The sequence below is a fragment of the Bacteroidales bacterium genome, assembly GCA_035299085.1.
Lineage (GTDB): Bacteria > Bacteroidota > Bacteroidia > Bacteroidales > UBA10428 > UBA5072.
Genome location: DATGXG010000049.1, coordinates 1 through 42,861, shown reverse-complemented (window position 1 = coordinate 42,861; position 42,861 = coordinate 1). Strand labels below are relative to the sequence as shown.

At 44.5% G+C, this 42,861-nt stretch carries 43 protein-coding genes; 20 read left to right on the top strand and 23 right to left on the bottom strand.

Annotated features, from left to right (window positions below; genetic code table 11):
- Positions 1–553: 553 nt before the first annotated feature.
- Positions 554–1,504, bottom strand: coding sequence for a hypothetical protein (locus VK179_16985; GenBank protein HLO60450.1), 951 nt, complete (start codon positions 1,502–1,504; stop codon positions 554–556).
- A 138-nt stretch (positions 1,505–1,642) separates the two neighbouring features.
- On the opposite strand from VK179_16985, the gene VK179_16980 reads away from it, so the two are divergent.
- The 14 genes from VK179_16980 (at position 1,643) to VK179_16915 (ending at position 14,153) form a co-directional block, all read left to right on the top strand.
- Positions 1,643–2,926 carry a hypothetical protein gene (locus tag VK179_16980; GenBank protein ID HLO60449.1) on the top strand — a complete coding sequence of 428 codons (1,284 nt, stop codon included), beginning with the start codon at positions 1,643–1,645 and terminating at the stop codon, positions 2,924–2,926.
- 72 nt (positions 2,927–2,998) lie between these two features.
- Positions 2,999–3,703 carry a DUF1003 domain-containing protein gene (locus VK179_16975; protein ID HLO60448.1) on the top strand — a complete coding sequence of 235 codons (705 nt, stop codon included), beginning with the start codon at positions 2,999–3,001 and terminating at the stop codon, positions 3,701–3,703.
- Between the two features lie 62 nt (positions 3,704–3,765).
- Positions 3,766–4,752 carry a YCF48-related protein gene (locus VK179_16970; GenBank protein ID HLO60447.1) on the top strand — a complete coding sequence of 329 codons (987 nt, stop codon included), beginning with the start codon at positions 3,766–3,768 and terminating at the stop codon, positions 4,750–4,752.
- A gap of 41 nt (positions 4,753–4,793) precedes the next feature.
- A complete protein-coding gene (locus VK179_16965; protein HLO60446.1) occupies positions 4,794–5,162 on the top strand; it encodes a DUF4180 domain-containing protein in 369 nt (122 codons plus the stop codon).
- 343 nt (positions 5,163–5,505) lie between these two features.
- Positions 5,506–6,858: a S41 family peptidase gene (locus VK179_16960; protein HLO60445.1), complete on the top strand. Its 1,353-nt coding sequence runs from the start codon at positions 5,506–5,508 to the stop codon at positions 6,856–6,858.
- A gap of 175 nt (positions 6,859–7,033) precedes the next feature.
- Positions 7,034–7,744, top strand: coding sequence for a hypothetical protein (locus tag VK179_16955; protein ID HLO60444.1), 711 nt, complete (start codon positions 7,034–7,036; stop codon positions 7,742–7,744).
- Between the two features lie 39 nt (positions 7,745–7,783).
- Positions 7,784–8,380 carry a tetratricopeptide repeat protein gene (locus VK179_16950; protein ID HLO60443.1) on the top strand — a complete coding sequence of 199 codons (597 nt, stop codon included), beginning with the start codon at positions 7,784–7,786 and terminating at the stop codon, positions 8,378–8,380.
- Positions 8,381–8,476: 96 nt separating this feature from the next.
- A complete protein-coding gene (locus VK179_16945; protein HLO60442.1) occupies positions 8,477–9,454 on the top strand; it encodes a glycoside hydrolase family 5 protein in 978 nt (325 codons plus the stop codon).
- Positions 9,455–9,606: 152 nt separating this feature from the next.
- Positions 9,607–9,966 carry a VOC family protein gene (locus VK179_16940; GenBank protein ID HLO60441.1) on the top strand — a complete coding sequence of 120 codons (360 nt, stop codon included), beginning with the start codon at positions 9,607–9,609 and terminating at the stop codon, positions 9,964–9,966.
- A gap of 79 nt (positions 9,967–10,045) precedes the next feature.
- Positions 10,046–10,483, top strand: a complete 438-nt coding sequence (locus VK179_16935; GenBank protein ID HLO60440.1) for a nuclear transport factor 2 family protein — start codon at positions 10,046–10,048, stop codon at positions 10,481–10,483.
- Positions 10,484–10,615: 132 nt separating this feature from the next.
- Positions 10,616–12,202 (top strand): hypothetical protein, encoded by a 1,587-nt coding sequence (locus tag VK179_16930; GenBank protein HLO60439.1) that lies wholly within the window; start codon positions 10,616–10,618, stop codon positions 12,200–12,202.
- Between the two features lie 28 nt (positions 12,203–12,230).
- Positions 12,231–12,746, top strand: coding sequence for a phospholipase D-like domain-containing protein (locus VK179_16925; protein HLO60438.1), 516 nt, complete (start codon positions 12,231–12,233; stop codon positions 12,744–12,746).
- A gap of 175 nt (positions 12,747–12,921) precedes the next feature.
- Entirely contained in the window at positions 12,922–13,617 is a 696-nt protein-coding gene (locus VK179_16920) for a type 1 glutamine amidotransferase (GenBank protein HLO60437.1), read from the top strand.
- 38 nt (positions 13,618–13,655) lie between these two features.
- Positions 13,656–14,153 (top strand): DUF1905 domain-containing protein, encoded by a 498-nt coding sequence (locus VK179_16915; GenBank protein HLO60436.1) that lies wholly within the window; start codon positions 13,656–13,658, stop codon positions 14,151–14,153.
- Between the two features lie 194 nt (positions 14,154–14,347).
- Here the strand turns inward: VK179_16915 and VK179_16910 are convergent, their stop codons facing one another.
- Both VK179_16910 and VK179_16905 read right to left on the bottom strand, forming a co-directional pair.
- Entirely contained in the window at positions 14,348–14,542 is a 195-nt protein-coding gene (locus tag VK179_16910) for a DUF2795 domain-containing protein (protein ID HLO60435.1), read from the bottom strand.
- A gap of 54 nt (positions 14,543–14,596) precedes the next feature.
- The gene (locus VK179_16905) at positions 14,597–15,457 is read right to left on the bottom strand and encodes an SDR family oxidoreductase (GenBank protein HLO60434.1); all 861 of its coding nucleotides are present in this window, start codon (positions 15,455–15,457) and stop codon (positions 14,597–14,599) included.
- 176 nt (positions 15,458–15,633) lie between these two features.
- Here VK179_16905 and VK179_16900 point away from each other — a divergent pair, with 176 nt between their 5' ends.
- Positions 15,634–15,903 (top strand): hypothetical protein, encoded by a 270-nt coding sequence (locus VK179_16900; protein ID HLO60433.1) that lies wholly within the window; start codon positions 15,634–15,636, stop codon positions 15,901–15,903.
- On the opposite strand, the gene VK179_16895 is transcribed toward VK179_16900, so the two are convergent.
- A complete protein-coding gene (locus tag VK179_16895) occupies positions 15,893–17,125 on the bottom strand; it encodes an LL-diaminopimelate aminotransferase (GenBank protein ID HLO60432.1) in 1,233 nt (410 codons plus the stop codon). The genes VK179_16900 and VK179_16895 overlap by 11 nt on opposite strands.
- Positions 17,126–17,182: 57 nt before the next feature.
- Here VK179_16895 and dapF point away from each other — a divergent pair, with 57 nt between their 5' ends.
- Entirely contained in the window at positions 17,183–18,061 is an 879-nt protein-coding gene (dapF, locus tag VK179_16890) for a diaminopimelate epimerase (GenBank protein ID HLO60431.1), read from the top strand.
- Positions 18,062–18,278: 217 nt separating this feature from the next.
- On the top strand, positions 18,279–19,412 hold the full coding sequence (locus tag VK179_16885) for a glycerate kinase (GenBank protein HLO60430.1): 1,134 nt from the start codon (positions 18,279–18,281) through the stop codon (positions 19,410–19,412).
- 97 nt (positions 19,413–19,509) lie between these two features.
- Here VK179_16885 and VK179_16880 read toward each other — a convergent pair whose 3' ends face one another.
- Complete coding sequence (locus VK179_16880) at positions 19,510–20,205, bottom strand: zinc metallopeptidase (GenBank protein HLO60429.1); 696 nt, start codon at positions 20,203–20,205, stop codon at positions 19,510–19,512.
- 149 nt (positions 20,206–20,354) lie between these two features.
- Here VK179_16880 and VK179_16875 point away from each other — a divergent pair, with 149 nt between their 5' ends.
- On the top strand, positions 20,355–22,034 hold the full coding sequence (locus tag VK179_16875; protein ID HLO60428.1) for a M2 family metallopeptidase: 1,680 nt from the start codon (positions 20,355–20,357) through the stop codon (positions 22,032–22,034).
- A 104-nt stretch (positions 22,035–22,138) separates the two neighbouring features.
- Here the strand turns inward: VK179_16875 and VK179_16870 are convergent, their stop codons facing one another.
- Together VK179_16870 and VK179_16865 are read right to left on the bottom strand one after the other, a co-directional pair.
- Entirely contained in the window at positions 22,139–23,263 is a 1,125-nt protein-coding gene (locus VK179_16870) for a DUF5009 domain-containing protein (protein ID HLO60427.1), read from the bottom strand.
- Positions 23,264–23,271: 8 nt separating this feature from the next.
- Positions 23,272–23,988, bottom strand: a complete 717-nt coding sequence (locus VK179_16865) for a DUF1080 domain-containing protein (GenBank protein HLO60426.1) — start codon at positions 23,986–23,988, stop codon at positions 23,272–23,274.
- 143 nt (positions 23,989–24,131) lie between these two features.
- Between VK179_16865 and VK179_16860 the strand changes: the two genes are divergently transcribed.
- A complete protein-coding gene (locus tag VK179_16860; protein ID HLO60425.1) occupies positions 24,132–25,139 on the top strand; it encodes a 2-hydroxyacid dehydrogenase in 1,008 nt (335 codons plus the stop codon).
- Between the two features lie 237 nt (positions 25,140–25,376).
- Positions 25,377–25,913 (top strand): superoxide dismutase family protein, encoded by a 537-nt coding sequence (locus VK179_16855; GenBank protein ID HLO60424.1) that lies wholly within the window; start codon positions 25,377–25,379, stop codon positions 25,911–25,913.
- Between the two features lie 2 nt (positions 25,914–25,915).
- Here the strand turns inward: VK179_16855 and VK179_16850 are convergent, their stop codons facing one another.
- The 16 genes from VK179_16850 to nuoB all read right to left on the bottom strand — a co-directional run.
- The gene (locus VK179_16850) at positions 25,916–26,224 is read right to left on the bottom strand and encodes a 4a-hydroxytetrahydrobiopterin dehydratase (GenBank protein HLO60423.1); all 309 of its coding nucleotides are present in this window, start codon (positions 26,222–26,224) and stop codon (positions 25,916–25,918) included.
- Positions 26,217–26,405, bottom strand: a complete 189-nt coding sequence (locus VK179_16845) for a ferredoxin (GenBank protein HLO60422.1) — start codon at positions 26,403–26,405, stop codon at positions 26,217–26,219. The genes VK179_16850 and VK179_16845 overlap by 8 nt, the downstream gene beginning before the upstream one ends.
- A gap of 226 nt (positions 26,406–26,631) precedes the next feature.
- The gene (locus VK179_16840) at positions 26,632–27,630 is read right to left on the bottom strand and encodes a cytochrome d ubiquinol oxidase subunit II (GenBank protein ID HLO60421.1); all 999 of its coding nucleotides are present in this window, start codon (positions 27,628–27,630) and stop codon (positions 26,632–26,634) included.
- Positions 27,623–28,942 (bottom strand): cytochrome ubiquinol oxidase subunit I, encoded by a 1,320-nt coding sequence (locus tag VK179_16835; protein HLO60420.1) that lies wholly within the window; start codon positions 28,940–28,942, stop codon positions 27,623–27,625. The genes VK179_16840 and VK179_16835 overlap by 8 nt, the downstream gene beginning before the upstream one ends.
- Positions 28,943–29,093: 151 nt before the next feature.
- Positions 29,094–30,506, bottom strand: coding sequence for an NADH-quinone oxidoreductase subunit N (locus tag VK179_16830; protein HLO60419.1), 1,413 nt, complete (start codon positions 30,504–30,506; stop codon positions 29,094–29,096).
- Positions 30,493–32,085, bottom strand: coding sequence for an NADH-quinone oxidoreductase subunit M (locus VK179_16825; protein ID HLO60418.1), 1,593 nt, complete (start codon positions 32,083–32,085; stop codon positions 30,493–30,495). Before VK179_16825 ends, VK179_16830 begins: the two co-directional genes overlap by 14 nt.
- Positions 31,989–33,863 (bottom strand): NADH-quinone oxidoreductase subunit L, encoded by a 1,875-nt coding sequence (nuoL, locus tag VK179_16820; GenBank protein ID HLO60417.1) that lies wholly within the window; start codon positions 33,861–33,863, stop codon positions 31,989–31,991. The genes VK179_16825 and nuoL overlap by 97 nt, the downstream gene beginning before the upstream one ends.
- Positions 33,864–33,865: 2 nt before the next feature.
- A complete protein-coding gene (gene nuoK, locus VK179_16815) occupies positions 33,866–34,192 on the bottom strand; it encodes an NADH-quinone oxidoreductase subunit NuoK (GenBank protein HLO60416.1) in 327 nt (108 codons plus the stop codon).
- Positions 34,189–34,737, bottom strand: coding sequence for an NADH-quinone oxidoreductase subunit J (nuoJ, locus tag VK179_16810; protein ID HLO60415.1), 549 nt, complete (start codon positions 34,735–34,737; stop codon positions 34,189–34,191). Before nuoJ ends, nuoK begins: the two co-directional genes overlap by 4 nt.
- A 3-nt stretch (positions 34,738–34,740) precedes the next feature.
- A complete protein-coding gene (nuoI, locus tag VK179_16805; protein ID HLO60414.1) occupies positions 34,741–35,256 on the bottom strand; it encodes an NADH-quinone oxidoreductase subunit NuoI in 516 nt (171 codons plus the stop codon).
- Position 35,257: 1 nt separating this feature from the next.
- Positions 35,258–36,199 carry an NADH-quinone oxidoreductase subunit NuoH gene (gene nuoH / locus VK179_16800; protein HLO60413.1) on the bottom strand — a complete coding sequence of 314 codons (942 nt, stop codon included), beginning with the start codon at positions 36,197–36,199 and terminating at the stop codon, positions 35,258–35,260.
- A 4-nt stretch (positions 36,200–36,203) separates the two neighbouring features.
- A complete protein-coding gene (nuoG, locus tag VK179_16795) occupies positions 36,204–38,942 on the bottom strand; it encodes an NADH-quinone oxidoreductase subunit NuoG (protein HLO60412.1) in 2,739 nt (912 codons plus the stop codon).
- On the bottom strand, positions 38,917–40,191 hold the full coding sequence (gene nuoF / locus VK179_16790) for an NADH-quinone oxidoreductase subunit NuoF (protein ID HLO60411.1): 1,275 nt from the start codon (positions 40,189–40,191) through the stop codon (positions 38,917–38,919). The genes nuoG and nuoF overlap by 26 nt, the downstream gene beginning before the upstream one ends.
- 3 nt (positions 40,192–40,194) lie before the next feature.
- Positions 40,195–40,659, bottom strand: coding sequence for an NADH-quinone oxidoreductase subunit NuoE (gene nuoE, locus VK179_16785; GenBank protein ID HLO60410.1), 465 nt, complete (start codon positions 40,657–40,659; stop codon positions 40,195–40,197).
- A gap of 28 nt (positions 40,660–40,687) precedes the next feature.
- The gene (gene nuoC, locus VK179_16780; protein ID HLO60409.1) at positions 40,688–42,436 is read right to left on the bottom strand and encodes an NADH-quinone oxidoreductase subunit C/D; all 1,749 of its coding nucleotides are present in this window, start codon (positions 42,434–42,436) and stop codon (positions 40,688–40,690) included.
- Between the two features lie 17 nt (positions 42,437–42,453).
- On the bottom strand, positions 42,454–42,861 hold a 408-nt coding region (gene nuoB / locus VK179_16775; GenBank protein HLO60408.1), incomplete at its 5' end, for an NADH-quinone oxidoreductase subunit NuoB.

Genomic DNA, 42,861 nt, shown 5'->3' with positions numbered 1-42,861 from the left:
GGCTATCCGCCCCGAACCCTGAGTCACTTTTTTTCTGCAGCAAAAAAAAGTGACCAAAAAATGCCGCCGCTGCTGAAAAAATCGCTAAAAATTAATTCACTTCGCTAAAAGAAAAGAACTCTCCCGATCAAGAATTCTGTGAATTTCAGTGTCCTGAAATTCTACAGATTCTAAATCGGGATCAGACAGCTTTTCTTTTTTAACGCTTCGTGAATTAATTTTTTTAACGCGTTTTTTCAGAGGCGGACGGAGCGGTCTTCAGGCGTTAATTCTATGTTCAATGAAGTGGATAGTCAATAACACTATCTCATGCTTTTTATTCTAAAAACAGCAATAATCAATGCACCGCGGGCGGGCCGAGACAAAACGCGAAGCCGGCGCGGCTGTGAATGACGAAAGGCATGGAATTTCTTATAAACGAGCTTGCGACCGGTTGTTAGAAATTCCTGCCTTTCGGCAGAGCGCGTGGGGAGTCGTTTTGTCTGGTCTTTTCTTTGCTTCTTTCTTTGTGACAGGACAAAGAAAGAAGTGGGGTTCGGGGTGAAACCCCGATTCAATCAGGCATGGGCACCACTTCCCCCATTCTCACCACCTCAAAATTGCCTCCCTCAATCGTTTTCAGCTCTCCCAACTCCTCATCATCCCATCGTGAATCAGGGGCACCTGAGATATACCAGTTTGAGCCGTTATCCGCTACGAACATGCCGTATTTTTTGAGGGCACGTAAAATTACCTGCACATGAGGAGAGAAGCCGGAAATATCAAAACTGCTTTTTAACCGTACCCTCATTCCCATGGGTGGGTAATTTTCATTATTGTAATCGCTTGCACCATGAGTGGCTGGGTGGACAAAAGCGTTACGAGTTCTTGAAACAGTAAACCGCAGGGCGTGGTTGATTTCACCTTTTTCAACCACTTCCTCATAGCGTACAAGTCCCGGAAATATCGGCAAACCGGCTGCGTCAGCGGATGTCCAGTAATCCGGCCTGAGCTCGTTTGATGTAAGGTCAAATATAGCGCCGGATCCTGCATGCCAGCCATGGCTGTCGTGAGTGGCATTGAATAATTCATATAAAACCCTGTTAACGGTATCCACAATCAGCATGTGTCTGTCAGAGCCACCCTCAATCAGCGGATTGGCAGGGATGGGGTAGGGACCGGGATCGCTTTCCGAAGCGTATCGAAAGGATACATTGGACAGGGTTTGATTATCTCCAACCACATTGAATGGTATACCAATGGGAGAGCCTTCCCACACTGTTCCGAGATCAGGATGCAGGTGAACATCATTTCCGATAGAAGCAATAAGGTTATCTGAATTCGGATCGATCGGTTCCTGTGAGATATCCTTGTTCCAGGGATTGTTCGCAGGAAAAACCTGCAATTCTCCGACCGGAGTTTGTTCAGTGGGCGTTTGCGGTTGTTCATCCTTTTCCTTGCTGCATGTGAAGGCAAAAGATACAAGCAGAAGAAAAACAAGCAGGTTGCGGTAAACTGAAAGCATACGAAAGTATTGATGATAATAGAATATAAAACGATAAACGGATGCACTTCATTGCACGTAAAGATACCATTTTAAAAATCAACCAAAGCAGCCTGGTTATCTTTCGCACATTCAATCGTCTTAGTATAAAATACATCCATGTTAAAAAGTTCGGCTATATTCTTTTTGCTGTTTGTTACACATCTGGTATTCGCGCAACGGGAATTATCAGATAAGCAGTGGACAGAAGATCTGGATTATATTATTCATAGAATTGACAGTGTACATCCTGGTTTATGTAAGAATGATTACCGCAATGTTATATATGAGAAATCAACGAAATTAAAGGAAAAGATTCCGCTGCTTTCAGATAATGAAATCCTGATCGAAATATTTAAAATCATTGCCGTAATAAATGACGGACATACCCGATTACACGGGAAAAATCTTACGAAGAAATGGTACCCTTTGAGAATTGAAAAATTCGATGACGGATATTTTATCACTGTAACTTCAATTGAACTTTCAGAATATATCGGCGCTGAAGTAATTACCATGAATAGTCAGCCGATAGGGCTAGTGTTTGAAAAAATAACAGGAATTTCACCGGGCGATAACATCAATGGAAAGGAATACTTTGTTCCGATGTTTATGACAATGACTTCGGTACTTTCGGGGCTTCATATTACCGGATCAGAAAATGATACCTTGATGATAGCCCTTAAAAAGGACAATATTGTTCAGAAATTATCAGTTTTACCCGTTGAATTTGAAAGCGGACAGGATTTGAGCTGGTTCTGGAAGGATTATGGCGTACCGGCAGCTAACTATTCGAATATCTTACAGTCAGACTCTTTGTTACCGGATTATCTGAAAAATTATAACAAACCTTATTGGTTTAAATTAAATGGAAAAACAATCTACTTTGCCTTTAATTCCTGTGAAAATGATGAGAGAGAGGAATTCCATGCATTTAATACCCGGCTTTGGAAAACTATTGATTCTGCCGATGCGGATTGCCTGGTAATTGACCTCAGAAATAATTTTGGGGGAACCAATTCAATTCTTAATCCTTTGTTACATGAGATCATTAAACACGACAAAATAAACCAGGCAGGACATTTGTTTTTGGTAACAGGGAAAAAGACTTTCAGTGCTGCTGTGGATTTTACAGCATGGATTGAATTTCATTGTAATCCAATTATTGTGGGAGAAGCAGCAGGTGCAGGACCGAATCACTTCGCAGATCCTGATTTCTCAATATTACCCAACAGCAATAACTTTTTGCTGGTTTCAAAATATTTCTGGCAGGATTCATGGCCATGGGATAACAGGATATATATTGAACCATCAATTAAAATCGGGTTATCTTCAGTTGATTACTTTAGTTTTTCAGATCCGGTTGTTACACGAATAAAAGAATATATAAGGCAGGGACGCTAAAACCGGGTTTATAAGTTGTAACTTCACTTTAACATACCATTTGAATTCAATTATAAACAGCAATATAATTATATGAAAACTTTTTTTAGTAACCTGTCGAATAAGGAATTCCCGGTTTCAGAAAGAATTTCAGCAAGAACCATCCGGCACTCAATCCTCGATTTAATTCAGAAAGATAATCCCCAATTTTCACATGACAGTTTTTTATCGGCAAGTGAATTAAATCACTACCGGAAGAAAGCCCTATCTGATTATTTAACCGGGGAAATCGGTGAGTTATCCGAGTCCGAAAAGACGGTGCTGACCTCACTGGCAGGTAATACTACCTTAACCGATAAACTTGACGGGGACGAGGTTGTCAATTTAACAACCGGACAAAAAATTGCCGATAAGGTAGCTTCATTTGGCGGCAGCTGGAAGTTTATCATCTCGTTCGGCGTGTTCATTTTCCTTTGGATAACCACTAATATTTTCTGGCTTTTAAATAAGGGATTTGACCCGTATCCTTTCATCCTGCTTAACCTCATATTGTCGTGCCTCGCATCTTTACAGGCGCCGGTAATTATGATGAGTCAGAACAGGCAGGAAGAAAAGGACAGAGAAAGATCGAAAAAAGACTATATGATCAATCTTAAATCGGAATTAGAAATAAGAACATTGCATGAAAAAGTTGATCATTTCATCACCGATCAACAACAGGAGCTGTTGGAAATGCAAAAAGCCCAGATGGGGCTTATGAATGAACTGCTTTCCATAGCGAAGAGCGAGAAGAAATAATTGCTAAATTTGAAATGACATAAACCGTTTTTATTAATTCCACTAACTTAAACTACCCGAAAATGAAACCCTACGTAGCGTTTCTGTTTTTGGTTTTTCTTTTAGTACAATTTACAGGTTGTGATAACGATGAAAATACCAATCCTGAACCTGTTCCCCAATGGGAAAGATTTCAGGTTTTTCCTTATGCAAGTCTGTCAAGCGTTGAATTTTATTCCAATGATTTCGGTGTTGCTTGTGGTTGTTGGGGAGCCATATTTGTCACAAAAAATGGAGGATTAACCTGGGAAACGCATAAAAAAGGAGAAGCTTGCCTGGCAAATGTATTTGTATTGAATGATAATACGTTTTTTATTGGAATAAATTCTATTTATAAGTTTAGCAATGGGGGAAGCTCATTTACTGAACTGGCTGGTGAAGACGTTTTTGGTCCTTCCCTCACCGGAATTCATTTTTTTGATTCAGATAACGGATTAGTTTCTACATGTGGCTATATTTATAAAACAACCGACGGAGGAAGAAACTGGTATTATATCTGTGACCTGGGAAGTGCCATTAGGTTGCAATTCGTCTCAGATAGTATAGGATACTCCTACGGTGGTTATACAAACGATGATTTTTCCTACGGTGAACTATATAAAACGGAAAATCAGGGGAACAGTTGGCAAAACCTGTCCGAAAGGCCTGAAATTGCTGATTTCGAAATAATCACCATGTATTTCCTCAACAAAGATACTGCTTATATGACCAATTGTAACCGTGAGCTATATTATACCTGGAATGGAGGAAGTACCTGGACTATGCGAAGTGACAGTGTTCCTACACATTTGTATGACATGGTATTTGTTTCAGAAAATGAAGGATATGGTATAGGTTACTATGGTATTCTGAAAACAACAAACGGAGGGATTACCTGGTCATGGGATTATAAACATGAGAACGCCGATTTGATATCCATTGCTAAAACTCCTGATAATAAAAAATTGATAGCAGTTGGACGAGGTGTTATAATGATCAAGAAATTGCGAAACCTGGACACTGCGTCATGATATGATCAGAAATATAAATTACACCTAAAATAGTTCTCAACATGGAATTTACTTTTACCGAGCGTAATGGAACTCGAGTGGCTATCGTGCAAGCCACCGGCATTGTCATTCACGAAGTCCAGGATGCCCTCGACATGATGGCTGAAGCGCGTTACCAGGATTGCGACAACATAATTGTGAAAGAGGAACACCTCGATCCTTCCTTCTTCGATCTGAAAACCGGCATGGCCGGCGAAATTCTCCAGAAATTCTCCAACTACCGCGCCTCCCTGGCCATTGTTGGCGATTTCACCAAATACAAAAGTAAAGCCTTACAGGACTTTATCCGGGAAAGCAATAAGTTCAGGAGGGTAAATTTTGTGGTTAGTGTGGAAGAGGGAATGGAGAGGATGAGGGCAGGAGATGGTTAATAATCAGATTCCTCCTTTCAGTCGGAATGACAGACTGTGTTTGGTAAACAATGGGGTGCGAGGGGGCGGCGGAGCCGCCCCCTCGCACCCCATTCCCAATATTACCAATTGTCATTTCGAGCGAAGCGAGAAACCTCATTTTCCATACTGGCGCTTATTCGCTGTTGACTGAAGTCAACAGGACTCATACTTTGCGGAATAAATAGGATTTTGTTTGCGAAACCCGTTGACTATAGTCAGCGGCAACTCATATGACCTGAATTTTCAATTATTTATCTTTTATTTAACCCGGTTTTTAATTATTTTTATTGCACCCATTACCCAATGACTAAAACCTTTCCTAATGCAGAAACCAATTTTAACCCTCCTGTTCTGCGGTTTATTTGCGACATATGCTATTGCCCAGAACAATTCAACAACGCCGAAAATAGTAAAGACAACACCCGAATTTGCAGATTGCAACGTGGATCCGGCATTAACTGAAATCATTGTCGAGTTTAACCAGGATATGGGCGAGTCCTATTCGGTGCCTGACCGTTTAAATATGCCTTTGATTACCGGCCAGCCGAAATGGATTAATAAAAGGGTGATTTCAATACCAGTCAGGCTTTACCCTGGCAAAACATACTCTCTTCTTTTTAACTCGCAGAAATTTCAAAACTTCAGAAACACACAGGGTATCCCGCTTAACCCGACTGAATTGCATTTTCAGACAAGAAGTATATCCTTTACCACCCTGAATCAAAAGGCATATGATGATTTTATAAAAATATTTCCCTTAAAATACTCCTATTCCTCATTAAAAGGGATAAACTGGAATGATTTGCTGAAATTAAACCGCTCCGAACTAATTAATTCTGAATCGCGCGCCGAATTCGGATTGAAATTACTAAACCTATTAAAAAACGCCGAAGATCCACATTTGTGGGTTGAATTTGAAGACCAGAAATATTTTACATTTTTACCGGAAATAATTGACCAATATTCCAACTTTAATAAATTATTTGAACGGTTGCATAACATGTATTACACCAAAACATGGAATTGCGTTGCCGGATCTATTGACAGTATCGGTTATATAACTTTTCGCTCATGGGATGCAGATTTAAAAACCCTGAGTTTTTATACCTGGCCTAATTCAGCTATCCCGATGATCTCATTGTCAGAGGTTTTAGGTAAAGTATTGAAATATCCTAACCTGATCATTGATGTAAGGGAAAACAATGGCGGAAATGAAGAGTTTGCAAGGCAATTTGCTGGTTTATTTATAAAAGATTCAGTGGCATATGAAAAAGTCAGGATCTTTAATGAGAATTCAAAAAAGTTTGATGATGATTTTGTAAAGTGGCTGGTACCAGGCATGAATAAACTTAATTATAATGGTAAAATTATTCTTTTAACCGGACCTGGTGTTATGAGCAGTTGTGAATCCTTCCTGTTGATGATGAAACAGGTACCTGATGTAAAAATTATGGGAACAACATCCTATGGAAGTTCCGGTAATCCAGTACCCTATACCTTATCAAATGGCGTAGTGGTTTATATTCCCTCATGGCAGGTCTATACAATGGAAGGACAATTGATTGAAGGGAAAGGCATCCGACCGGACATTGAAGTGCTAATTCCAAAAGAAAACTTCCAGGCAAAGGATGCGCTTTTTGAAAAGGTGGTGTGGGGGATTAAAAACGGGATTTAGGCACACCCTCTGAAAGCACCGCTTTCAGCAAATAGTGAATTCGTTTTAAATTTTAATTTGTCTTAAGCTCGTGCATCCGTGTATTTTTATTAGATTTGATTTAGCGGCTATACGTAGGTAAAGTCCCCCTGATTGGATGAATGGTTAAATCGATTATAGTAAAACTTTTAAGATCATGAACAAAATCCTTCTTTTTTTGGCAGTGCTTATACTTATTTATGGTTGTGAAAAAAGTAGTGATACGATTCAATATCCTTTAACTTATGTTTTGTATGAGGTAAAACTCGCAGGTGAACTAAAATTATATACAGGGTCAAACCAGATAGTTGACACCTTTGTAATTAACAGTTTTGTAAGAAAGATTCCGGAAAATATTTTGAATATTGATACCGCTATCAATGGCAGAGACACCATTATATTTTGGTCAAGTGATTCCGTCAGGTTTTCAAAATATAAAAGATGGAGTGATTTATCATATGCGGATTATCAGAATGATCTGTTGTGGAATAGAGCTGAAGATAAGCATGATGATGTTATTCTCTTTCCAATGAGAGACACTCTTGTGTATTCATCTGAAATGATTAATGAAAATACAATTGATTTCTATCGGAACGTCGGGATGTATAAGCCATCTATTGAGTATACAAAATATAGTCTCTATGCCGGCTGGGTTCGATTGTGTGATTCCTATGTGGCTAAAGGCGATGCCTATTCACTCGAATTTCCTGTTTTTAGATTCTATCTTGTCAAACATATATCTCAGAGCAGGTATATCAGTAGCCATATCTGGAACAATTTTTTTAATAAAAATACTGGGGATTACCTTTCGGAGAACGATACATTGGCCGTCCAGGAAGGATTTGTACGATATAAACTTTTAGATTAAGGGTTACTCCAAATGAAATCTGCGTTATTCACGTTAACAATGCTTATACTAAGAGCAGCATTGATTTTTGGCCAAAATGCATATTATGATATTGATTTGTATAATTCCGGTATGGAATTTTTTGAAAAAGGCCAGTATAATGAGGCCATTGCGCTATTCAATAAATCAATTCAAATAAACTCTGGAAATACGATTTACTTTTACCGACGGGGAAATGCTTATTATAATATGGGCCAATTCGAGCTCGCCATAAAAGATTTCAAACACTGCTTTGATGCCCTTCCGGACGAAGCTGAATATCCTTTTTTGATGGGAATGTGTTATGAAAAATTAAATAATTTGGAATTGGCTCTTTCCAACTATAATAAGGCTGTTGAAATATATTCCGATGATGTTAAGTTTTACAGAGCCCGGGCGGGACTTTATAATAAGTTGCAGAATTATCCGAAGGTTATTGAGAACTATGATTCGGCTATTAAGTTGGAACCGGAGAATGGTGCTTCGTATTTTTACAGGGGAGCCGCTAAATATAAGATGAACGACAAAGAAAATGCCTGTGTCGACTGGAATATTGCCCTTCAGAAATCATATTCCAAAGCGGCAGAATATATTGATAAAGTTTGTAAGAAACCATAAAGCCGGGCTTTAATCTATTATGGTAACAGAGGCAATAGCGTCATCCGGGCGGTCAAAAATAATTCGTATTTTCACACTACACTAAAGCGATCTGCCATGAAACCACTTTTTACTTTTCTTTTTGCTATATCACTTTTCTTCACTGCAATTACATCAAATGCCGCTGCTCCCAAAGGATCTCCGGTAGCTATGAATGGAAAACTTTCTGTTTCAGGCGTTCAACTCGTGAATGAAAAGGGAAGTCCGGTAATGCTCCGGGGAGCCAGTTTCGGATGGCATAACCTGTGGCCCCGGTTCTATAATGAGAAGGCTGTAGCCTGGCTGGCTGACGACTGGAAATGCAATGTGGTAAGAGCATCCATGGGTGTTGCCATTGAGGACAACTACCTCGAAAACCCTGAATTTGCCTTGCAATGCATGAACAACGTGATCAAAGGCGCTATTAAAAAAGGTGTCTATGTTCTCATCGATTTTCACAGCCATAAAATACATACCGAAGAAGCGGTGAAATTCTTCCAGCAAATGGCCCACCAATACGGCGAATACCCGAATATTATCTATGAAATATGGAATGAGCCCGATTATTATACCTGGAAAGAAGTGAAAGAATATTCGGAAAAGGTCATTGACGCCATCCGTACCATCGATAAAGACAATATCATCCTGGTAGGTTCACCGCACTGGGACCAGGATATTCATGAAGTAGCTGCTGACCCCATCACAGGCAGAACTAACCTGATGTACACCATGCACTTTTATGCCGGCACACATAAGCAATGGCTTCGCGACAGAACCGACGATGCCATGAAAAAAGGCATACCCATTTTTGTTTCGGAATGCGCAGGTATGGAAGCATCAGGCGACGGACCCATCGATGAAAAAGAATGGAAAGCCTATATCGACTGGATGGAAAGTCGCAAGATCAGCTGGGTCGCATGGTCGGTTTCCGATAAAAACGAAAGCTGCTCCATGTTGATTCCCCGTGCCTCTGCTGAGGGAAAATGGACTGACGATGTGATTAAACCGTGGGGGAAACTGACAAGACAGACAATCCGGGAAAAGCAGGGGAATTGACGGTTGGTGAGCCTGCCGAACCATTCGGTTGGTGAGCCCGTCGAACCATGAAGTTTAATGTTTGATGTTGTTTCAGATTGTTTCATGTGAACGATCGAGGGACATGCTGAAGCAACAAGAGTTCTAAACTTGTTTAATGCTAAAAATCTTTTATGAAACGAGTGATTGGAATTGGCGGCATTTTCTTTAAATGCAAAGATCCTGAAAAACTTAAAGAATGGTATAAAATCCATCTTGGTTTCAATATGGAATCGTTCGGGACCATGTTTGAATGGCCACAGGATAAAGGCGGGTATACTCTCTGGAGTCCGTTCCCTGCCGATACCAATTACTTTGAGCCATCGGGGAAGGACTTTATGATCAATTTCAGGGTCGAAAACATAGAATCTCTCGTCGAAGATCTAAAAAAGGAAGAGGTGACTGTCCTCGACTCCATTCAATCCTACGAATACGGGAAGTTCGTTCACATCCTTGATCCGGAAGGAAATAAGATTGAACTGTGGGAACCGTAATTGTTTGAGGTTTGAGGTTTGAAACAGTTCAGATGCGTCCATTGCCCGGTTTCACACGTTAAAAATGACTACTCAACATATGAAATCAATCCTTTATTCTGCTGCTGCCATATTGATTTTGGCTTCATGCAATCAAAAACCGGGTGTTGAAGAATTAAAAACACAGGTTTATAACACCGAAAAAGCCTTTGAAAAAATGACGGCTGAAAAAAGCATTGAAGAGGCTTTCTGGTATTATGCCGATGACAGCGCTGTGATCAAGCGGGCCAACGATACAGTGATTAAAGGAAAAGAAAATATCCGGCAATACTACAAAGCCAGGAACCAGGGCAACGCAAGCGTATCATGGACTCCCGATTTTATTGAAACCTCAGGTGACGGAACCCTGGCATACACCTACGGCAAATACAAATGGGTTGTGGTAAGCGACTCAGGAGATACATCCGTGTTTAAAGGGGTGTTTCATACGGTGTGGAGGAGACAACCTGACGGGACCTGGAGATACGTGTGGGATTAGTAGAGACGCAATATATTGCGTCTGTGCGTTAAATCGAACCGTTGAATTGGTTTGAATTCTTTTCATATGGTTTCATGTTGTTTGAAATTGTTCATTCGTAGTTATATTTATCCCTGAAAAATATAGTTAATCATGAAAATTATTTTCCTCTTTATCATGCTGGTAAGCATGACCATTTCAGTAAATGCACAAAAACGCAAACCAGTTGCACCGGTTCCTCAGAAGATTATCAGTGTTGATTTCAACCAGGTGAAAGGTCCTATGAGTACCATGTTCAAGGAATGCATCGGTGCGGGACGGGCAAATGAAGGCTTAAGGGCCGACTGGCAGCAACAGCTTGCCGAAGTGAAAAAAGTTTGCGATTTCAAGTTTATCCGCATGCACGGCCTGCTTTCCGATGACATGGGAGTATTCTCCTACGACCGCCAGGGGAAGCCCGTTTATAATTTCCAATACATAGACGTGCTCTACGATTATATCTTAAGCATAGGCATGAAACCGTTCGTGGAACTTGGTTTTATGCCGTCGGCACTGGCAAGCGGAAAAGAAACCATTTTCTGGTGGAAAGGGAATGTGACTCCACCAAAGGATTACGATCAGTGGGCCGGCCTGATCAAAGCTCTTACACAGCATTATACCGAACGTTATGGTGCGGATGAAGTGAAAACATGGTATTTCGAAGTCTGGAATGAACCCAACCTTTCTCCTGGCTTCTGGTCGAGCACGCAGGCTGAATATTTTAAACTGTACCAGTATACGGTTCAGGCAATCAAGAGCGTGAACAAGGATTACAGGGTAGGCGGACCTGCCACGGCTGGTGCTGGCTGGGTACCTGAAACAATTGAATTTTGCAGAAAAAATAACCTGCCCCTTGATTTTATCAGTACCCATGCATATGGCGTCAGACAAGGTTACCTAGATGAATACGGCTCGACAGGAACCGTTCTTGATAAAAATCCAATGAGTGTCAGTGGTGATGTCCTGAGATCCAGAAGCCAGATTGCTCATTCGACGATGCCATCGCTGGAGCTGCATTATACCGAATGGAGTTCATCGTATACCCCTGCTGATCCGATACATGACAGCTATCATGAGGCGCCGTATATTCTGCAAAAACTGAAGCAGGTTGGTGATGCGCCCAATTCCATGTCGTACTGGGTATTTACCGATATCTTTGAGGAGCCGGGTCCACGTTTCACCCCTTTCCACGGAGGGTTTGGACTGGTGAATTACCAGGGAATCAAAAAACCTGCCTTTTATGCCTATGCTTACATGAATAAACTGGGCAATACAGAGCTTGTAAATGCTGATTCGGCATCCTGGGCTACGCGTGATCAAGGCGGTAATGTCCAGCTGCTTTTCTGGGATTATACTTATACACTGCCGGATTCAACGAATAACCAGGATTTTTATATTCGTGATCTGCCTGCCAAATCAAAAGGAAATGTAAAAGTAGAAATTGCTAACGTACCGGCCGGTTCATATATGCTTGAATTATACCAGACGGGGTATAAAGTAAACGATGCCTATACAAGCTATTACTTGTTGGACAGGCCCTCACAGCTTTCAAAAGTCCAGGTAAATTACATTAAAAAACAAAACGACGGGGGTCCTGTTGTAACAGAGTTGATAACAATCGGAGCCGATGGAAAATTTTCACGTGAGATTCCGGTGAGGGAGAATGATGTATTTTTGGTGAACCTGGTAAAGGTTAAATAGACCCGGCCTTCAGGCCGGGGTCAATGAAATGACAACGCGCTTTATTACAAATGAAAAGCTTTACAAGCTGGTTATTGAACCGGTGCAGGAGGCGTCGTCATTTGTGTGGATCGGGACGGCAGATATCAAAGATCTTCATGTGCATTTCAAAGGATCGGTAAAGTCGTTTCTTCACGTGCTTGACCATCTTCTCAAAAGGAAAGTAGCCATCCGGTTATTGCATGCCAAAGAGCCGGGGCCGGCTTTCAGGAAAAGTTTTGACGTGTTCCCCAGGCTCTGGGACAACATGGAAAGGCAGTTATGTCCCCGGGTTCATTTCAAACAGATTATTATTGACGGCAGATTTGCATATTGCGGTTCTGCAAATCTTACTGGTGCAGGATTGGGAATGAAGGGTTCCGGAACACGGAATTTCGAATCGGGATTTGTAACTACCGATCCGGATTTTGTGGAGGCCATCATGAACCAGTTTGATGCCGTATGGATGGGTAAGTTCTGCAAAACCTGCAAGCGGAGGAGCTTTTGCGGGGATCCGATCGCCTGAATTTTTGTTTAAAGGTTGTTTAAAGGTTGTTTAAAGGTTGTTTCAAGGTTGTTTCAATTTATTATAATTCAGCATGAACAATATGAAACAATATGAAACAATTTGGAACAATTTGGAACAATTTGGAACAATTTGGAACAATTTGGAACAATTTGAAACTACGTAACTCAGATTAATGAAAATACATATACTCCAGCATGTCGCTTTCGAAGAAGAAGGCTGTATAAGGGATTGGTGCAGGGTGAATGACCTGACGGTAAGCAGGACGAGGTTTTATATGAACGAGACTTTACCCGGTATAGATGATTTCGACTGGCTCATCATTATGGGCGGACCAATGGGAGTTTATGATGAAGCACAATACCCATGGCTTACCGGAGAAAAATCATTCATAAATGAAGCAATTGGCGCAGGAAAAATAGTGCTTGGTATTTGCCTGGGTGCCCAGATGATAGCCGAATGCCTGGGTGCAAAAGTATATCCCAATAAAGAAAAGGAGATTGGCTGGTTTAATGTGAAACTGAACGATGAAGGCATTCGTGAATCCTTATTGAGCGATATGCCGCATGAAACACCGGTTTTCCACTGGCATGGAGATACATTCGATCTGCCCGGAAAAGCCCGGAACCTGGTGTTTTCGGAGGGTTGCAATAACCAACTTTTCATATTTGGTAAAAGGGTTATTGGAATACAATTCCACTTTGAAGTGACAGAGGAAAGCCTGTCGGCCATGCTGGAAAACGGCAGACATGAACTCATTCCCGGCAAATTTGTTCAGAGTGAAAATGAGATACGGTCAGGGATGCATCAAATAAAAGCAAACAACCGGATCATGTTTGGCATTTTGGATGGTTTGAGGTTTGAAGTTTGAGGTTTGAAATTTGATGTTTGAGGTTATTTAACGGTTCAATGATTAGATTCAGTGCGGAAATATACAAAGTAGATGTAAACTGGTGTGTTGACGTGCCTGACGAGATTACAGCCAGGATGCCAAAAGAAAAGGGCTATATCCGGATTAAAGGCAAAATCAACGGCTTTGATTTCAGGAAATCGCTTGTGCCGGTTAAAGGCGCTCCCTACAGGTTGTTCGTGAATCTTATCATGATGAAGGGCGGAAAGACGGCGGTTGGTAGTGTTGCCCATTTTGAAATCGAACAGGATACAGAAATTGTAAAAAAGCAGGAATACCCGATGCACCCGGTGTTGGCGGATTATCTTCAGCAGAACGGATTAGAAGAAAACTTTAACCTTCTTACGCCAGCCAGGAAAAGGGATATTCTCAGCTACCTGCACAGGCTTAAAAATGAGGAAGTGTTACTGAGGAATACTAACGATGTTATCGTACAGCTAAAAAGAGGAATCCGGGATGTAAGGATTCCTGTGAACAGGAAGAAGTTTGATTTTTAATCTTTTCACGAAAATGCTAGGCGAAGTTTCCAACTTCGTCTGAACGGAACCTTATTAATTTTTTAATTAACTGTCAATTACGTATAGACGAAGTCACAGACTTCGCCTAGCACAGTTTGAAGTTTGAAGAGTTTGAGGTTTGAGATTTGACGTTGACGCAAACAAACATCAAACATCAAACCTCAAACAAAAAACTATTCTCCTATCGCCTTACTTACATCGGCGGGGGTTTTGAATTTTTCGACCTTTAGTTCTTCCAATCTTGAAATCACTTCTTTATCGGCTTTATTTTGTTTCGCCTGTTTAATCAGGTCGTTTTTACCAGCCGGGTATTTCATTCCTTTAAGGAATTTCTGTATTTCTATTGCAACTGCATTTGTCCTTGCCATAACGTTAATTTTAACGGTTTATAATTTTAAAACAATATGCTTCTAAAATAGTTATCATCCATTGATGATTTCTCCACCGTTAGGATGCAGAACCTGTCCCGTCATATACGAAGAATCCTCCGAGGCCAGGAATAAGTAACTCGGAGCTATTTCGGCCGGCTGACCTGCACGCCCGAGAGGTACATTTTCACCGAATTTTGCCACTTTTTCAGGTTCGAATGAAGCTGCGATCAGCGGAGTCCAAATAGGTCCGGGTGCCACCGCATTTACCCTTATTTTTTGTTGTGCAAGGTTTGAAGCCAGGCTGCGTGTGAAGGCTACAATAGCTCCTTTAGTTGACGCATAATCCATAAGGTGACCGCTACCCCTGTAAGCTGTTACTGACGTGGTGTTGATGACCGAGCTGCCTTCTTTTAAATAGGGCAGAGCGGCTTTTGTAAACCAGAAATAGGAAAAGATATTCGTTGCAAAAGTCCTTGTAAGTTGTTCGGTTGTGATCTCGAGCAGACTGTTGCTTTCAACCTGTGTGGCCGCATTGTTTACTAATACATCGAGCCTTCCGAACTGGGCCATTACCTGGTCAACAGCGGTATTACAGAAATCTTCATGAGAGACATCACCCGGCAGGGTCACACATTTTCTGCCAAACTTTTCAACATTTTTTTTTGTCTCTTCCGCGTCGGCATGCTCATTCAGGTATACTATGGCCACGTCGGCGCCCTCCTTGGCAAACAGAACGGCCACGGCCCTTCCTATACCGCTGTCGCCTCCGGTTACTAACGCTACTTTTCCGGCCAGTTTCTGACAACTTTTCACATCTGTATTTTCAAAAACCGGCTGCGGTTGCATCTTACTTTCTTCTCCCGGCAATTGCTGTGCCTGTGGCTGCTGTTCGTCTACATTTATCGTTTTCATTATGCCTTTTTAGTGAGAAGGCATAAAAAACATGCCACTAATCTAAATAACAGAAAGGCAATAATTTAGGAAACACAGAACCGGAAAGGCGTTCAACAGTTTGAGGAATTGGTTTCTCGCTTGAATCCATTCAACCATCAGTCCTTAGCATTGTTACATTACGAAAGATATGTGAAATGATGAACGAGAAAACCGATTTGATCCACGTTTACACAGGAACGGAAATCAATGTAGCCCTGTTAAAAACCGAACTTGAAAAGGTTGGAGTAATCCCCATGTTAAGGGATGAATTTGCATCCGGAGTGGCATCCGGCTTTTTTGCAGGAAATCCTTCAACCATTGATGTGTATGTTCAACCCGAAGATCTGCCGGTCGCCAAACCTGTTGTTGAAGGATTCCTTGAACTGACAAAGGATAACGGAGATGAATCGTCGTTTACCATTTAAGGTTTCTCAGTCTCTCCATCGCCTTTAATACATTTTCATGACGGGCAAATGAAGAGAACCTGAAATACCCTTCACCTGAAGGTCCGAAGCCTGAACCCGGAGTACCGACCACATTGGCTTCGTTCAGCAGCTTGTCAAACAGGTCCCATGATTTTATACCCCGTCCTGAATTCACCCATACATAGGGTGAATTTTTTCCTCCGTACACGGTGAACCCTAATTGTGCAAGGCTTTCCCTGATGATTTTTGCATTATTCATGTAATAGGCAATGGTTTCCTTAACCTCCTTTTTGCCTTCGGGAGTGTAAATAGCAGCAGCGGCTCTTTGAACCGGGTAAGAAACTCCATTGAATTTGGTCGTATGCCTTCTGAACCAAAGCGGGTACAGTGGTTTCTTTTCTCCGGATGCCGTGTAGGCTATCAGATCTTTGGGTATTACAGTGTAAGCACAGCGGGTACCTGTAAAACCAGCTGTTTTCGACAGACTCCTGAATTCGATCGCCACTTCTTTTGCGCCTTCGATTTCAAATATAGAATGCGGAATATCTGCATCAGCGATATAAGCTTCATAGGCTGCATCGAATAAAATAACACTGCGGTTTTCACGGGCATAATCCACCCACTTTTTCAGTTCCTGCTTTGAAGCGGTTGTCCCGGTCGGATTATTCGGGTAACACAGGAAAATCACGTCAACCCTGCCTTTGGGCAACTCCGGCATAAAATGGTTTTCAGCTGTGCATGGCAGGTAAACCAGTCCCTTATAATAGCCGTTCTGCAAATATTCGCCCGTTCTTCCTTCCATCACGCTTGTATCCACGTAAACCGGGTAAACCGGATCCTGAACGGCAATAATATTATCAAGCCCGAAAATGTCGAGTATATTTCCAGTGTCGCATTTTGATCCGTCTGAAATGAATATTTCATCGGCATGAATGTCTGCGCCGCGCGACTGGTATTCTGTTTTAGCAATGGCTTCACGTAGAAAATCATAACCCTGTTCCGGCCCGTATCCTTTGAAGGTTTCGGCTTTTGCCATTTCATCCACGCCTTCATGAAAAGCTTTAATTACGCTGGGTGTAAGGGGCAGTGTAACATCACCGATGCCCATTTTTATCACATCGGCTTCGGGGTGCATTTTCTGAAATTCCCTTACTCTCCGGCCGATTTCGGGAAACAGGTATCCCGCCTGCAGTTTCAAATAGTTTTCGTTAACTAGCGCCATTTTTCTATTTTTGCTTCAAATATATTCAACAATCTGCTTCAAAATACATTTCGCATAATGGAGAAAAACAGTTTTGTAAAAATTCACGGCCTGGGAAATGAATACGTCGTACTCGACAGTTCAAACATTGATTTTAAGCTTACTCCCCGGGCTATTAAACGGATATGCAATATCCATTTCGGCATCGGTTCCGATGGAATCGTTATGAAAGTGCCGTCAACGAAAGCCGACTTTGGATTCAGGGTGTTTAATCCCGACGGATCCGAGGCTGAAAAAAGCGGAAACGGACTTCGCATATTCTGTAAATACGTGTACGATTACGGGTTTGCCAATTCAAGGCAGTTTTCAGTTGAAACCCTTAAGGATATTGTGTATGCGGAGATTGTTGAAGAGGAGGCCGGAAAGGCGATGCTGATAAAGGTGGATATGGGGAAAGCTATTTTTAAATCGCGCGAAATTCCGGTTAATTCCGACCTGCCTGAATTTTTAGGCCAGAAGATCATGGCAGGTGACAGGGAATTCACAGTGAATTGTGTTTCCGTTGGTAATCCCCATTGTGTTGTGGTTACTGATAAGCTTGACCTGGATATAGTAAAAAAATACGGACCGCTGCTGGAGAATCACCCGATGTTTCCCAACCGGATCAATGTGCAGTTTGCAAGGCCGTTATCCGACCATCATGCGGAAATGCTGATCTGGGAGCGGGGTGCAGGACACACATTAGCATCAGGAAGCTCATCCTGCGGTTGCTCCAGTGTTCTTGTAAAGCTGGGACTTGTAAAAGGTGACCTGACGATGCATATGGAAGGCGGCGAATTAAAAATTCAGATCGACAGGGATTTTTCAATCCGCATGACCGGCCCTGTAAGGGAAATTTCACGAGGGGTACTGAGCGATGAATTGATTGCGGATCTGGAAGAAGAGATGCCGGATTAAAAAGCACGTCATTGCGAGGAGCTAGACATAATTATGATTATAGGAGGAAGAAGTGCGAGGAAGCAATCTGCCGGCACAGGCAGAGCGATACAAAGACCGATGCTGGATGCTGGATACTATCCTAGAATAAACACCGAACAAGGAACTCCGATTTTAGATTTAAGAAGTTCTACTAACAGACTAACAGACTAACAGACTACAGACTAACAGACTAATCATGAACATCCTCATCTGCCCCGACAAATTTAAGGAATCGCTTACAGCTGCTGAGGCGGCAGACAGCATTCAGCGAGGCATATTAAAAGCTTTGCCTGAGGCTCAATGCAAATGCATCCCGGTGGCAGACGGCGGTGAAGGAACGGTTCAGGCGCTTGTGAAAGCCACAGGAGGCAGAATAGTGCCGGTTAAAGTACATGATCCGCTCCTGAGGATTATTGATTCTTACATTGGTGTATCAGGTGATCACACAAAAGCTTTTATCGAAATGTCCGCGGCTTCGGGACTCGCCTTATTGCCGCTCTCACAAAGAGATCCGCTGAAAACTTCTACGTTTGGAACGGGAGAACTTATCCTGGCTGCATTAGAAGCCGGATGCAGGGAAATCATCCTTGGTATCGGCGGCAGCGCCACGGTGGATGGCGGCACGGGTATGGCACAGGCCCTTGGGGTGAGATTTCTTGACGCAGCAGGAAATGAAATCCAGGCTAATGGCCGAAAAATGGGAATGATTGCGAAAATTGATGTGTCGCATCTGGATGCCCGGTTGGAAGCATGCCGAATCGAAGTGGCATCTGATGTTACCAATGTATTGTACGGAAAAGAAGGAGCTGCTTTTGTGTTTGGTCCCCAGAAAGGCGCTGATCGGGAAGCTGTAGATGAGCTGGATGAAAATCTCCAGCATCTGGCCGAAGTAATTCAAAAACAATTGCACAAGGATGTTGACTTTGTCCCGGGAGCTGGAGCTGCCGGCGGATTGGGAGCCGGTATCATGGCGTTTCTCAACGGAAATATCCGGAAAGGATTTGAGCTTGTGGCGGAGGTTACAGGACTTGGTACATGGATAGACTGGGCTGATATGGTTGTGACAGGTGAGGGAAAAATTGACTCGCAGACTTTATATGGCAAAGCGCCGGCCGGTGTTGCTAAAATGGCAAAGTCAAAAAATAAGCCTGTCATTGCGTTCGCCGGTGCTCTTGGCGAGGACTATGACAGGCTTTATGAAAAAGGTTTTCTTTCGGTTATTCCAATTGCAGACAAGCCCATGACGGTTGAAGAATCCATGAAGAATGCTTCGGTGTTGTTGGAACGGGCAGCGGAGAGGACGTTCAGAATGTTAGGCCATAGGCTATAGGCTGCAGGCTAAAGGCTATGGGCTGTAGAAGCCGTTAGGGCCTCCGTGGAGGCGTGCAAACCTAACAGACTAACAGACCAACAGACCAACAGACAAATTAGTCCCTTCTCCCCAGCAATAAAAACACATAATACAGCAACATGGCAAGGGATGACAGAGCGGCTACCACGTAAGTGTAAGCGGCCCATTTCAACGCATCCTTAGCCTGGGGATATGATCCCTGTCCTGTTACATTTGAACTGCTTAACCACACCAGTGCACGGTGACTTGCGTTGATTTCAACCGGAAGGGTGATCATGGCAAATAGTGTGAACACGGCATAACAGGCGATAATAACGATGAGTGCGATATCCATAGGGAATATCCTCTGAAACAGTATGGCGCCGAAAAACATCATCATAAAAATGATGTTCATAACCTTTGCGCTTGCATTCTGCAGAGGAACCAGGGATGTCCGCAATTTTAACGGTGCGTATGCCTGGGCATGCTGTATGGCATGTCCGCATTCATGTGCTGCCACGGCAGCGGCTGCCACATTGCGTCCATTATATACATCAGGACTCAGATTTACTGTTTTATCAAGCGGATTGTAATGGTCGGTCAGTTGTCCGTCTACTGATATGACTGAAACATCAGTAATGCCGTTTTCATGGAGCATTTTCTCCGCAACATCTCTTCCGCTCATGCCATAATTTACAGGTATTTCGGAGTAGCGCCTGAAACGCGATTTAAGCTGCGAACTTACGATCCAGCTTAACAACATGAACACACCCAAAATCAGAATTTGACCCATTGATATCATTGTAATTTCTCCTTTAAATTATTACTTTTCATGCTTCAAAATGCCTGCCAATTTATAGTAAAAGTCTTCGATTGTCAAATTGACAGTTGTTAAAAAGATGTAAAACCATTCTTAAACAATATAATATTAAACTTTTTTCTATGAAGAAACTTATTCTAATCTTGCCTGCCATAATCCTTATGACAGCATGTACATCAGGAACCAAAAAAATGGAACAGCAACTGAAAACATTTATCGACAGCCTTGAATTAAAGGCAAAACCGCTTGAAGCCGGTGCCGGATTGGCGTATTTTAATGCCACCACAACAGGTAAGCAGGAAGAATACCAGAAATACAGCGATCTGAATATACAGATCTCAAAGATTTATTCGGATTCTGCTTCATTTGCTACATTGAAGGGTATAAAAGAATCAGGACAGGTGAAAGACAGCCTTCTTGTGCGACAGATGAATGTGCTGTATAACCAGTTCCTTTCGAACCAGATCGATCCCAAACTGCTAGAGGAGCTAATCAAAGCACAGACCAAACTGGAGGAAAAATACAATACCTACCGCGCACAGGTTGACGGAAAAAAACTCACGGACAATGAAATTGACAAGATACTCAAGTCTTCCGCAAACACTAAGGAATTGAAGAAAGTATGGGAGGCCAGCAAACAGATAGGCGACTCTGCAGCTGCGGGTGTGGTTGCCATCGTAAAAATGCGCAATAACATCGCTCAAAAACTGGGTTTTAAGAATTACCAGGAGATGTCGCTTAAACTCTCGGAGCAGGATCCTGAGAAGATTCTTACCCTTTTTGACGAGCTCGATTCTCTTACAAGAGGAACGTTTATTACCCTGAAATCAAATATGGATTCGGTTCTTGCCAAAGAATACAAAATCAGTCCCGACCAGCTGATGCCCTGGCATTACCAGAACCGGTTCTTCCAGGAAGCCCCTTCGATTTATAATATCGATCTTGACAGTTATTTCGCCAACAAAGATGTAGTTGAACTGACAAAGAACTATTATGCCGGGATCGGCCTTGATATTACGCCCATTCTTGCAAAGAGCGATCTTTTTGAAAGAGAAGGAAAATACCAGCATGCCTATTGCATCCATATCGACCGTTCGGGCGATGTTCGGGCCGTTTGCAACGTGAAGAACAATCACCAGTGGATGGGCACCATGCTACACGAGTTCGGCCACGGCGTTTATGATTACAACATCGACATGTCGCTTCCGTATTACCTTCGCACTCCGGCTCATACTTTCACCACAGAGGCCATTGCCATGATTTTCGGAAGGCTGGCATCCAATCCTTTGTGGATAAGGGATAACGCAGGAATCTCAAATGAAGAAGCTGAAAAAATAAGCACAGCCGTGAGCAACAGCCTGAAACTGGAACAGATTGTTTTCAGCCGCTGGACACAGGTTATGTTCCGTTTTGAAAAAGCCATGTATGAAAATCCTGACCAGGATCTGAATAAATTGTGGTGGGATCTTGTGGAGAAATACCAGATGATTAAGAAACCTGAAGGCAGGAATGACGCCGACTGGGCATCAAAAATCCATATTGCCCTTTATCCATGCTATTATCATAATTACCAGCTTGGTGAATTGCTTGCATCGCAACTGCAGGCCTATATCAATACCAATATCCTGAAAGTGGGTGCAACCGATGTGGTAAGCATGACGAAAAACCCGGAAGTAGGAACTTACCTTCTGAATAAGGTGTTCAGGCCGGGCGCACGTTACGAATGGAATGACATGATCAAAAGAGCAACAGGCGAAGAACTGACGGCGAAATATTATGCAGCTCAATTCGTGACGAAGTAGAGACGCGATTTATCGCGTCTGATAAGGTAGGTTAAATATTCGTGTAGAAACTAGATTCCGCCAGAGACGCGATTTATTGCGTCTCTACGACGGATCTAAGAAAATTAAACCTTCAGAAATATCTTATTTCTATACAGCAAATACAGCACAAACCACATACACAGGATTGCCCCGGAGACAAGGATAACCTGGCCGGCGGCTTCGGAAAAGAAATGAGCTAAACCGCCAAAGAAGTACCTTCCCATCTGTTCAAAATTCATAATACCCGAATTCAGCAGGTAAATGGTTATTGAGTTCATGCCGATCACTACAAACGGGAATGTCCATTTTTTGAATTTCCAGACATCAATTACAAGGTAAAATATTGAAAGCAGGATAAGGCTTAATCCGCCTGCGAAAAGGACAAATGTGCTTGTCCACATATTCTTGATGATCGGGAAATCGAGGCTCCAGATTTTAGCCACAATCATGCTGACCACCCCGGCGCCCATGAGGATAAAGCCTTTTTTCACTCCTGTAAGCTTCTTATTGTCGGATATCAGCAGGTGACCCGCGAACGTTCCAAGAAGCGCCGTACAAATGGCGGGAATATTGGAGATCAGTCCCTCGTTATCACCATAAGTATAGCAACAGAACCTTCCCGGAAGCAGCTTCTGATCAATAAAAGCGGCCAGGTTGCCTTCGGGCGTAAAATTACCTGCCCCGAAACCCGGAACCGGCACAAATTTCATAATCGCGTAATACCCTACAAGGATACCCACAAACCAAAGGATCTGTCCCCTGATATTCGTATTCAGAACGATTATAGCCGCAAAGAACCAGGCAATACCGATTCGCGCCAGTACGCTTGCATACCGCTGGTTTTCAAAATCGAGCCGCAGGAGGCCATTATAAATCAATCCCAGCAAGACAAGCATCAGCATTCTCTTGAAAACATGGATATAAATGTTCCGCATGTTTTCGCCGCGTTGTTTCCGCTTAAGAATCGAAAAAGGCATGGATACGCCGGCTATGAAGAGGAAGAGTGGGAAGATGTTGTCATAAAATTTAAATCCTTCCCATTCCACATGCTCCATTTGTGAAGCGATCCATTGCATAAAAGGCCATCCGGTAAGTGCCGCCAGTGAAACCATCAGGGTTTCACCACCTGCAATCCAGAACATGTCAAATCCCCTGAGGGTATCCAGAGAAAGCAGCCTGTCGGGCTTATTTTCGCTTTTGTTGTTCATATAATCTGTTATAAAGTCCTGATTTTAATATTTCTGAACCAATTCTTTTTGCCATGATCCTGGAGTCCGATATGCCCTTTATGAGCTGTGCCCCACAAAGGATAATCTTTCCATTTTCTCACTGATTTTAGGCTGTCCCATTCCGGTGTCCACATCTGGTATTCAACAATCTTGTCTCCGTTAAGCCAGTGTTCTACGTGTCCGTTATTAACAACAATCTTTGACGTATTCCATTCACCAACAGGCATCAGCTTTTTATTGCGGTCGGCATAATACATGTCGTAGCAGGCACCGGCCAGCTGTCCTTCGTGAAGCGAATCGCCGTCCCACGATACTTCATCAATAATCTGGTATTCAGGAGCAATTTCGAAGATCCCATGAATGGCAGTGTCTTCAATAGCATTGAAGAAAATTCCGCTGTTCCCGCCGACCGATGTTTTCCAGTCGAGTGAAAGTTCAAAATTTTCGAATTCATCTTTCGTAATGATATCATTGCTGATCAGGCCCTGTGCCAGCATGGAACCGCTGTCGATCACCCAGTCTTTAATTGTATCTCCACCGAAAGTGCGCCAGCTGTCCATTGTCTTTCCGTCAAACAGGAGTTTCCATCCCTGACTTTCTTCTTCGGGAGTTAAGAAATTGGCAACAGGTTGTTCTTTGGGTTTGCATTGAGATAAGAGTGTCATAATAACCAGTAGTGTTAAGGAATAAACAAGTTTTTTCATAGTTCGGTATTGATTATTTATACTTTCCGGTAAATCAAATTTGCAATTTATTGATCAGAAAAAAGAATGTTTTTACTGAATTATTTCATCTGAACATTGTGAATCCACAGTTTGTTTAACAAACCGACATACAATCTTATACTATGAAAGTTTCAGTTTTCAGTACAAAGGTTTACGACAAGGAATATCTCGATCATGCCAATGAAGATCACAGGCATGAGCTTGTATATTATGAATCCTCACTGAATGTCAAAACCGTTAAGCTGGCCGAGGGTTTCGATGCCGTTTGTGTTTTTGTTAATGATCAGCTTACAAAGGAAGTCATTGAGGCACTCGCAAAAATGAATATCAGGCTTATTGTTCTTCGCTGTGCCGGTTTTAACAATGTGGATATTGAAAGTGCCTTCAGACATAATATCTCGGTGGTGCGTGTTCCGGCTTACTCACCCCATGCCGTGGCTGAACATGCCGTGGCGCTGATCATGGCGCTGAACCGGAAAACCCACAAAGCCTATAACCGGGTACGCGAAGGCAATTTTTCAATAGAAAGACTTGCGGGGTTTGATATAGCCGGTAGAACGACCGGGGTCATTGGTACAGGTAAGATAGGAGCGACTTTTGCCCGAATCATGCAGGGTTTTGGTTGCAGGGTGGTGGCTTATGACCTGTACCCTAATACGGAATTACTATCAGCAGGAGTTCAGTATCTTCCGCTTGAAGAAGTGTTTAGAATTTCGGATATCATCTCATTGCACTGCCCCCTTACTCCTGAAACGTTTCAGATCATCAACAGGCATAACCTGAAACTCATGAAAAAGGGTGCCATGCTGATCAATACAAGCAGGGGAAAGCTTGTTGACACGGAAGCCGTTATTGATGCGCTGCGGGCCGGACGGCTTGGCTACCTGGGAATTGATGTGTATGAACAGGAAGAAAACCTTTTCTTTAAAGACCTTTCTGAAATTATAATCCCCGATGATAAAATATCCCGCCTCATGGCCTTTCCGAATGTTCTTGTAACCGCACACCAGGCTTACTTTACCGAGAATGCCCTGAAACAGATCGCAGCCACCACGCTTCAAAACATGACTGATTTTGAGGAGGGAAAGGTGAACAGGGGAAACGAGGTGAGGATGGAAGTAATAAAGTAAGGAGTAGAGAGTAGGGAGTAGGGAGAGGAATAGCGCGTCATTGCGAGGAGCGTGATTATCTATGATTATAGTAATTAGTGATGCGACGAAGCAATCTGCCAGCACAGGCAATGCGATGATTAGAGAGATGCTGGATGCCGGAGACCTGAATCCGTTTATTGTTAATCCTTGAAAAATTCAACAAATTGAACTAACCCTTCATCCATTTGTTTTTCAGTTAATCTTAATCGAAAAATCATGAAAAGACATTTTATTTTATTTACTGTTATGCTGTTCGTTTTGAACATTGGGCACGCGCTTGCTCAGGGAACATCAGGTAACAAAGCTGTAAAAAAAGCAGTGTGTGTGCTGAATCCCACACAGGGGAACAAGGTAAGCGGTACAGTGACATTTACAAAGGTTGCCGACGGAGTCAGGGTTGTAGCCGATATCCAGGGACTTTCAAAAGGAAAACATGGATTTCATATCCACGAATTCGGAGATTGCAGTGCACCCGATGCCACATCAGCAGGAGGACATTTTAATCCCGAGAAACACAATCATGGTGCGCCTACCGATATGAACCGTCATGCAGGCGATATGGGCAATATTGAAGCTGATGAAACAGGACACGGCCACCTGGATTATGTTGACAAAACAATGAAAATGGAAGGAGAGACTTCAATTGTAGGTAAGTCGATGATCCTGCATGCCAATGAAGACGATTTAAAAACACAGCCTACAGGAAATGCCGGAGGACGGATTGCCTGCGGAATCATTGAAGCAGAAAGTTAATTTCAGCCGTCAAATCTCGAATAAAGACTGTCCATCTTCATGGCCAGATCCATGTCAAGCATGGTCAAACCCTGTGGTTCATGGGTGCTCAGTATAACACTTACTTTATTGTAAACATTTGTCCATTCGGGGTGATGGTTCATTTTCTCGGCTTCGAGTGCCACAGCGGTCATGAATGAAAAGGCATCCGTGAAATTCCTGAATTTGAACTCACGGTGGATGGTTGACTGCTCTAAGGTCCATTTCTTTAAATGAAGTCCCAGGTAACTGGAGACTTCATTTTCATTCATTACTTTAGTTTTATTACTCATACTTGATTACTTCAACAGGGCAGCTGTCTGCCGACTCAATTACCAAATTTTCATTAGCGTTATAGTCGGCTCCTTCCCTTACTACCGCCACATCTTCAAGCTCAAACACATCCGGGCAGATTTCTGAACATAGTCCGCACGAAATGCAACCCTCAATGATCCATACTTTGCTAATTGCCATGGTTTTGGTTTTTATGTATAACAATGGGAGGGGGGAATGGTTGTGGCTGGATACTGCCAAAAGCACGTCATTGCGAGGAGCTTGATTAATTATTGATTATATCAGGATTTATCAAGCGACGAAGCAATCTGCCCGAGCAGGCAGAACGTAAAAACACCGAACACCGAACACCGATTTTTGATTTAAGAAATTCCGGAATCAACGCTTACAGGTCCTTCGGACGCTGTCAGGTTGATTCCCTGCTGAACTTAAATATCCTGAACAAATACCCGAAGGCGGGGAAGATAATGAAAATGCCTACAATGAGTGCGGCAAGGAGGTAGTACATAGTTACGGCAGGGGCCTGTGTATTCCAAACCGTCAGGTGTTCACCGTTCCTGCGGTTTACAAGCACGGGGAATTGAACGGCAAACCAGCCGACCAGTATACATGCTGTTGTTGCACCGGCAACAATCCTTGTCAGAAGCGCTTTTTTGCGGTTAATGCTGATCCACATGACGGGAACCAGCAAGGTGGCCAGGACAACACAGGATATACTGATCGCAGAATGAAGAAAACCGGAGAACAGGTGCACTCCCCAGCGACGTGCCATCAGAAACACCACACCACCACATAGTATAAGCGCAATAAACAGTATCAGTGATGTTCGCCTGAATACGGGAAATGATTCCTCATCAGATTCCCCGATAAGATAAACCGACGCAATCCATCCGAAAAGCAGGATCATGAAAACTCCGGTTGAAATGGCAAAACCGTTGAGCCACGGAGATATAAAAATATCAATGAAACTTCCGGAAGGATTTACAGGAATTCGTCCAAGAATAACCGCTCCAAGCACCATGCCGAGGAAGAACGGCGTCATCAGGCTGGACAGCCTGAATGACCAGGAATAATAATTCTGAACATTTCCTTCCAGTACATCATAATACCTGAATGAAAATGCTGCTCCCCTTATAATAATCCCTATCAAAGCCAGTAATAACGGGATGTGCAGGTAGGTGGTGATGGTTGTGTAGGCCAGCGGAAAACCGTTGAACAGGATGACTACGGCCAGGATGAGCCAGATGTGATTGGCTTCCCAAACCGGCGCGATGGCTTTTGATACGATGCGCGAACTTTTTTTACCCACTATCATTTCGACGATTCCTGCTCCGAAGTCGGCACCCCCTAACAATACATAAAGGAGTAGTGAAATACCCAGTATGGCAACAATGGCTTCAGTCATGTTCGTAGAGATTATCGTTACCTGATTGAAGTGCCTGTATCTGCCGGCTCATCAGCCAGAACACAATGGCTGAAAGTCCGATGTAAATAAGGGTGACAAGGTAAAATGAGTATTGAATGCCCGGCATAGGAGTCACCGATTCACTTGTTCGCAGTATTCCATATATAATCCATGGTTGCCGGCCTACTTCGGTCACTATCCATCCGGCTTCCACGGCAATAAACCCGGCCGGTGTGAGTAGGGCAAGCCATCTGAACCACCATCGCCTGTCGCGGTATCTGCGGGTAAAAGTGAAAAATAGATGGAGGGCTCCTGTTGCGGCCATAAGGATACCCATAAGCACCATGATCTGAAAGCCGTAGTGCACAATGGACACCGGAGGCCAGTTCTTTCTTTCAATTTGGTCAAGTCCTGTTACCTTTGCATTGAAATTGCCATGAGCCAGGAAACTTAGTAGCTTTGGGAGATGTATCGCATAATTTACCTCCCGGGCGGCAGTATCCGGAATTCCTCCCACTGTTAGCGGAGCCCCGGTTGTGGTTTTGAATAGTGATTCCATCGCTGCCAGCTTGGCAGGCTGGTATTTGGCCACATGTTTTGCCGAAATGTCACCGCTAAAAGGCTGAAGAATGGCGGCAACTGAGCCAACCGACAGCGCAATCCGGAGGGCTATGCGATGAACCGGGTTGTCTTTGTGTTTCAGGTGCAGGTAAGCATGGATTCCCGCAACGGCAAAACAGGTTGATGCAAAAGCGGCAAGAGTCATATGTAGTGCCTGTTCAAACCATCCTTTGTTAAACATGGCTTTGAAGGGGTCTATATTAATGGCTTTGCCGTTCACCCACTCGAATCCGGCGGGAGAATTCATCCAGGAATTGGCTGAAATTACGAATATGCCTGATATTACACCGGCAATGCCCACCGTAACACCTGATGCCAGGTGAACCCATTTGTTCACCCTGTTCCATCCATAGAGAAAAATCCCGAGTGCAATGGCCTCAAGGAAAAATGCAGTGCCTTCCCATGAAAATGGCATCCCGATTATGGGCCCGGCATGCTCCATGAACTTCGGCCATAAAAGTCCCAGCTCAAATGAAAGCACTGTCCCTGATACAGCCCCCACGGCAAAAAAAATGGCCACCCCTCTCGACCATGCCTTTGACAAGGTTAGATACTCTTTTTTACCTGTCCTGATCCATTTATATTCCGCTATGAACATCAGCCAGGGCATTGCTATGCCAATGCAGGCAAATACTATATGAAAAATGAAAGACACTGCCATCTGGTAACGGGCAGCCAGTAAAACATCCATTATGTATTAAATTTTAGGTTTAACAATATATTAAGTGTCTTAAAGGCCTGATTGTTCACCAGATTTAATGTGCCAATGTGCTAATATGCCAATGTGCCAATGTGCCAATATGCCAATGATTAGCACATTAGCATATTAGCACATTAGCACATTAACTTATATAGTTATTCAGGAACCTTGCCAGAAATGCGGGCAGAATACCGATCAGCACTATGGCGACGGCCATGATGAACAGGATGAGCTTACCCATCGCAGGAACCGGCTCGAAAGGAATGTTATCTGATTTGGAGAACATAGCCCGGATTACTCTCAGGTAATAAAAAATACTGATCACCGTGGCAATGATGAGGCTGAATGTAAGGAGCCAGAGCCCTGAGCGGGCACCTTCGAGTACAATGTAAAATTTGGCTATGAACCCGGCGGTCAATGGAATTCCCGCAAGGGAAAACATGGCAAGCGACATCACGATGGCCATCCACGGATTCGTGAAAAAAAGTCCTTTAAAATCATCTATATTTTCCGCATCGCAGTTGTGTGATGAAACCAGGGAAATAATCCCGAATGCGGTAAGAATGGTAACCAGGTATGAAATAATGAAGAAAACAGCGGCTTGAATGCCCTGTTCTGTGCCGGTTATCACCATCATGAATAAATAACCCATCTGGGCAATGGATGAATAGGCCAGCAGTCTTTTAATGTTTGTCTGCCTTAACGCCAGGATATTCCCGAAGAACATCGAAAGTACGGCTATCACTGTAATGACGGCGACAAGTGTTTTGTTTTCAAAAGCATGGATCATGGTCAGAAACCGAAGGGCAACAGCCATGATGGCACCTTTTGACACAGAAGCAATGAATGCGGTCACCGGCGCGGGAGCTCCCTGGTAGATATCGGGCGCCCACATGTGAAACGGAACCAGTGCCATCTTAAAGCCAATTCCGGCCAGCATCATGCCGATGCCTATAAGCATCAGCGGTGAAACCCCCGATATGGCAATGAAAGAAGCTACTTCACGGAAGGTCATGCTGCCTGTCACTGCAAAAATAAGGGCCATGCCGAACAATAGGAATGCCGTGGCAACCGAGGCTATTATAAGAAATTTGACTCCTGCCTCAACCGAATAATCCCTGTATCTGATATAGGCAATCAGGATGTATAAAGAAATGCTCAGGGTTTCAAGACCAAGGAAAAACGTGACGAAATGAACGGCGGTAACCAGTACCGATGCGCCCACTGCGGCAACAAAAAGGATGATCATATATTCTTCCTTTTCACCCCCGTGCTGCTTGAAATACATGTACGTGAGCATGGCAACCACAATGGTGGCGCAGATTACAATACCAAGGAAAACTATGCTCAAATGATCAATCACAAGCAAAGGAAGCAATTCATGCTGGTCAGAAGGTAAAAAAAAGAGGGTGACGAATGCGGCCACCAGCATCAGGATAGAGAAGCCGAAAATAATGTTGAAGTTGCGTGACACTGCCAGCGCCATCATGATCATTACCGGCGCAATGGCCAGGATGATCATGGGTGACAGATAGAGAAAATCATTTGCCGTCATACTCATTTATATTTGCTTGCTGAGTTTGCTCAATCTGAAGGGTTCGTGCAACTGAAGGCTTTGACATTTCAATGGCAGGCCGTGGAAAAAGACCCAGGAAAAATATGATAACAGTGAGTGAACCCAGGATAACCATTTCACGGATTGAAAGATCTTTTGCATGTGTTGTTGCATGTTTTTCGCCATAAAACACTTTCTGCATAATCCGGATTGAATACAAGGTTGCCGCAATGAGCCCAACACTTGCAAGGCAGGCGAAAAGCATGTTTGCTTTGAATGTACCCGTAAGGGTCAGAAATTCAGCAATGAAATTGCCAAGTCCCGGTAATCCCAGGGATGCCATTACAAAAATCAGTCCCATGCCGCCCATGACCGGCATTTCTTCCCATAAACCACCCATTTTTGCCAGATCACGTGTATGAAGGCGTTCGGATAGTTGTCCTGCAATGATAAACAGCGCCCCGGTGCTGATCCCGTGGGCTATCATCTGCATGACCACTCCCTGCCAGGCAAGCTGGTTGAGGGCAAACACACCGAGCATTATAAAACCCATGTGGTTAACGCTGCTGTAGGCTACCATTCTTTTCAGATCGGTCTGCGAAAAAGCCAGTTTGGCGCCATATAATATTCCTGCTATTCCCAGTATCATACCAATGGGAGCAAAACGCTCAGCCGCATTGGGAAAAAGAGGAATGATAAACCGGATTAAACCATAAGCACCGGTTTTAAGCATAAGTGCGGCCAGGATCAGGCTGCCTGCTGTCGGAGCCTCGGTATGGGCATCGGGAAGCCAACTATGGAACGGGAAAGCGGGTAATTTAACCATAAAGGCAGCCAGGAACCCGCACATAAGCAGCATTTCCATGGCGGGCCGCAGTTGTGTACCGATAAGATTCTGGTAATTGAATGTATACACGCCCGTCTGAGTTCCATGTAACAGGTATAAGCCCACAATGGCAAGGAACATCAGCAAACCGCTGGCCTGTGTAAATATGAAGAACTTGTATGATGCATACACCCTGTTCTCATGGCCCCACATGGCAATCAGGAAATACATAGGAATCAGCATCACTTCCCAGAAGAAATAAAACAGGAACAGGTCCATGGAGAGGAAGACTCCTGTAATACCGGACAAGATAAACATCAGGTTGAAATGATAAAATCCCGGGTTTTTTGTGATCTCCTTCCACGAAACGAGCACGGCAAGGAGGCCGATGAAGAAGGTCAAAAGGAGCATAAGCAGGCTTATTCCGTCGAGTGCCAGGTGCATTTCAATACCAAACAGCGGTATCCATGTGGTCTTGAATTCGATCATCCACATACCGCCAGTATCGTGGGTCTTCCCGATCAGACTGACGGTGAGCAGCAAATCAATAAATACCGCTGCAAGTGAAATCACACGGGCGGTAACCGGGCTTCTCCGGCCTGTGAGCCAGGCCAGGATTCCGGCCACCATTAAAACCACGATCAGGTATACAAGTATCATAATAGTATCATTATAATCAGCAATACTGCCAGTCCAGCACTCAGTCCCATCACATACCAGCGTACCCTGCCATTTTGCGATGGGGAAAGCCATGTATTAACCGCTAACGGTATGGCGGCAATGAATGTGTAAATACGGTCGACGAAATCTTTCACGTCAACTTCTGAAAGCCAAACGACCGGTTGAACAATCAGTCCATGGTATAACCTGTCGAATCCCCATCCTGAATAGAAAAACCTGCCTGGTGCGCTATGCTGGTATACCCTGTCAAATTGTGAAGGACGGTTAAACAAACGCCAGGCAAGGAGCAGGCCTGTCATAGCTGTAACAGCTGATATAAGCTGGAACACCCATTCGGGCGTTGTGGATTCTGCCGTTAATACGGGAAGTGATTTTTCGGTAAGAGAAGAGAAAAGATGCACCGGGAGCAGGTTTTCAGGAAACTCGATAAATCCGGCTACTAACGATAAAATGGCTAAAATAACAAGTGGTATAGTCATGAGAGCCCCCGGTGCATGTTTTGGTTCTGTTTTTACATCACCGTAAAAAGTCAGAAATATCATTCTGAAAGTATATAATGCCGTTATAAAAGCGCCGACGATTCCGGCCAGCCAGAGCCACGGACTTCCTTTATCGGATGCCCAGGCAAGCCATAAGATCTGATCCTTGCTGTAAAATCCTGCCGTTATGAGCGGCAAGGCGGCAAGTGAGGCACCGCCGGCAAGAAATGTCCAGAAAATCACGGGAAGTCTTTTCCTGAGGCCTCCCATTTTATACATATCGTGTTCTTCATGCAACAGCAGGATCACTGCGCCTGCAGCAAGGAAGAGCAGGGCCTTGAAAAAGGCATGCACCATAAAATGAAAAATGGCGGCCGACCATGCTCCGACGCCCAGTGCAAGAAACATATAGCCAATCTGACTAATGGTGGAGTAGGCGAGTACTCTTTTTAAATCGTGTTGTGAAAAGGCGCTGAATCCTGCCACAAGCAGAGTCACCGCACCAATAACTGCAACTAAGGTTTGCACTGCAGGAGCCAGGCTGAACAACACATGCATACGGGCAATCAGGTATACACCGGCAGTAACCATGGTGGCGGCATGTATTAAAGCGCTCACCGGTGAAGGTCCTGCCATGGCATCGGGCAGCCAGGTCTGCATCGGTATCTGGGCCGATTTACCAACCGCCCCTCCAAGTAACAACAACGCGGCAACCGTTGCAAGTCCTGAACCGGTACCCCATTTGGCGGATGCCTGTTGCATTGCGGAATCAATATTCAGGGTATTAAAGCTTACGAAGAGCAGGAACAATCCGACAATCATGAATGTGTCACCGATACGGGTTACAATAAATGCCTTGCGGGCGGCGTATCCGTTGGCCGGATCCTTGTACCAGAATCCTATTAGCAGGTAGCTGCAGAGGCCTACACCTTCCCATCCCATATACAGCAGAAGCAGGTTATCGGCAAGCACAAGGATCAGCATGGATGCCACAAACAGGTTGAGGTAAATGAAAAACCGCTTGAATCCTTCGTCGCCTTTCATGAATTCAATGGAATACAGGTGAATCAGGGCTCCCACAAAGGTGATCACAAAACAAAAGACAAGCGTAAGTGTATCTATTCGGAATGCAAAGTCAGCATTAAATTCCCCGGTGTCAATCCATTTAAAAAGGTGAACGGTAATCGAACTTCCCGGTTCTGCATGATTCAAAAAATCAATTCCGCCGATAACCGTGAAAAGTGCTGAAACACTTACCGTACCGGTTGCAATCCATGAAACCAACTTATTGCTCAGCGCCCCTGAAAACAGCGCCATGATCAGAAATCCGGCCAGCGGCAAAGCAGGTATCCAGGGAATGAGTTGTTCCATAACTATAATTGTATCGTTTTCTTATCTTTCAGTTTACTCATGGCATCGGCATCAAGTGTTTTATAATGATGAAATGCCTGCAGGATCAGGGCTAACCCAACAGACACCTCTGCAGCAGATACCGTCAGGATGAATATAAACATCGCCTGGCCGTCCGTTTTCATCCAGTGTGTTCCGGCCATTACAAATGCCAGTCCTGCGCTGTTGAGCATGATTTCAATCGACATGAGCATGAATATGACATTGCGTCGTACAAGCAGGCCTGTAAGCCCGATCAGGAACAGCATGCCGGCAAACATCAGCTGTATTTCGAGAGGAATGGATATCATGATGGTATATTGGTTAAAACCCTTTTTTCTTCTTTTTTCAGGAACCGGTGAACAACCGATTTTTTCCTTCTTCCCAAATGGTATGCCCCCACAATTCCGGCCAGCAGCATGATGGCTGAAATTTCAACTGCAATCAGGTAGGTGGTGAACAGGGTGACTCCCACCTGTTTGGGGCCGATTACCTGTACTTCGCGCTGGATAGGCTTCATTGAACTGAGGGCGTACATGAAAGTTGCAAACAGGATCACGGCAAGGATAGCCGGCATTACCCATATCCGGGGCGAAAGCCACCTGCTTTCCTGTTGCTTTTCACTGCCTACATTCAGCATCATCACAACAAAAATGAAAAGAACCATGATCGCGCCTGCATACACGATCACTTCAAGCGCTGCAATAAAGGGCGAGCCGGTGATGTAAAATATGATTGAAATGGCCAGCAGCGACAAAATCAGGAACAGCAGGGCATGAATGGCATTCTTGTTTGAAATGGCCAACAGCGATGAAATAATAGCGACAGCAGCAGCAATGAAAAAAATGGCATTCATATATTAATGAATTAGGCTTTTAATATCAACCGGCGGATCTTCCTCGTCGCCCTGTCCTTTTTTCTTCACTCCCATATCCACACCTGCCACCCTGTAATAATTGTAGCCGTGATATTTTCCCTGGCCGTCGATCAGCAGATTCTCCTTTTCATACACCAGGTTCTGCCTGTCGTACTCACTCATCTCAAAGTCAGGAGTTAGCTGGATGGCATAGGTGGGACAGGCTTCTTCGCAGAAACCGCAGAATATGCACCTTGAAAAATTGATCCTGAAAAACTCGGGGTATCGACGGCCGTCCTTGTCCTCAGTTGCCTGAAGCGCTATGCAGTCGACAGGGCATGCCGCCGCACATAAGTTACAGGCTACACACCGTTCTTTTCCGTCCGGATCACGGGTGAGCACAATACGTCCGCGGTATCGCGGAGGCAGATAAGGCTTGTTCTCAGGATATCCCACTGTTTCACGTTTGTGAAACGCATGCAGGAATGTATACCATATGCTTCTTAAAATACTGATCATACTATCGGATTAACAAGATTGCACCTGTAATGAGAATATTTAACAAAACAAGCGGTAACAGTATTTTCCATCCCAGCTCCATCAGCTGGTCATACCTGGGTCGGGGCAGTGACGCCCTGATGAGTATGAAAAGGAAAATAAAGAAACCTGTTTTGAGGAAAAACCAGAATGCCGGAGGAAGGAATGCCGGGCCAAGCCAGCCGCCGAAAAACAGCGTGGTGATCAGGGTTGAAATGAGTGTTACGCCCAGGTATTCACCCACGAAAAACATACCGAATTTCATTCCCGAGTATTCTGAATGATAACCTGCAACGAGCTCTCCTTCCGCTTCAGGTATATCGAAAGGCGTCCGGTGGGTTTCTGCGATTCCCGCTATGAAAAAGATTACAAAACTGACGAACTGCGGTATGATGAACCACCCGTTTTTCTGGGCTTCCACAATCTGGCGCAGGTTGAAACTATCGGCCATCATGATCACGCCAACGAGTGACAGTCCCATAAAAACTTCATACGTTAGCATCTGGGCCGAAGCACGGATTGAGCCGAGAAGCGAATATTTGTTATTCGAAGCCCAGCCGCCCAGCACGATGCTGTAAACACCAAGCGATGAATTTCCCAGGAAGAAAAGGATGGCAATGTTTGAATCAAGAATATAAAAACTGCCGGTGAAGGGGATGACCGCAAATGTAAGCAGGATCGTGGCAATGAGGATTCCCGGGGCTATTATAAAAACAGCCTTGTCGGCAAACGGAGGGATCCAGTCTTCCTTGAAAAAGATCTTGATCACATCAGCTACAACCTGCAGCAATCCTAACGGACCTACACGGTTGGGGCCGTAACGGTCCTGGAACAATGCCAGCAGCCTTCGCTCTACCCAGATCAGTCCGGCCGCCAGGTTAAGAGCAATCATCAACACACCGATTATGATGAATATATAATTCATACCGTCATTTTGTATTGTTTGAATTACCCGTTATTATTTTTCCTGTTGCCGGCAGGTTCAGAAACGGTAAACCCGGCAATGGCCATGAAATTCCGGCGGCACCTTCAGGCATGGAATCATCGGTTTTAACTTTTAATGTAAGGATTGTATTATTAAGGGTCACCTGCACAGAAGTGTCATCCTGTATTCCGGCCGTATCCTTTTGTTTTGAACTGATCAGGATAAATGGTTCCGGGATGCGGCTGGATATTGCCACTCCGCGGGCACTCAACTCTTCGGAACCAAAAATCGCAGCCACCGCAAACAATTGCAGGGTTCCTTTTTCAGGAGAATTCTTTTTCGGAACATCCGTTTTGTATACGATTCGCTGTGATGCGTTGCCTTCGATCAGCCGGATACCCGGATCGAAATTCCTGTTGGAACCGTTTGGTTCATCAAGGTATTTGTTTATTGCCTGTGGCGAATTCCATCCCGGCCACCAGTAATAAGGGGTCAGATTTGCAGGCGGCACACCCATGAAGCCTTCCATGCTGAATTTCAACGGCGAATCATCATCCTCCGGTGGCTTAGGTTCGCTCACGCTTATATTGGCCGTTATAGCAGTTCTTCCGCTATATCGTTGTGTCTGTCGTGCAATTTTTTCATTGAAGTACCGGATTGCCGAGTTTGGCAGGCTCTTTCGGATAGGAACAAAGTCGGGGTAATACTGCGTCATCGTTTCAACAAGGTCGTCGAAATGAATGATTTTTTCACTTTCATTTGAAGTGATTTGCTTTAGCTGATCCAGCCATTTCCAGCTTTCCTTCGCTTCATGATGATCGGGAAGAACAGGGTAAAATCGCTGAGCCCTTCCTTCGTTATTTACAAGAGTGCCTGATGATTCGGCGTAAGTGGCGGCCGGCAGAATGGCATCAGCCAGTTTAGCCGAGGAATGAAGAAAATGATCCATAAGAATCACAAACTCCGCACCGGCAAAGGCCTTCTTAACGGATTCTTCTTCTTCCTTTTTAAACAGGTCGTTTTCAAGAATGACAACAGTGTTTCCGGGTTCATTCTGCATGGTGTCAAAGGCATCCGAAAGACTCCTGCCTTCCATCATTCCGAGACCTACGCTGTTGCATTCGCTGAAAGTGTACATCACCCATGGCGTTTTACCGGCTGATACAAGGGCAGTCACAAGATTTTCTACTGCATCCGAAATCTTTTCATCTCCCCGGGCAGTGCCGGCTATGATTAACGGCCTTTCAGCGGCAAGCAGATCTGCAGCCACATTCTTTGTGATTTCCTTTATATTGTCGGCAATATCAGTTACTTCCGGCGCCGACTTATTGATTGCATTGGCTAAGGCAAATGCCGTGCGGCTTATTTCCTCAGGGCTAACATATAGTGCCTTTTTGGCAATGTCCTCCAGTTTTGTTGTATGGCTGTTGATGATATATAGAGGGCTTCGTACATCCTGTCCGATTTCACGGGCAGAGGTGTCATTCCATGCCGGAATTTTCATGCTTTCGGCATAAGCCAGCGCTTTGTTCCTCACTGCCTGCCTGATCGACAATGCCAGAACCGGCGCGGTCTGGGTAATGTCTTCGCCAACTATAAGAATGGCATCGGCCTTTTCAGTTTCCCGCAGCGATGGAATGTGCACTCCATCCTGCTGCATCATTTCAATTGCTCTCTTGATGGTGTTGAATTCACGTTGACTGACACCATGGAAAAATTTATCTTTTCCGGTAAGCCTCATCAGGGCGAAATTTGATTCAAGGGATGCCCGGGGTGAGCCGATCCCTATTATTTTGCCTTTTTGAATTCGTCCGGCAACTGAAGAAAAGTTAGCCTCATTGAAGCTGTCATCCTGTTGCCTGGCAAGTACATGTTTTATTCTTTCAGGGTGGTTGATGAATTCATAGCCAAAGCGGCCCCTGTCGCATAAAAAGTAGCTATTTACTTCACCATTATACCGGCTCATTGTTCGGCGCACGGTACCGTATCTTTCACTGAGCAAGGTGTTGCACCCGAGGCTGCAGTGTACACAAACCGAAGGAGTGTTTGTGAGATCCCATTTTCGGGTGTAATGCTTCTGAAGGGTTTTATCTGTAAAAACCCCTGTGGGACAAACCTCAACAAGGTTTCCACTGAATTCACTTTCGAGGATTCCCTCTTTTTCGCGGCCGAAATACACATGGTTGGCCGAACTGAAAACATTCAGGTCGTTCCCTCCTGCATAATCCCTGTAAAATCGTACGCACCTGTAGCATTGGATACACCGGTTCATTTCATGATGAATGAACGGACCCAGGTACTGGTTTACGTATGTTCTTTTTTTGAAGTCGAAACGCCTGTAATTGTGGCCTGTCATTACAGTCATATCCTGGAGATGACATTCGCCTCCTTCGTCGCAAACAGGGCAATCATGAGGGTGATTGGTCATCAGCCCTTCAATCACCGATGCCCTGAAATCAGCCGCCTGTATATCCTTCACCGAAATGTTCAGTCCTTCAGCCACCGGTTCCATGCAGGCCATAATGATCCTGCCTTTTTTGTCGTCGGCATTTGCGTACTTTTTCACTGCACATTGCCTGCAGGCGCCTACCGATCCCATGGCAGGATGATAGCAGAAATAGGGAAGGTCAATGCCCAGGGCAATACAGGCTTCAAGAAGGTTCTTTCCTTCTTCAACCTCATATATTCGATTATCTATCTGAATTTTCACCATTACATTACCTCCAGGGACAACTTTTTTCATGTATATGCCTGATGAAATCGTCGCGGAAATATTTCAGCCCGCTCTGCAAAGGTTCCATAGCTCCGGGAGCATGGGCACAGAATGTGTTTCCCGGGCCCATATACCGGGTATGAAATGACAGGGTATCGAGGTATTCCATTTTACCTCTTCCTTCTTCAAAGGCCTGCAGGATCTTGTCGGTCCAGGGCAGTCCCTCGCGGCACGGAGTACACCATCCGCAGCTTTCAGCTGAAAAGAAGCTTATAAGATTTTTTATAAATGCGACAGGGCAGGTTTTATCATCCAGGATGATCATCGTTCCGGTTCCCAGCCTGCTGCCTGCACTCACAGTTCCTTTGAAATCAAGGGGAACATCAAGATGATCGGGTGTCATGAAATCGGTTGAACCGCCACCGGGAATAATTCCCCTAAGCTCATAGCCATCCTGCATACCGCCTGCATAATCCATCAGCACTTCCCTCAATGGTGTGCCCATAGGAAGCTCCCACAAGCCGGGCTTTTTCACCCTTCCGCTTACACCGTAAATTTTGGTTCCTCCTTCGCCGGTAAGGCTTAATTTCTTAAACCAGTCAGCGCCATTCTCAACAATATGGGAAATCCACGAAAGGGTCTCCACATTATTAACCACCGTAGGCTGACCAAACAGTCCGCTTGTGCCCGGGAACGGTGGTTTCGATCGTGGAAGGCCGCGCTTTCCTTCAAGTGAGTTGATCAGTGCGGTTTCTTCACCGCAGATGTACCTTCCGGCACTTGAATGCAGGTACATATCGAGACTGTAACCGGTACCCAGGATGTTGTTTCCGAGGTAACCTGCTTTGTATGCTTCGTCTATTGCCTTTTTGAGAATGACTTCCGCCTTTTTGTAAGCCCATCTGAGAAAAATGTAAGCCTTCTGAGCCTGGATGGCATAGGCGGCTATGATCATACCGGAGATGAGCTGGTGAGGGTTCCCTTCAAGCAGATACCTGTCTTTAAAGGCACCCGGTTCCATTTCATCGGCATTGGTGATGAGGTACTTGAGTCCTGATCCGCCCGGATTTTTAAGCGTGAGGCTCCATTTCATTCCTGTAGGGAATCCGGCGCCTCCGCGACCCTGTAAAGTGGAATCTTTCACCAGGTTTGTCACTTCGTCGGGAGCCATCTGCTTCAATGCCTTGTCAACCCCCGCATAGCCACCTTCTTTTGAATAGGCTGCAAAATCCAGAGGATCCTTATCGGGCAGTATGTATTTTGTCAAAGGCTTTTCCATAGCTTATTTGTATCGGTCAAGCAGAGTTTGGACCTGCTCAGGAGCTATATCGTGGTACAGGTCATTGTTGATCATCAGTGAAGGCGCATGGTCACAATCGCCGAGACAGGAAATGGGTAACAGGGTGAACCTTCCGTCAGGTGTGGTTTCCCCGAAGCGTATGGAAAGAATATCCGATATGCGTTTATAAACGGTTTCATAGCCCATAACCATGCAGCTGACACTGTCGCAAATCAGAATTACATTGCGGCCAACGGGTTTGCGGTATAAACGTGTATAAAACGTGGCAATGCTGTCTACTTCAGTTACCGACATGGATAATTCTTCGGCCACATCCCTGATAGCTTCATCAGATATCCATCCCCTGTGTTCCTGTACTACTTTCAACGCATCAATACAGGCCGCCTGGGCATAGGGATAGAGTGCTATTTCCTTTTGTATTTCTTCTTTTTCGTGAGGGCTTAGCATAGGTTAACATTTCATTTGTAACAATCGGTTACCGGTCAAGGTCGGCCAGCACAATGTCCATTGCGCCCAGGATCGACAGCAGGTCCGGAATCGTATATCCTTTACTGATCAGGGGAAGCATCTGTAAATGGGCAAAGGTCGGAGTCCTGATCCTTGTCCTGTGCGATGAAGTATTGCCGTCACTGACAAGATAATAAGCGTTGCTTCCTTTTGCGGCTTCCGTGGGGATCATGGCTTCACCGGGCGGAATTACCGGCCCCCATGTAACCCCGAGAAAATGGGTGATCAGTGTTTCAATATCTTTCATAGTTTTGTCTTTCAGGGGAGGTGTCGTTAGCGGATGATCTGATTTGTAAGAACCGGAAGGCATGTTATCCAGGCATTGTTTAATAATCCGCAGGCTTTGCCTCATCTCTTCAATCCTTACAGTTGAACGGTCATAACAGTCGCCGTTTTTGCCTATTGGCACATCAAAATCAAAGTTCTCGAACCCGGAGTAAGGTCTGGTCTTCCTGTAATCCCATGAAACTCCGGTAGATCTCAATCCGGGTCCTGTAACGCCCCATTCTATGGCTTCTTCGGCTGTATAGGCTCCGATTCCTATTGTACGCGCCTTGAATATCCTGTTCTTTATAGTTTCCTTTTCAAATTCACGGATTCTTTTAGGGAAGTATTCGATGAAATCTCCGACAAGCTTTTCCCATCCATCCGGCAGGTCATGGGCAACTCCGCCGATCCTGAACCACGACGGATGCATGCGGCCTCCGGTAACTGCGCCCACAATGTCATACATTCTTTCGCGGTCGTTGAAAGCGTAGAATACAGGTGACATCTGGCCAAGGTCTTGTGCATAGGTGCCGAACCAGACAAGGTGGCTGCCTATTCTGAACAGTTCGCTCATCATGATCCGGATGAATTTGGCCCTGTCAGGCACTTCAATGCCTGCAATTTTCTCAACCGACAGCAAGTAGGCCATGTTGTTGAGCACACCACCCAGGTAATCGATCCTGTCGGTGTATGGAATAAAGGTGTGCCAGGACTGCCGTTCGCCCATTTTTTCGGCACCCCGGTGATGGAAGCCAATATCGGGAACCACTTCAACAATATCTTCACCATCGAGCTGGAGGATCAATCGCAACAAGCCGTGTGTTCCGGGATGCTGCGGGCCGATATTAAGAAACATGTAATCCGATTCTTCAGTTCCTGTTGAAAGGCCGAAATCGGCGGGATTGAATTTTAAATCCGCATCGGATATCTGCCGTATCTGATCATTCAAAACATAGGGACCCCACTCGGTTGCCCTGGCAGCATATTCTTTTCTCAGGGGATGTCCGTTCCAGGTGGCAGGCAACAGGATTCGCCGAAGGTTGGGGTGACCGGTGAAACTGATTCCGTACATATCATAAACTTCCCGCTCATACCAGTTCGCCGATGGCCAGATATCGGTTATTGATTTAATAGAGGGGTATTCGCCGGAGAGAGATGTTTTAATGCGTACATCCTCGTTTCGGCCGATGGATGTGAGATGGTATACAACTGTGAAATCACGTTCAGCCTCATTCCGGTTCCGCTTGCGACGGTCGTCGGTTGCAGTAAGATCATACAGCATGTTGAATGGCTGTGCAACGCCTGTTTTCAGGTACCGCAGCACTTCTTTCACATGGTCATCCTTCACCCACAAAGTGGGGGTACCGTCAGCCGCAGCCTGGTTCTCAACGATGGCTGAATCTCCGAATTTTGCAATAATCTCTGATATCAGGGAAGGGTCATTGTTCATGATACCGGCATTAAGGATCAGGATTCATTCATGGGCCTGATGTTTCCCATTTTAATACGGTCTTCGTTTTTGAGATCGCGGAAACTGACCTTGTCAGCTTTTGTGATGCCCTGTGGACCGATAAACCAACTTAACGGCCGTTGTTCTTTGCCAATTGAATCCCTTAACAGCAGCAGTCCTTCAAGAAATGCGTCGGGTCGAGGCGGACAGCCAGGTACATAAACGTCCACCGGCAGGAATTTATCAACTCCCTGTACAACGCTGTATATGTCGTACATTCCACCCGAGTTGGCGCAGGAACCCATTGAAATCACCCAGCGTGGTGCCATCATTTGTTCATGAAGCTTTTTAATGATCGGGGCCATTTTTATAAAGACAGTGCCGGCAATTACCATCATATCGGCTTCACGCGGAGTACCGCGGAT

Coding starts and splice junctions, on each gene's coding strand:
- VK179_16985 (HLO60450.1), bottom strand. CDS start 1,504: ATGCTTTCAGTTTACCGCAACCTGCTTGTTTTTCTTCTGCTTGTATCT.
- nuoI (HLO60414.1), bottom strand. CDS start 35,256: ATGATCAGTATTTTAAGAAGCATATGGTATACATTCCTGCATGCGTTT.
- VK179_16870 (HLO60427.1), bottom strand. CDS start 23,263: ATGAACAACAAAAGCGAAAATAAGCCCGACAGGCTGCTTTCTCTGGAT.
- VK179_16955 (HLO60444.1), top strand. CDS start 7,034: ATGAACAAAATCCTTCTTTTTTTGGCAGTGCTTATACTTATTTATGGT.
- VK179_16970 (HLO60447.1), top strand. CDS start 3,766: ATGAAACCCTACGTAGCGTTTCTGTTTTTGGTTTTTCTTTTAGTACAA.
- VK179_16940 (HLO60441.1), top strand. CDS start 9,607: ATGAAACGAGTGATTGGAATTGGCGGCATTTTCTTTAAATGCAAAGAT.
- VK179_16875 (HLO60428.1), top strand. CDS start 20,355: ATGAAGAAACTTATTCTAATCTTGCCTGCCATAATCCTTATGACAGCA.
- VK179_16980 (HLO60449.1), top strand. CDS start 1,643: ATGTTAAAAAGTTCGGCTATATTCTTTTTGCTGTTTGTTACACATCTG.
- VK179_16885 (HLO60430.1), top strand. CDS start 18,279: ATGAACATCCTCATCTGCCCCGACAAATTTAAGGAATCGCTTACAGCT.
- nuoJ (HLO60415.1), bottom strand. CDS start 34,737: ATGAATGCCATTTTTTTCATTGCTGCTGCTGTCGCTATTATTTCATCG.
- nuoF (HLO60411.1), bottom strand. CDS start 40,191: ATGGAAAAGCCTTTGACAAAATACATACTGCCCGATAAGGATCCTCTG.
- VK179_16845 (HLO60422.1), bottom strand. CDS start 26,405: ATGGCAATTAGCAAAGTATGGATCATTGAGGGTTGCATTTCGTGCGGA.
- VK179_16825 (HLO60418.1), bottom strand. CDS start 32,085: ATGGCTTTCCCCATCGCAAAATGGCAGGGTACGCTGGTATGTGATGGG.
- nuoK (HLO60416.1), bottom strand. CDS start 34,192: ATGATATCCATTCCTCTCGAAATACAGCTGATGTTTGCCGGCATGCTG.
- nuoL (HLO60417.1), bottom strand. CDS start 33,863: ATGGAACAACTCATTCCCTGGATACCTGCTTTGCCGCTGGCCGGATTT.
- VK179_16920 (HLO60437.1), top strand. CDS start 12,922: ATGAAAATACATATACTCCAGCATGTCGCTTTCGAAGAAGAAGGCTGT.
- VK179_16915 (HLO60436.1), top strand. CDS start 13,656: ATGATTAGATTCAGTGCGGAAATATACAAAGTAGATGTAAACTGGTGT.
- VK179_16900 (HLO60433.1), top strand. CDS start 15,634: ATGATGAACGAGAAAACCGATTTGATCCACGTTTACACAGGAACGGAA.
- dapF (HLO60431.1), top strand. CDS start 17,183: ATGGAGAAAAACAGTTTTGTAAAAATTCACGGCCTGGGAAATGAATAC.
- VK179_16880 (HLO60429.1), bottom strand. CDS start 20,205: ATGGGTCAAATTCTGATTTTGGGTGTGTTCATGTTGTTAAGCTGGATC.
- VK179_16945 (HLO60442.1), top strand. CDS start 8,477: ATGAAACCACTTTTTACTTTTCTTTTTGCTATATCACTTTTCTTCACT.
- VK179_16925 (HLO60438.1), top strand. CDS start 12,231: ATGACAACGCGCTTTATTACAAATGAAAAGCTTTACAAGCTGGTTATT.
- VK179_16935 (HLO60440.1), top strand. CDS start 10,046: ATGAAATCAATCCTTTATTCTGCTGCTGCCATATTGATTTTGGCTTCA.
- nuoH (HLO60413.1), bottom strand. CDS start 36,199: ATGAATTATATATTCATCATAATCGGTGTGTTGATGATTGCTCTTAAC.
- VK179_16910 (HLO60435.1), bottom strand. CDS start 14,542: ATGGCAAGGACAAATGCAGTTGCAATAGAAATACAGAAATTCCTTAAA.
- nuoG (HLO60412.1), bottom strand. CDS start 38,942: ATGAAAAAAGTTGTCCCTGGAGGTAATGTAATGGTGAAAATTCAGATA.
- VK179_16855 (HLO60424.1), top strand. CDS start 25,377: ATGAAAAGACATTTTATTTTATTTACTGTTATGCTGTTCGTTTTGAAC.
- VK179_16860 (HLO60425.1), top strand. CDS start 24,132: ATGAAAGTTTCAGTTTTCAGTACAAAGGTTTACGACAAGGAATATCTC.
- VK179_16965 (HLO60446.1), top strand. CDS start 4,794: ATGGAATTTACTTTTACCGAGCGTAATGGAACTCGAGTGGCTATCGTG.
- VK179_16840 (HLO60421.1), bottom strand. CDS start 27,630: ATGACTGAAGCCATTGTTGCCATACTGGGTATTTCACTACTCCTTTAT.
- nuoE (HLO60410.1), bottom strand. CDS start 40,659: ATGCTAAGCCCTCACGAAAAAGAAGAAATACAAAAGGAAATAGCACTC.
- VK179_16975 (HLO60448.1), top strand. CDS start 2,999: ATGAAAACTTTTTTTAGTAACCTGTCGAATAAGGAATTCCCGGTTTCA.
- VK179_16905 (HLO60434.1), bottom strand. CDS start 15,457: ATGAAAACGATAAATGTAGACGAACAGCAGCCACAGGCACAGCAATTG.
- VK179_16960 (HLO60445.1), top strand. CDS start 5,506: ATGCAGAAACCAATTTTAACCCTCCTGTTCTGCGGTTTATTTGCGACA.
- VK179_16930 (HLO60439.1), top strand. CDS start 10,616: ATGAAAATTATTTTCCTCTTTATCATGCTGGTAAGCATGACCATTTCA.
- VK179_16835 (HLO60420.1), bottom strand. CDS start 28,942: ATGGATGTTTTACTGGCTGCCCGTTACCAGATGGCAGTGTCTTTCATT.
- VK179_16865 (HLO60426.1), bottom strand. CDS start 23,988: ATGAAAAAACTTGTTTATTCCTTAACACTACTGGTTATTATGACACTC.
- VK179_16950 (HLO60443.1), top strand. CDS start 7,784: ATGCTTATACTAAGAGCAGCATTGATTTTTGGCCAAAATGCATATTAT.
- VK179_16850 (HLO60423.1), bottom strand. CDS start 26,224: ATGAGTAATAAAACTAAAGTAATGAATGAAAATGAAGTCTCCAGTTAC.
- nuoC (HLO60409.1), bottom strand. CDS start 42,436: ATGAACAATGACCCTTCCCTGATATCAGAGATTATTGCAAAATTCGGA.
- VK179_16895 (HLO60432.1), bottom strand. CDS start 17,125: ATGGCGCTAGTTAACGAAAACTATTTGAAACTGCAGGCGGGATACCTG.
- VK179_16830 (HLO60419.1), bottom strand. CDS start 30,506: ATGACGGCAAATGATTTTCTCTATCTGTCACCCATGATCATCCTGGCC.